Annotated in this window: 57 protein-coding genes (1 of these 57 only partly in view); 23 read left to right on the top strand and 34 right to left on the bottom strand. The window is 71.0% G+C overall.

Annotation, left to right across the window (positions count from 1 at the left end):
- Nucleotides 1-74: 74 nt before the first annotated feature.
- A complete protein-coding gene (gene ypfJ / locus N7L95_RS18660; RefSeq protein WP_301256753.1) occupies nt 75-956 on the top strand; it encodes a KPN_02809 family neutral zinc metallopeptidase in 882 nt (293 codons plus the stop codon).
- A gap of 162 nt (nt 957-1118) precedes the next feature.
- Here ypfJ and N7L95_RS18655 read toward each other — a convergent pair whose 3' ends face one another.
- Nucleotides 1119-2252 carry a hypothetical protein gene (locus tag N7L95_RS18655; RefSeq protein ID WP_301256752.1) on the bottom strand — a complete coding sequence of 378 codons (1134 nt, stop codon included), beginning with the start codon at nt 2250-2252 and terminating at the stop codon, nt 1119-1121.
- A gap of 785 nt (nt 2253-3037) precedes the next feature.
- The gene (locus N7L95_RS18650) at nt 3038-3610 is read right to left on the bottom strand and encodes a 2OG-Fe(II) oxygenase (protein ID WP_301256751.1); all 573 of its coding nucleotides are present in this window, start codon (nt 3608-3610) and stop codon (nt 3038-3040) included.
- Between the two features lie 106 nt (nt 3611-3716).
- Here N7L95_RS18650 and leuE point away from each other — a divergent pair, with 106 nt between their 5' ends.
- On the top strand, nt 3717-4370 hold the full coding sequence (gene leuE / locus N7L95_RS18645) for a leucine efflux protein LeuE (protein ID WP_301256750.1): 654 nt from the start codon (nt 3717-3719) through the stop codon (nt 4368-4370).
- 151 nt (nt 4371-4521) lie between these two features.
- Nucleotides 4522-6663, top strand: a complete 2142-nt coding sequence (locus tag N7L95_RS18640) for a putative bifunctional diguanylate cyclase/phosphodiesterase (RefSeq protein ID WP_301256749.1) — start codon at nt 4522-4524, stop codon at nt 6661-6663.
- A 3-nt stretch (nt 6664-6666) separates the two neighbouring features.
- Here N7L95_RS18640 and N7L95_RS18635 read toward each other — a convergent pair whose 3' ends face one another.
- The gene (locus tag N7L95_RS18635; RefSeq protein ID WP_301256748.1) at nt 6667-7323 is read right to left on the bottom strand and encodes an NAD(P)-dependent oxidoreductase; all 657 of its coding nucleotides are present in this window, start codon (nt 7321-7323) and stop codon (nt 6667-6669) included.
- Nucleotides 7324-7471: 148 nt separating this feature from the next.
- Here N7L95_RS18635 and N7L95_RS18630 point away from each other — a divergent pair, with 148 nt between their 5' ends.
- Nucleotides 7472-8440 carry an AraC family transcriptional regulator gene (locus N7L95_RS18630; RefSeq protein WP_301256747.1) on the top strand — a complete coding sequence of 323 codons (969 nt, stop codon included), beginning with the start codon at nt 7472-7474 and terminating at the stop codon, nt 8438-8440.
- Between the two features lie 264 nt (nt 8441-8704).
- The gene (locus N7L95_RS18625) at nt 8705-9268 is read left to right on the top strand and encodes a metal-dependent hydrolase (protein ID WP_301256746.1); all 564 of its coding nucleotides are present in this window, start codon (nt 8705-8707) and stop codon (nt 9266-9268) included.
- An 18-nt stretch (nt 9269-9286) separates the two neighbouring features.
- Here the strand turns inward: N7L95_RS18625 and N7L95_RS18620 are convergent, their stop codons facing one another.
- Nucleotides 9287-10195, bottom strand: a complete 909-nt coding sequence (locus tag N7L95_RS18620) for a ketopantoate reductase family protein (RefSeq protein WP_301256745.1) — start codon at nt 10193-10195, stop codon at nt 9287-9289.
- Between the two features lie 322 nt (nt 10196-10517).
- Nucleotides 10518-10913, bottom strand: a complete 396-nt coding sequence (locus N7L95_RS18615; RefSeq protein ID WP_301256744.1) for a GFA family protein — start codon at nt 10911-10913, stop codon at nt 10518-10520.
- 255 nt (nt 10914-11168) lie between these two features.
- Between N7L95_RS18615 and N7L95_RS18610 the strand changes: the two genes are divergently transcribed.
- Entirely contained in the window at nt 11169-11525 is a 357-nt protein-coding gene (locus tag N7L95_RS18610) for a hypothetical protein (protein WP_301256743.1), read from the top strand.
- Nucleotides 11526-11600: 75 nt separating this feature from the next.
- On the top strand, nt 11601-12161 hold the full coding sequence (locus tag N7L95_RS18605; protein ID WP_301256742.1) for a dihydrofolate reductase family protein: 561 nt from the start codon (nt 11601-11603) through the stop codon (nt 12159-12161).
- A 232-nt stretch (nt 12162-12393) separates the two neighbouring features.
- On the opposite strand, the gene N7L95_RS18600 is transcribed toward N7L95_RS18605, so the two are convergent.
- The 6 genes from N7L95_RS18600 to N7L95_RS18575 form a co-directional block, all read right to left on the bottom strand.
- Nucleotides 12394-13128, bottom strand: a complete 735-nt coding sequence (locus tag N7L95_RS18600) for a PEP-CTERM sorting domain-containing protein (protein ID WP_301256741.1) — start codon at nt 13126-13128, stop codon at nt 12394-12396.
- A 49-nt stretch (nt 13129-13177) separates the two neighbouring features.
- The gene (locus N7L95_RS18595; protein WP_301256740.1) at nt 13178-13723 is read right to left on the bottom strand and encodes a hypothetical protein; all 546 of its coding nucleotides are present in this window, start codon (nt 13721-13723) and stop codon (nt 13178-13180) included.
- 54 nt (nt 13724-13777) lie between these two features.
- On the bottom strand, nt 13778-14443 hold the full coding sequence (locus tag N7L95_RS18590) for a hypothetical protein (protein ID WP_301256739.1): 666 nt from the start codon (nt 14441-14443) through the stop codon (nt 13778-13780).
- A gap of 123 nt (nt 14444-14566) precedes the next feature.
- Complete coding sequence (locus N7L95_RS18585; protein ID WP_301256738.1) at nt 14567-15484, bottom strand: PEP-CTERM sorting domain-containing protein; 918 nt, start codon at nt 15482-15484, stop codon at nt 14567-14569.
- Between the two features lie 630 nt (nt 15485-16114).
- Nucleotides 16115-16582, bottom strand: coding sequence for a D-Ala-D-Ala carboxypeptidase family metallohydrolase (locus N7L95_RS18580; protein WP_301256737.1), 468 nt, complete (start codon nt 16580-16582; stop codon nt 16115-16117).
- Nucleotides 16583-16618: 36 nt separating this feature from the next.
- Nucleotides 16619-17098 (bottom strand): hypothetical protein, encoded by a 480-nt coding sequence (locus N7L95_RS18575; RefSeq protein WP_301256736.1) that lies wholly within the window; start codon nt 17096-17098, stop codon nt 16619-16621.
- A 453-nt stretch (nt 17099-17551) separates the two neighbouring features.
- Here N7L95_RS18575 and N7L95_RS18570 point away from each other — a divergent pair, with 453 nt between their 5' ends.
- Nucleotides 17552-18094 carry a PAN domain-containing protein gene (locus N7L95_RS18570; RefSeq protein ID WP_301256735.1) on the top strand — a complete coding sequence of 181 codons (543 nt, stop codon included), beginning with the start codon at nt 17552-17554 and terminating at the stop codon, nt 18092-18094.
- A gap of 263 nt (nt 18095-18357) precedes the next feature.
- On the opposite strand, the gene N7L95_RS18565 is transcribed toward N7L95_RS18570, so the two are convergent.
- Entirely contained in the window at nt 18358-18966 is a 609-nt protein-coding gene (locus N7L95_RS18565; protein ID WP_301256734.1) for a hypothetical protein, read from the bottom strand.
- 152 nt (nt 18967-19118) lie between these two features.
- Nucleotides 19119-19592, bottom strand: a complete 474-nt coding sequence (locus N7L95_RS18560) for an Lrp/AsnC family transcriptional regulator (protein ID WP_301256733.1) — start codon at nt 19590-19592, stop codon at nt 19119-19121.
- 173 nt (nt 19593-19765) lie between these two features.
- On the opposite strand from N7L95_RS18560, the gene N7L95_RS18555 reads away from it, so the two are divergent.
- The 3 genes from N7L95_RS18555 to N7L95_RS18545 all read left to right on the top strand — a co-directional run bounded on the left by N7L95_RS18555 (nt 19766) and on the right by N7L95_RS18545 (nt 22958).
- Nucleotides 19766-21007, top strand: coding sequence for a diaminopropionate ammonia-lyase (locus N7L95_RS18555; protein ID WP_301256732.1), 1242 nt, complete (start codon nt 19766-19768; stop codon nt 21005-21007).
- Between the two features lie 87 nt (nt 21008-21094).
- The gene (locus N7L95_RS18550) at nt 21095-21925 is read left to right on the top strand and encodes an AraC family transcriptional regulator (RefSeq protein ID WP_301256731.1); all 831 of its coding nucleotides are present in this window, start codon (nt 21095-21097) and stop codon (nt 21923-21925) included.
- 79 nt (nt 21926-22004) lie between these two features.
- Nucleotides 22005-22958: a DMT family transporter gene (locus N7L95_RS18545; RefSeq protein WP_301256730.1), complete on the top strand. Its 954-nt coding sequence runs from the start codon at nt 22005-22007 to the stop codon at nt 22956-22958.
- Between the two features lie 66 nt (nt 22959-23024).
- Here the strand turns inward: N7L95_RS18545 and N7L95_RS18540 are convergent, their stop codons facing one another.
- The 6 genes from N7L95_RS18540 to N7L95_RS18515 form a co-directional block, all read right to left on the bottom strand.
- Complete coding sequence (locus N7L95_RS18540; RefSeq protein WP_301256729.1) at nt 23025-24212, bottom strand: MFS transporter; 1188 nt, start codon at nt 24210-24212, stop codon at nt 23025-23027.
- A 292-nt stretch (nt 24213-24504) separates the two neighbouring features.
- A complete protein-coding gene (locus N7L95_RS18535) occupies nt 24505-25839 on the bottom strand; it encodes a hypothetical protein (protein ID WP_301256728.1) in 1335 nt (444 codons plus the stop codon).
- Nucleotides 25840-25951: 112 nt separating this feature from the next.
- Complete coding sequence (locus tag N7L95_RS18530; protein WP_301256727.1) at nt 25952-26737, bottom strand: hypothetical protein; 786 nt, start codon at nt 26735-26737, stop codon at nt 25952-25954.
- 7 nt (nt 26738-26744) lie between these two features.
- Nucleotides 26745-27305: a neutral zinc metallopeptidase gene (locus N7L95_RS18525; protein WP_301256726.1), complete on the bottom strand. Its 561-nt coding sequence runs from the start codon at nt 27303-27305 to the stop codon at nt 26745-26747.
- A gap of 225 nt (nt 27306-27530) precedes the next feature.
- Complete coding sequence (locus N7L95_RS18520; RefSeq protein ID WP_301256725.1) at nt 27531-27914, bottom strand: hypothetical protein; 384 nt, start codon at nt 27912-27914, stop codon at nt 27531-27533.
- 110 nt (nt 27915-28024) lie between these two features.
- Complete coding sequence (locus N7L95_RS18515; RefSeq protein ID WP_435870028.1) at nt 28025-28213, bottom strand: helix-turn-helix domain-containing protein; 189 nt, start codon at nt 28211-28213, stop codon at nt 28025-28027.
- Between the two features lie 235 nt (nt 28214-28448).
- Between N7L95_RS18515 and N7L95_RS18510 the strand changes: the two genes are divergently transcribed.
- From N7L95_RS18510 to N7L95_RS18495, 4 genes are all read left to right on the top strand, one after another.
- Nucleotides 28449-28943 carry a hypothetical protein gene (locus N7L95_RS18510; RefSeq protein WP_301256723.1) on the top strand — a complete coding sequence of 165 codons (495 nt, stop codon included), beginning with the start codon at nt 28449-28451 and terminating at the stop codon, nt 28941-28943.
- Between the two features lie 170 nt (nt 28944-29113).
- A complete protein-coding gene (locus N7L95_RS18505) occupies nt 29114-29992 on the top strand; it encodes a choice-of-anchor L family PEP-CTERM protein (protein WP_301256722.1) in 879 nt (292 codons plus the stop codon).
- A 125-nt stretch (nt 29993-30117) separates the two neighbouring features.
- Nucleotides 30118-30420 carry a metalloregulator ArsR/SmtB family transcription factor gene (locus tag N7L95_RS18500; RefSeq protein WP_301256721.1) on the top strand — a complete coding sequence of 101 codons (303 nt, stop codon included), beginning with the start codon at nt 30118-30120 and terminating at the stop codon, nt 30418-30420.
- 59 nt (nt 30421-30479) lie between these two features.
- Nucleotides 30480-31139, top strand: a complete 660-nt coding sequence (locus N7L95_RS18495) for an SdpI family protein (RefSeq protein ID WP_301256720.1) — start codon at nt 30480-30482, stop codon at nt 31137-31139.
- A 19-nt stretch (nt 31140-31158) separates the two neighbouring features.
- Here N7L95_RS18495 and pcaG read toward each other — a convergent pair whose 3' ends face one another.
- The 4 genes from pcaG to N7L95_RS18475 form a co-directional block, all read right to left on the bottom strand.
- Nucleotides 31159-31767: a protocatechuate 3,4-dioxygenase subunit alpha gene (gene pcaG, locus N7L95_RS18490; protein WP_301256719.1), complete on the bottom strand. Its 609-nt coding sequence runs from the start codon at nt 31765-31767 to the stop codon at nt 31159-31161.
- Nucleotides 31764-32483 carry a protocatechuate 3,4-dioxygenase subunit beta gene (gene pcaH / locus N7L95_RS18485; protein WP_301256718.1) on the bottom strand — a complete coding sequence of 240 codons (720 nt, stop codon included), beginning with the start codon at nt 32481-32483 and terminating at the stop codon, nt 31764-31766. The genes pcaG and pcaH overlap by 4 nt, the downstream gene beginning before the upstream one ends.
- A 269-nt stretch (nt 32484-32752) precedes the next feature.
- On the bottom strand, nt 32753-33232 hold the full coding sequence (locus tag N7L95_RS18480; RefSeq protein ID WP_301256717.1) for a MarR family winged helix-turn-helix transcriptional regulator: 480 nt from the start codon (nt 33230-33232) through the stop codon (nt 32753-32755).
- Nucleotides 33233-33243: 11 nt separating this feature from the next.
- Nucleotides 33244-34011 carry an alpha/beta fold hydrolase gene (locus N7L95_RS18475; protein WP_301256716.1) on the bottom strand — a complete coding sequence of 256 codons (768 nt, stop codon included), beginning with the start codon at nt 34009-34011 and terminating at the stop codon, nt 33244-33246.
- A 393-nt stretch (nt 34012-34404) separates the two neighbouring features.
- On the opposite strand from N7L95_RS18475, the gene N7L95_RS18470 reads away from it, so the two are divergent.
- The 4 genes from N7L95_RS18470 (at nt 34405) to N7L95_RS18455 (ending at nt 38817) form a co-directional block, all read left to right on the top strand.
- Entirely contained in the window at nt 34405-36024 is a 1620-nt protein-coding gene (locus N7L95_RS18470) for an FAD-dependent monooxygenase (protein ID WP_301256715.1), read from the top strand.
- Between the two features lie 156 nt (nt 36025-36180).
- On the top strand, nt 36181-37059 hold the full coding sequence (locus N7L95_RS18465) for a PEPxxWA-CTERM sorting domain-containing protein (RefSeq protein WP_301256714.1): 879 nt from the start codon (nt 36181-36183) through the stop codon (nt 37057-37059).
- 123 nt (nt 37060-37182) lie between these two features.
- Nucleotides 37183-37638, top strand: coding sequence for a carboxymuconolactone decarboxylase family protein (locus tag N7L95_RS18460; RefSeq protein ID WP_301256713.1), 456 nt, complete (start codon nt 37183-37185; stop codon nt 37636-37638).
- A gap of 48 nt (nt 37639-37686) precedes the next feature.
- A complete protein-coding gene (locus tag N7L95_RS18455) occupies nt 37687-38817 on the top strand; it encodes a glycosyltransferase family 9 protein (protein WP_301256712.1) in 1131 nt (376 codons plus the stop codon).
- On the opposite strand, the gene N7L95_RS18450 is transcribed toward N7L95_RS18455, so the two are convergent.
- From N7L95_RS18450 to N7L95_RS18430, 5 genes are all read right to left on the bottom strand, one after another.
- The gene (locus N7L95_RS18450) at nt 38723-39949 is read right to left on the bottom strand and encodes a glycosyltransferase family 9 protein (RefSeq protein WP_301256711.1); all 1227 of its coding nucleotides are present in this window, start codon (nt 39947-39949) and stop codon (nt 38723-38725) included. The genes N7L95_RS18455 and N7L95_RS18450 overlap by 95 nt on opposite strands.
- Nucleotides 39946-40782, bottom strand: coding sequence for a glycosyltransferase family 2 protein (locus N7L95_RS18445; RefSeq protein ID WP_301256710.1), 837 nt, complete (start codon nt 40780-40782; stop codon nt 39946-39948). Before N7L95_RS18445 ends, N7L95_RS18450 begins: the two co-directional genes overlap by 4 nt.
- Nucleotides 40779-41471 carry a DUF4254 domain-containing protein gene (locus N7L95_RS18440; RefSeq protein ID WP_301256709.1) on the bottom strand — a complete coding sequence of 231 codons (693 nt, stop codon included), beginning with the start codon at nt 41469-41471 and terminating at the stop codon, nt 40779-40781. The genes N7L95_RS18445 and N7L95_RS18440 overlap by 4 nt, the downstream gene beginning before the upstream one ends.
- A 120-nt stretch (nt 41472-41591) precedes the next feature.
- Nucleotides 41592-42743 carry an AraC family transcriptional regulator gene (locus tag N7L95_RS18435; RefSeq protein ID WP_301256708.1) on the bottom strand — a complete coding sequence of 384 codons (1152 nt, stop codon included), beginning with the start codon at nt 42741-42743 and terminating at the stop codon, nt 41592-41594.
- A 159-nt stretch (nt 42744-42902) separates the two neighbouring features.
- The gene (locus N7L95_RS18430; RefSeq protein WP_301256707.1) at nt 42903-43955 is read right to left on the bottom strand and encodes an OmpW/AlkL family protein; all 1053 of its coding nucleotides are present in this window, start codon (nt 43953-43955) and stop codon (nt 42903-42905) included.
- A gap of 539 nt (nt 43956-44494) precedes the next feature.
- On the opposite strand from N7L95_RS18430, the gene N7L95_RS18425 reads away from it, so the two are divergent.
- The 3 genes from N7L95_RS18425 to N7L95_RS18415 all read left to right on the top strand — a co-directional run bounded on the left by N7L95_RS18425 (nt 44495) and on the right by N7L95_RS18415 (nt 46307).
- Complete coding sequence (locus tag N7L95_RS18425; RefSeq protein WP_301256706.1) at nt 44495-45343, top strand: PRC-barrel domain-containing protein; 849 nt, start codon at nt 44495-44497, stop codon at nt 45341-45343.
- A gap of 242 nt (nt 45344-45585) precedes the next feature.
- Nucleotides 45586-45912, top strand: coding sequence for a hypothetical protein (locus N7L95_RS18420; protein ID WP_301256705.1), 327 nt, complete (start codon nt 45586-45588; stop codon nt 45910-45912).
- A 35-nt stretch (nt 45913-45947) separates the two neighbouring features.
- Nucleotides 45948-46307, top strand: a complete 360-nt coding sequence (locus N7L95_RS18415; RefSeq protein WP_301256704.1) for an HPF/RaiA family ribosome-associated protein — start codon at nt 45948-45950, stop codon at nt 46305-46307.
- Nucleotides 46308-46449: 142 nt separating this feature from the next.
- Here the strand turns inward: N7L95_RS18415 and N7L95_RS18410 are convergent, their stop codons facing one another.
- The 5 genes from N7L95_RS18410 to N7L95_RS18390 form a co-directional block, all read right to left on the bottom strand.
- Nucleotides 46450-47790 carry an Hsp20 family protein gene (locus N7L95_RS18410; RefSeq protein ID WP_301256703.1) on the bottom strand — a complete coding sequence of 447 codons (1341 nt, stop codon included), beginning with the start codon at nt 47788-47790 and terminating at the stop codon, nt 46450-46452.
- Nucleotides 47791-48116: 326 nt separating this feature from the next.
- Nucleotides 48117-48305 carry a hypothetical protein gene (locus tag N7L95_RS18405; RefSeq protein WP_301256702.1) on the bottom strand — a complete coding sequence of 63 codons (189 nt, stop codon included), beginning with the start codon at nt 48303-48305 and terminating at the stop codon, nt 48117-48119.
- A 56-nt stretch (nt 48306-48361) separates the two neighbouring features.
- Nucleotides 48362-48958 (bottom strand): hypothetical protein, encoded by a 597-nt coding sequence (locus N7L95_RS18400; protein ID WP_301256701.1) that lies wholly within the window; start codon nt 48956-48958, stop codon nt 48362-48364.
- A 658-nt stretch (nt 48959-49616) separates the two neighbouring features.
- The gene (locus tag N7L95_RS18395; RefSeq protein WP_047197385.1) at nt 49617-49895 is read right to left on the bottom strand and encodes an HU family DNA-binding protein; all 279 of its coding nucleotides are present in this window, start codon (nt 49893-49895) and stop codon (nt 49617-49619) included.
- Nucleotides 49896-50085: 190 nt separating this feature from the next.
- Nucleotides 50086-52392, bottom strand: a complete 2307-nt coding sequence (locus tag N7L95_RS18390; RefSeq protein ID WP_301256700.1) for an NADP-dependent malic enzyme — start codon at nt 52390-52392, stop codon at nt 50086-50088.
- 189 nt (nt 52393-52581) lie between these two features.
- Between N7L95_RS18390 and N7L95_RS18385 the strand changes: the two genes are divergently transcribed.
- Nucleotides 52582-53322 carry an alpha/beta hydrolase gene (locus N7L95_RS18385; protein WP_301256699.1) on the top strand — a complete coding sequence of 247 codons (741 nt, stop codon included), beginning with the start codon at nt 52582-52584 and terminating at the stop codon, nt 53320-53322.
- On the opposite strand, the gene N7L95_RS18380 is transcribed toward N7L95_RS18385, so the two are convergent.
- Nucleotides 53302-53811: the 3' portion of a hypothetical protein gene (locus N7L95_RS18380; RefSeq protein WP_301256698.1), read on the bottom strand. The gene runs 63 nt beyond the window's last position; the window shows 510 of its 573 coding nt (coding positions 64-573); its start codon lies beyond the right edge, outside the window; the stop codon is at nt 53302-53304. The two genes, N7L95_RS18385 and N7L95_RS18380, sit on opposite strands and share 21 nt — an antisense overlap.

Below are 53811 nucleotides of genomic sequence, written 5' to 3'. Positions count from 1 at the left end.
CACGGCTTGCGCCGGCCCGCGGAAGGCGGCGCGCCGGCGCTGCCGGCGACGGCCGCGGGCCAGGAGAAGCACCGATGAAGTGGGAAGGACAACGGGAAAGCAGCAATGTCGAGGACCGTCGCGGCGACGCTGGGGGTGGGGGCGGCTTCGGGTTCGGCGGCCGCTCGATCGGCATCGGCAGCATCGTCATCGCGCTGGTGGGGGGTTGGGTGCTGGGCGTCAACCCGCTCACCCTGCTGAACCTGCTCAGCGGCGGCAGTGGCGGACCGGTGGCACAGCAGCCGCGCGAGCCGGCCGGACCGCCGCCGGCCGACGACCGCTCGGCGCGCTTTGTCTCCACGGTCCTGGCCAGCACCGAGGACGTCTGGACCGAGCTACTGCAGGCCCAGGGCGGCCGCTACCTGCCGGCCCGGCTGACCCTGTTCCGCGGCGCCACACCCACCGCCTGCGGCCGCGGCCAGGCCGCGATGGGCCCCTTCTACTGCCCGGCGGACCAGCACGTCTACATCGACCTCGGCTTCTTCGACACGCTGGAGCGCCGGCTCGGTGCGCCGGGCGACTTTGCCCAGGCCTATGTCATCGCCCACGAGGTCGGCCACCATGTGCAGCACCTGCTGGGCATCACCGAACAGGTGGAGCGCGCCCGTGCCGGCGGCTCCCAGGCACGGGCGAACGCCGCCTCGGTGCGGCTGGAGTTGCAGGCCGACTGCCTGGCCGGCCTGTGGGCCCACCACTCGCAGCAGGCCAAGGGCTGGCTGGAGCAGGGCGATGTGGAGGAAGCCCTGAACGCCGCCGCCCAGATCGGCGACGACACGCTGCAACGGCGCTCGCAAGGCACCGTGGTGCCGGAGAGCTTCACCCACGGCAGCAGCGAGCAGCGCGCCTACTGGTTCAAGCGCGGCCTGCAGAGCGGCTCGCTGCAGCAGTGCGACACCTTCGCACAGCGCGAGCCGTGACGCGCCGGGCCTGACAGCGCGAGCCGCGCAGGAGCGCCCCGCAAGCGCGCGGCCAGCAGCAGGGGCTCAGAAGCAGGGACTGGGGCGCACTGGCCGGGAAGCACTGCCGTGCAAGCAGGGCCACGGCAGCCCGCCGCCTGGCCGCGCTGCCGCCACCCGGCCTCAGGCGCTGGCCGCCGTCGGCGGCGTCACGCCACGCGCCTGCAGGGTGGGCGTGGCCTCCCCCACCTCGCCCAGGACGAGCCGGCTGAGCGCCACCCGCCCGGCGCTCAGCAGCAGCGCCGCGCGCGCGGTGCTGTCCTCCGGCCTTCGCCGCAGACCGGTGAGATGGATTTCCAGGTCGGCGCTGATCGGGCCGGTCCGGCCCGGCAGGCCGAGCAGGTCGAACACGGCCTCGCTGGCGAAGGCCTCGGCCACGCGGGCCACCAGCTGCCGGCCCAGTGCACCGGCCGACAGTTCAATGCGGTTCTTGCGCTGAGCCCGCCCGGCCAGCAGCAGGTGGTGCCGCGCGGTGCCGAGGGCGCCGTCGCCCACCTGCAGCTCCCCGCTCAGGCGGGTGCGGTCGAGCGCTGCCTCGTGGCGCCCCACCGGCTTGCCGAGCGGCTGCCGCTGCGGGTCGTCGAGCAGGGCCTGCAGCAGCGCCCGCAGGTCCAGGCCACCGCGGTCGCTGACATGTGCGCCCCGCGTCTCGAAGCGGGCGCCGGGCACGCTCCCGGCCGTGAACACGTAGAGGAAGATGCGGCCGACATTCGGCGCGTCCACATACAGCCCGCCCTGGCTCAGGCCCATCGACGAATTCGGGCCGACATGCTCGACCACCACCCGGTTGAAATCCAGCTGCCCCTCGCTCACCGGCACGCTGACGTCCGCATCGACCACCCACGCCGCGTCGGTGACGAAGGCGCGCAGCGAGCCGTCCATGCCGCCCAGGGCATCCAGCCGCCAGGGGCCGGCGAGTGCGCCGACCTGGCCGGGCTCGGCCGGCACGGACAGCTTGAGGCCTTGCAACTGCACTTCGTCCGCCCGCAGGCCGAGCAGCTCCAGCGGCTCGCCCGGCCGCAGCGGCGCCAGCCGTACGACCGCGCCTTTCAGGCTGGCCAGGGTGATGTCGAGGGCCGCGCTGCCGAGCCGCAGGCGCAGGTTGCGCAGCGCCAGCCGGTCCAGACAGGCCCGCAGCGTGCCGTCCGATTCGGCATTCAGCGCCAGGCCGGCGGCCTCGAAGCCATTGGGTTGCCGCGGGTCCGCGGCGGCGATGCGCAGGCCGCGGTAGCAGCCGGGGGTCAGGGTGATGCTCACCGGGCCACTTTGCCACGGTCCCCGCCGAACCTGGCGCGCCGGGCGGACTCGTCCCCCCTGGCGGCCGGGTCACTCCGGTGGGCCGGAAGGCGCCCGGGATTGCACATTTTCAAGGCAGACTGATGACGACCCACTGCCACAGCGGCTCGGCGCCATCCGGCTACAGCTTTTCCACAGCTCCATCCACACGATGTGGGGACTTCTGCAGGCAGGCATTTCTGCCCCGTGTACAACTGACTTGCTGTGGAAAATCAAGGCCCGCCATCCCGCATAAATGCTGAGTGCGGCGCCACGATGGCGGCCGATGTCCCCCGCGATTCCATCGCTTTCCCACAAAGTTATCCACACGAAGGAGCCCGGCCATTTTTGGCGGCGCGTGCCGGTATCCGACGGGCGAGGGATGCGGTCGAGCCGACCTCGGCACTGGAGTTTTGCCAGGGGGCGAAATGCGGAAACACCGGCACCGGGTCCGCCGGAGCGGGCATGCCACGCGGATCAAAAAGGCGCGTGCGCAGCCCGCCCTGTCAAGTGGACAACTTTGTGGACAAGCCTTGTATGGCCGGAGGAAATCGACCCCGGTGCAGTCCGGCAAGCCAGGCCACAGGCGGCCCGTTTCTCCTGCGGGATTACTGCGGGCAGCCATGCCGATTTATTTCGGCACCGGTATCCACAGCGAATGTGGATGGCCCTGTGGAAAAGCTGTAGCCGGATGGCGCCCGGCCGCCGTGGGCGTGGCCTGTCATCAGGCTGCCTTCATTTGATGCAGTGGCGCTGGGCGCGGCGCATCAGGGCGCCGGGGTGGGCGCAGGCGCGGGCAGGGCCCGGTACATCACGTCGGTGCGCAGCACGTATTTGATGCCGCCGGCCACATCCGAACCCTGGTGGCTGACGCGATGGGGAAATACCAATGCGCGGCCCAGGCGCGGCTGGGCGCGATCCCAGCGGAAGCGCGTTTCGCCGCCCTGGAAATCGTCATTCAGGTAGACCATGAAGGTCAGGAAGCTTTCTTCCTGGTCGGAGCGGCGAAAGGTGCCGTCCTGGTGCCATTTGAAGTACTGGCCGTGGCCGTAACGGTAGAGCCGCAGCCGCTCGTTGAAACCGCACACGCTCCAGCCGTCGATCTCGGCCGGCAGCCAGGGCCGGGCTTTCTCGAACAGCCGGGCGGCCAGTGCCGCGTCATCGAGCAGGATGCGGTCGTTGTTGCGTGCTTCCCTGAGGATGCGGGCCTCCTCACCGCTGCCGATGGCGGCGGCACTGAAACCCAGGCGCTCGCCCAGCTCGATATAAGCCCGGCACTCGTCCTCGCTGAGAAAACCGTCGATGGTGTAGACGCCAGCGCCCAGTGATGTGATTTCCATGAATTCTCCCTCGGTTCTTTTTTGTCGCCGGGGTACTCTACTATTGCGCCGGTGCGGCCGCGGCGACAGGCGGCCCGCCCCTCCTCCACCGGCCTGCATTCCCATCATGTTTTACGGCATCACCGACATCGTCACCTTTGTCCTCGGCTGCATCGTGATCGTGCTGCTGCCCGGGCCTAATTCACTGTATGTGATGTCGGTCGCCTCGCGCTGGGGGGTGGCTGCAGGTTATCGCGGTGCCTTCGGCGTGTTTGTCGGCGACCTGGTGCTGATGCTGCTGTCGGCCACCGGCGCCGCCTCCCTGCTGCGCGCCACGCCGGCCTTGTTTCTCGCCATCAAGTATGCCGGCGCCGCCTATTTGCTGTGGATGGGCGTGGGCCTGCTGCGCGGCGCGCTGGCCCGCTATCGCCAGCGTGATGCCGACCCTGCCGCCGACGCCCCGCCCGCCGCCGACGGTGCGCGGCCCTTCCGCACGGCCCTGCTGATCAGCCTGATGAACCCGAAGGCCATCCTGTTCTTCGTGTCCTTCTTCATCCAGTTCGTCGACCCCGGTTATGCGCATCCGGCCCTGTCGTTCTTCATTCTGGGCAGCATCGTGCAGACCTGCTGCCTGCTGTACCTGTCGGTGCTGATCCTGGCCGGGGCACGGCTGGCGCAGCAGTTCCGCCGCCATCGCCGGCTGTCGGCGGCCGGTACCGGCGGCGTGGGTGGCCTCTTCATCGGTTTCGCCGCCAAGCTGCTGAACGCGAGCCTGGGGTAGCGGCGGCCGGCCGGGCCGGGGGCGACCGGGCGGCCGATAGACGGTCCTAAAGCTGCCGCCCCGCTGGCCGATATACCGGGGAAAGCCGGCTGGCCGGCATCCCACGGTCCCCCTGCCACCACGCCGCCCTTGCCGGGCGGCGCGATCCCTCATGAACACAGCGTGGCTCGTCCCCCACTACGACCCGCTCACGGTCCTGCTGTCCGTGGGCATGGCGATCTATGCCGCCTACGTCGCGCTCGACCTGACCCGCCGCGTGCGCGACAGCGACCGCACACTCGCTCGCGCCTGGCTGCTGGGCGGCTCGCTCGCCATGGGCACCGGCATCTGGTCGATGCACTTCGTCGGCATGATGGCCATGCGCCTGCCGATGCAGCTGGGCTACACGCCGGGCCTCACCGCCCTGTCGTGGCTGGCGGCGGTGGCGGTGTCGGGCACCGCGCTCGCGCTCGCCACCGTGCGCCACTGCAGCTGGCGCACGGTGGCCGGCGGCGCCCTGTGCATGGGCGCCGGCATCAGCGCCATGCACTACATCGGCATGGCGGCCCTCGTGATGCAGCCGGAGGTGGTCTGGGACCTGGCCTGGGTGGCGGTGTCGGTGGTGATTGCGGTGGCCGCCTCGGCCACCGCACTGATGATCTTCCGCATCGGCATGGGCAGCGGCGAGCGGCGCGTGCTGCGCCAGCTGGGCGCCGCGGTGGTGATGGGTCTGGCCATTGCCGGCATGCACTACGCCGGGATGGTGGCAGCCCAGGTGCCGGCCGGCGCGCTGTGCCTGAGCGCCGGCTCGCTCTCAGGCAACACGCTGGGCAGCGTGATCGCGGGCGGCTCCCTGCTCATCCTGACGATGACGCTGCTGACCTCCCTGGTCGACGCCCACCTGCAGCAGCGCACCCAGCGCCTGGCCGGCTCCCTGCGCAAGGCCGAGCAACGGCTGCAGCATGTGGCGCTGTTCGATCCGCTGACGCAGCTGGCCAGCCGGCTGGCCTTCGAGGACCGGCTGACCCACGCCATGACGCTGTGCGAACGCCGTGGCGAACGGGCGGCCGTGTTTTTCATCAACCTCGACGGCTTCAAGCCCATCAACGATTCCTGGGGCCGCCGCGCCGGGGACAGCGTGCTGGTCGAGATGGCGGCGCGGCTGCGCCAAGTCGCAGCGGCCTCCGACACCGCGGCCCGCCTGGCCGGCGACGAATTCCTGCTGCTGCACGAGCAGGCCGGCGACAGCGCCGTGCTGGCGCAGTTCGCGCAGCGGCTGCTGGAAGCCTTCACCGAGCCGGTGACGGTCGGCCAGCATGCGATGCAGCTGTCCTGCTCCATCGGCATCTCCGTCTATCCGGGCGACGGCGCGGGCGACAAGCTGGTCGGCAACGCCGAGGCGGCCATGAACGCCGCCAAGCGCGCCGGCGGCGGCAGCTACCGCTTTTTCGAAGCCAGCATGGACGCCGGCGTGCGTGAGCTGGTGGAACTGCAGCAGGAGCTGCGTCGCGGCCTGGCCGGCCAGGAGTTCGAGCTGTACTACCAGCCCAAGCTGCACGGCAGCAGCGGCCAGATCACCGGCGTGGAGGCGCTGGTGCGCTGGAACCATCCACGACGCGGCCTGCTCGCGCCCGGCGTGTTCATCCCGGTGGCCGAGCGTTTCGGCCTGATCGGCCTGCTGGGCCAATGGATCCTGGAGGAAGCCTGCCGCCAGCTGCAGGCCTGGGCGGCACAGGGCGTGATGATGCGGGTGGCCATCAACCTGTCCATGCACCAGTTGCGCCAGGACGACCTGGCCGAACGCATTGCGAGCGCCATCCAGCGGCACGGCCTGGACCCGTCGCTGCTGACGTTCGAGATCACCGAATCGGCGGCGATGGAAAACCCCGAGGCCACGCTGCGCACCTTCAAGCGCATTGCCGCGATCGGCGCCACCCTGTCCATCGATGACTTCGGCACCGGCTACTCCAGCCTGAGCCACCTGCGCCAGCTGCCGGCCAAGCAGTTGAAGATCGACCGCAGCTTCGTGAAGGACCTCGAGACCAGCGGCGACGCCCGCGCCATCGTCGACGCAGTGGTGCAGCTGGCCCACGCCATGGGCCTGCGGGTGGTGGCCGAAGGGGTCGAAACCGAAGGCCAGCACCACATCCTGCGCACCTTCGCCTGCGACGAGCTGCAAGGCTTCCTGTTCGCCCGCCCGATGCCGGCCGACAAGCTCACGCTGTGGATACTGGAAGACAGGCACTCCTCCCGCCCGCTCGAATTCCGGCCCTCCATCTACGGTGAACCGGCCCTGCTGCCGGTGGAACACTGAGCCTCAGCCTGACAGGGCCACGCTGCAGCCGACCCATTGCGGCGCTTGCACCGCCTCGGCCAGGAAACGGCCCACCTGGCGCCGCGACACCCGCATGCTGCGCACCGCCCCCTGCGGCGAGGCGAGCACGGCCGCGGCCGGGTCGTCGGCATCGGTCAGGTTGACCGGCTGGGCCAGCACCCAGTCGAGCCCGCTGTCACGCACCACCCGCTCCTGGCGCTCGGTATCGGCCACCTGCGGCTTGAGCAGCAGCTGGAACATCAGCCGGTACAGCGCCGGCAGCCGCTCGCGTGTCTCGCCGACGCCATAGCTCGTCTGCACCACCAGGCGGCGCACCTGGTGGCGGCGCATGCATTCGACCAGCCGGTAGGTGCCGGCCGAACGCACGTCCAGCGGGGTGCCCCGGCTGCCGAACAGGCGCACCCGCCATGGGTTCTCGGCAATGCCCAGCGTGACCACCACCGCCTGCTGCCCGGCCATGGCCCGCTCGAGGTCGGCGCTGTCCATCACGTCGCCGCGGCACAGCGCCAGCCGCTCGCCGCCGCCTGGCAGCAGCTCCGGCCGCCGGGCAAATGCGGTCACCTCATGGCCCGCAGCCAGCAGCGCCTGCACCGCTGCCCGGCCCGAGCCCCCGGTTGCTCCCACCACCAACACCTTCATCCCGGCTCCTTCCGTCGCCGCCCGATGGCGGCATGGCGTCCAGTGTCCGGCGTCCGATCGGCACCTCCAATGCCTGGCGGTCGCAGTTTCATGCTCGATCGTCCAGGGCCGCTGGACGATGCCGCCCGCACTCCCCCATAGTCCGGCCATGAGCGACGCACGCACCTGGGCCACCGGCGATCCGCTCGGCGAGGCCCTGCACCACCTGCACATGAGCGGCACCTTCTATTGCCGCTCCGAGTTCACCGCGCCGTGGGGGCTGGCCTTGCCGCCCCTGCCCGACTGCCTGATGTTCCATGTGGTGACGTCGGGCCGCTGCTGGCTCGAGGTGCCGCAGGAGGCGCCTCGGCCGCTGCAGCCCGGCGACCTGGCCCTGCTGCCGCGCGGCGAGGGCCATCGCCTCGTGCACGAGCCCGGCGCCAGCGCTGCCGCGTTGTTCGCACTGCCACGCGAGCCGCTCGGCGACCAGTACGAATTGCTGCGTCATGGTGGTGGCGGTGCAGCGGCCAGCCTGGTGTGCGGCGCGGTGCGCTTCGATGCGCCGGCCGCCCGCCGGCTGGTGGCCTTGCTGCCGCGCTGCATCTGCATCGAGGCGCATGCCTCGCCGCAACTGGAATGGATGCAGACCACCCTGCGCCTGATGGCCGACGAAGCGGCCCGCAGCCTGCCTGGCGGTGCCACGGTGGTAACGCGGCTGGCCGACATCCTGGTCATCCAGGCCATTCGCGCCTGGCTGCGGCAGGACCCGTCCGCCCACACCGGCTGGCTGGGCGCCCTGCAGGACCGGCACATCGGCCGCGCCCTGGCGCTGATGCACCGCGACCCGGCGCGGCCCTGGACCCTGCAGGCGCTGGCCGCCGAAGTGGCGATGTCACGCTCGGCCTTCGCCGCCCACTTCAAGACGCGGGTCGGCGTGCCGGCCATGCAGTACCTGGCGCAATGGCGCATGCAGCTGGCGGCCGGCTGGCTGCAGGCGCCCGACGCCCGGCTGGCCGAGGTGGCTGGCCGGGTCGGCTACCAGTCGGAGGCGGCCTTCAGCCGGGCCTTCAAACGCTGCAACGGCCACTCGCCCGGCGCGGTGCGTCACGCCACGCCGGCAGCCACTGTGCCGCGCTGAACCGGCCCATGGCCCGGCCGCCCCCTGCCCGGGGGAAAGACACAGCCGACAGCGGCCCCGCAAAATGGCCGCCCACGCCCACGCCCACGCCCACGCCCACGCCCACGCCCACGCACACGCACACGCCCACGCCCACGCCCACGCACACGCCCACGCCCACGCACACGCCCACGCCCACGCCCACGCCCACGCCCACGCACACGCACACGCCACCGCCACCGCCACCACTGGCGGCCGGCCCGGCTTCTACGACACCGTTTCACGATGCCCACCGTCTTTTCGCACGCCGCCATCCCGCTGGCGCTCGCCGCTGGCCTGGGCCGGCAGGCCGTCGGCCCCCGGCTGCTCGCGGCCGGCGTGCTCGCCTCGGTCCTGCCCGATCTGGACGTGCTGGCCTTTCGCCTCGGCATCGCCTACTCGCACGCGCTGGGGCACCGCGGCTTCAGCCACTCACTCGCCTTCGCTGCGCTGCTGGCGCTGCTGGCCGCCATTGCAGCCCCCTGGCTGCGCAGCAGGCGCGGCGTGGCCGCGCTGTTCGTGGGCACCGCGGCGGCCTCGCATGCCCTGCTCGACATGCTGACCGACGGCGGCCTCGGCGTGGCGCTGTGGTGGCCCTGGTCGGACCAGCGCTGGTTCGCCCCGTGGCGCGTGATCGAGGTGTCGCCCATCGGCCTGCGGCGCCTGCTCGGCCCGCGCGGGCTGGAAGTGCTGCTGTCGGAGCTGCAGTGGATCTGGCTGCCGGCGCTTGGGCTTGCGGCCGGCCTGGCGGCCGCCAGGCGGTGCTGCGGCCAGCGCGGGAGCGCACCGGACACGCCGCCGGCCGGATGAGAAGCCGGCCAGCCCGGCTCAGCCAGCGCCCGGTGGGATGCGCGCCATTTCCACCAGCTTCACCAGCGTGTGCAACACCCGGTTGGCCGGCGTCGGCACCCCCAGCGCCTGCCCACGCCGCAGCACGTAGCCGTTGAGATGGTCGATCTCGCTGCGCTTGCCACGCGCGAGGTCCTGGGCGGTGGAGGAGAACTGCGTCGGCATCGTGCGGGCGATGCGCTGCACCGCGTCCCACTCATTGCCCGGCACGGTGATGCCGTCCGCGCGGGCCACCGCCAGGCACTCGTTGACCACGTCGCACATCACCGAGTCGACGCCCTCGCCCTCCACCAGCCGGCCGTAGGGCAGTTGGGCAATGGCCGACAGGGCGTTGTAGGCGCAATTGAGGATGAGCTTGGCCCACAGCGCACCCATCACATGGGGAGACACCTGCACCGGCACGCCGGCTTCGGCGAACAAGGCCGCCGCCGCCTCGCTGCCGGCGGCCGGCCCGATGACCAGCTCGCCCCGCCCATGGTGCTTGACATGGCCCGGCCCCGCCATTTCTGAGGCCACGTAGACCACCGTCGGCGCCACCGGCTGCGACAGCACCGCCTGCAGCCGCTGGCAGTTGTCCACGCCGTTCTGCAGGCTGAGCACCAGCGTGTCGGGCGACAGGTAAGGCGCCATCTCGGCCGCGGCGGCTTCGGTGTCGGTCGACTTCACGCAGAAGAGCACCAGGCCGGCGCCCCTCACGCCCATGGCGTCCGAGGTGGCGGCCATCGGCACGCGGGCCCGGAACGCCTGGGTGTCGAGCAGCAGGCCGTCGCGCCGTACCGCCTCCACATGGCGGGGGCGACCGATCAGGGTGACCGCATGGCCGGCACGCGCGAGCATGCCGCCGTAGTAGCACCCGACGGCGCCAGCCCCCATCACTGCGATCTTCATGGCCTGCCCTTCCTGGCTTGAAGAGGGAAAGAGGGCGCCGCTCAGGCCGCCGCGGCGTGACGCCCGCGGGGGTGCGACAAGCCGGCCTCCGCGCCCAGCCCGTCCGGCCTCGGCGCAGCGCCCGTGGCCAGCCCGGCAGAGCGAACGGCACGCCGCCCAGGCGCAGCCATGGTGCCGGCGGCCGGCGCGGCAAAGAGCTTCGGCATGAACATGTTGTGCCCTCCCTGATGAACGGCCCGAGCCTACCGGGCAGCCGGCAGGCCGTTGGTTTTCTTGTGCAACATTGCGAGGCGCCGCAGCGCATCGCAGGTCGGTCCAGCCCTCATCGCTCGCGGGCCCGCAGGAACTGCGGCAGCCCGTCCGCCAGGACCACCCAGGGCAGGCGGCTGCCGACATAGGTGTGATCCTGTGGCGGCACCTGGGCGGGATCGTCCAGACTGCTGGTCGTCACGTCGACCTCGTCGGGATAGTCGTCGCTCTCGAAGGTCAGCTGGGTGCCGCATTGCGGGCAGAAGCTGCGCGTGCCCCTGGCGGACGAGCGAAAGCGGGTCGGGCTGCCATGGGTGAAGCGGAAGTCCGCGCGGTTCACGCTGAACCAGGCGACAAACGGAGCGCCGGTGCTGCCCCGGCACTGCGTGCAATGGCAACAGGTGGCATGGAAGGGCACGCCCCCCGCCTCGAAGCGGACCGCGCCGCAACTGCAAGCGCCATTCAACATGATGAGTTCCCTCCGGGCCGCCAGCGGCAGCCTGTACAAGACCAGTGACCACGCCGTCGCCGCCCGGACCGGCCGGGCGGCGCTCGCCCAGGTCCGATGGTAGCGGCCGCCACAGTGCATCCGGCCGCCGGAGATGACGCGCGTGTCCACCGGCAATCGCGCCTTCGACAGCCAGCCCGGCGAGTCGCCGTTCGGCGCTTCAGGCCTCTGGGCCGGCGACCCGGCCCGCGATGACGCACCGCTGCGGAAGCGGGCGTGGATGAGATACGCTCCGGCCTCATGGCGCTTCCCCTCTCTGTCAATCAAGCCCTCGCGCGTTTGGAGACGTTGAACGGCAAGGACGTCTGTGTCGAAGGAGTTCTCAGTTTCGACTTCGAGGACGTCTGCATCAGCCACTTCCCGACACGGGAGCGGGGCGAGGGTGATCGGTCATCCATCTGGCTCGAGGTGGGCAACGGTGCGATGGGCTTCGACCAAGACATCTGCCGTCGTCTTCATGGGAAGCGGGTGGTCGTGGAAGGCACCCTCTCCGCAGCCAGTGCGACCATGGGCTGTGGTCATATGGGAATGTGGCCTGCGAAGCTGCTGGCCAGAGACCTTCGCCGCGCCTGAAGCAGGTCGCTGCGAAGGAGTCGCCGACAAGTGACAGTCCATCGATTCCCCTCGATTCGGAGTAGACGCGCCACCATGGGTATTTTGACTTTCAGCATCAACCTCACCCTCGACGGTTGCGTCGACCACCGGGAGGGGATCGCCGACGACGAGACCCACGCCTTCTTCACCCGCCTCATGGACGAGGGCGGGGCGATGCTGTGGGGCCGCGTCATCTACGAGATGATGGAGAGCTACTGGCCGGCGGTGGCCCGCGGCAGCGAACAGGCGCCGCCAGCGGTGCGCGAGTGGGCGGTCAAGCTGCAGGCAAAGCCGAAATACGTGGTGTCGTCGACGCGAAAGAACTTCCCGTGGAACAACAGCCACCACATCGCCGGCGACCTGCGCACCGGCGTGCAGAAGCTGAAGGACGCCACCCCGGCCGGCGTGCTCCTCGGTAGCGGCAAGCTGGCGACCGAGCTGGACCGGCTGGACCTGATCGACGAGTACCGGTTCCTCGTCCACCCCAGGATCGCCGGCCACGGCCCGACGCTGTACCAGAGCGGGCTGCCCGGCACGCGACGGCTCGAACTTGTTTCGGCCACGCCGCTGCGCAGCGGCGCGGTCGCCGTGCACTACCGGCGCGCACGCGGCTGACAGCCGGTGGCAGCGGACGGTCCGCGGTGCGGCCCACCGCTGAACGGCAGCCTTGAGCGGCCGCATCCTGGCAGCTCACGTCAGCAAGGCCGGCTTCGGCTGCGACACCCCCGGCCCTTCGCGCGAGAACCGGTGTCGCCAACCTGGTGGCCCAGGGCAGTGCGCGGCCGCGCCCCGGCGTCGCACCTTCGACGCCGGTCGCACCCACCGCCGCTCGAGGCCCGGCCGCGACTCAAGGGGCGTCGCGCCGCCGGCGGGCCAGCAACAAGGCGACCAGCCCGAGGCCGGTCAGGGCCAGCGCCTGCGGCTCGGGCACCGGCGTGATCGACATGTTGTCGAGCACCGCGAAGTACACCAGCGTCTGGCGCGCGTACTGGTTGGCCGAGCCGAAGCGTTCGATCTCGCCCGGGTTCAGGCCGGCGAAGCTCAGGGTGTGGGTGCCTGGCGCGAGCGTGAGGGTCAGCACGTGCCAGCGATCCCCCTGCTCCACGCTGACCTCGTAGGCACCCAGCGCCTGCTCATCGAGTTGCACGCCGTAGCGCTGCCCCAGTTGCGCGTCACCGTAGAACGGCAGGCTCTCGTGCCAGGGCCAGGTCACCGGGAAGGTGCCGGCATCGGTCCAGCGAAGGCGGTACTGCCCGGCCAGGCTCACCTCGAAGCTCTGCCACAAGCTGCCGGTGTTGAACATCCACACGGCCGGGTCCGGTGCGCCGGCCGGCGTCGGTTCCTCCTTGTCGGCCCACAGCACCGCGTTCTGGAACAGCTCTCCCCCGGCAATCTGTGAGTCGATCGTCAGGCCGCTGGTCTCCCACACATCGGGCACCTTGAAGTGGTGGTGCTCGGGATCCAGCAGGTGCCGGTCTTCGAACTCACCGTTGAGCAGCAGGTTGCCGGGCACCGCCACGGCCAGTCCGGGCAGCAGCGGGATCGTGGCAAGCATCAGGCAGGTCAGGGGTCTTGCGAACATGGCAGCTCCAGTGGAAAACGCACCGGCCCATACCGGGCAGCGGGTGCGGCTAGCGCTTGGGCAAAGGGGTCAGCAAGAAGGTGGCGCGTTCGTTGGTCGGCGCCCAGCGAGCCAACGCCAGGATCTGTCCGGCGTTGTTGATCTTCAGGGCCTCAAACAGTTGCCAGCCCTTCAGGTTGGAGGCCGCGACCACCGTGTTCAGGTCGATGAACGATCGTCCATCCAGCGAGACGAGCGCCTTCGGCCACTCGCCCGACAAGCCACCGGTGGCGACCACCTGGCCCGACTCGTTCATGTCGACCGGCAGGACCGGCGAGAAGCCCGTGTCCGGCCACGGCGGCTTGATGTGGCGCAGGCCCCCCTGCTCCCAGACAGCGGTACGCCGCCCCAAGACCACGCCGTTGACGACCCTCACTGACTGCACCAGCACCTGGCCACGGTTGTTGATTTCGATGGCTTCGCTGTCGGTGTAGCCGGTCGCCGTGCCGCCCAGGTGCCCCAGATCGATCACCTGGCCTTGCTGCCACAGGGTGGCGCGCGACGAACCATTGGGATAGGAGTAGCCCACCACCTGGCCGCTGTCGTTGATCGACACCGCACCGCTCTCGCCACCCAGCGAACCGAGGTTGTGGGCCTCACCGTCGGGGCTTCACATCACGGCCCGCGACGTGTGGCGCTGCCCGTCGTGCCAACCGGCGGTGCCGGCCGTCCAGCCGTGCGCGTTGAGCGCATGGACGGTGGTGTCCAGGCGGTACGGCAGGCCGGTTGCCAGCGGCGCCAGCTGCACCATGCGGCCTTGATGCCACAGGAAGGAACCGGAGTACGCCACCCGGGTGCCGGTGGCGTCAAAGGGCAGCGAGTTGCCGGCCACCATGCCGGCCGCGTTCAGCAGCTCGGCGGAGCTCCGGCCATTGCCCTTTGCATCCGTCCCCAGGCTGCCGAGGTGCACCGGCTGGCCCTGCCGCCAGAGCGTGGCCCGGTGCCCGCGATAGATGCCGCGCTCGAAGTAGGTGGAGGCACCCACCGCATCGCCATTCGGCTGCAGCGCCTTGACCGTGCTTTCGCCATACCCCCGGGGGCTGAGCCCCAGCGATGGCAGGGCCCGCACCCCGCCACCCGGCAAGAGCACATAGGCATTCGGCGATTCGATCCCTGACACGGCCAACTCGCCGGCCTCGCCCAGCACGCTGCTCCAGGATGACGGATACGGCAGTTGCCACGCCTGGTAGAGCAGCGGCTCCGAAACGGCCGGTGCCAGCCAGGTGGCGCACGACAGCAAGGCTGCCCCGGTGCGCAGAAGCAGGGTCGTCTTCATGGCAGGCACCTCCCGGCTCGCAGCGACAGATGACGCTCTGCCGCTGTGCGTGATGATTTATCACTGCGCTGGCGTGCCTGCCCCCCTCAAGCACGGGGCGGCGGTGCGAGCCGCCCCCGGCGTTCAACGGTTGCGCCGTGACAAGCGCATCAGGCCGATCAAGCCGATCGACAACAGCAACACGGTGGAGGGCTCGGGCACCGGCGGCAGGCAGTCCGAGCAGGCACTGGTGCCTGCTGCCATGGCATCGCCGGCCGTCATCGTGCCGGCGGCGAGCCGGCCGCGCTCATCGAAGAAGGCCGCAATGTCGGCATCGCTCACGGCGCCCATCCGCTGCGCAAACGCCGCCTTCTCGAAATCGGTCAGCTGCCAGGCATCGAGCGCGAATTGCTCGAAGGCCGGAAACTCACCCGCCTTCAACAAGTCGCGCATCGCCAGCGTCTGCTCGAGCGTGATCGGCCGGTCGAGCGCGCCGGGATCGTAGTAGTCGATCGCCGACAGCAGCGAGGGGAAGGCAGCGGCCGCCACATCGGCGATCGCCATCGCGTCCTTGTTGAAGCGCACCGCCTCCTCCCACCGCTCGGCGGCCCAGTCTTCGCGCCCCAGCTCCAGCGCGCCGGCGCGTCGGTCCATGGCAGCGGTCTGCGCCCGCACGTTCGCGAGGTAGCCGTCCATCAGCGTCGAGTAGCTGTTGAGCGCCACCGCAAGCCCGGTGGGCGTGTCGGGGTACAAGGTGCGGACATCGGGCAGCTTGTAGATGCTGTAGGCCGAGAGGTCGACCGGGTCTCCCGCATGAATCAGGTCGGGCGGATCGAACAGCACGCAGCCAATGCCCCAGCCGATCTGGAACGCGCCCACCAGTGGCGAGCCCGCGCCGGCAGTGAGCGCGGTGGCACCGACGCTGATGAGCGCCACGCCAGCCGTCTTGGCGGGCGGCACCGCGAATGCCTGCCCGGCAGCCAGTGCCAGCACCGACACACCCTTGGCGAGCCAGGCGGCCGTTGCCCGGCCTGGAGAACGTGAACCGTGGTTCTCTGTCATGTTCATCTCCTGTTGCTTGCTTGGTAGACGATGGGCGCCGCGGTGCCCTCCGTCGGCAGGCAGCGTCGGATCCGCCGCGGTGACGACCGCAGCGTCCTGTTGTTCTCGGGTGAAGTGCTGTCGAGCAGCCCTGCCTTGAAGCTCGGGCCCCGGCCCCACCGGGCCAGCCGGCGGCCGTGCAGGAGACACCCGGCACACACGGGGTAGCCGATGTGCCACATACCTCAGGCCAGACCGCCTGGGCTGTCTCCTTCATCCAGGGGGACAGCGGGAAGAAAGGCACCCACCGCCCCGGCCTTCGTTCATGTTCAAGGCATCAAGAGCAATCCAAGATAGTGCAGCCGATGCGCAAGTTCAACGCCGCTCGGCCGGCACGCGCCATTGCCATCACGAGGCGATGGCCGATGCTGCTGGTGTGAACGAAGCGGTGCAGGAGTGGAGCAAGGGCGGAGCATGCAGCCGCCCGCCGCCACGCTTGGCGCAGCGGCTGGCCCCTGTGTGACGTGACCAAGGCGGCCACCACGGGCCCATCGAGCTGAGGGCCGCCCGGCCGAGGTTGGAGGGGCGGTGGCGCTGCCTGGGAGCAAGGCGCTGCGTGGCCTTGCGAGGTGGGGCCCGAGGCCCCGCCCCTCAGGGCTTGAGCAACAGGCCCGGGTAGTACTTCTTCGAGCCCTTGAACTTGGTCAGCACCTGGCGACGGTTCTTCTTGGCGTAGGAGCAGTGCACCCAGCCCGAGGTCTTGATGCCGGGAACGAAGTTCTCCAGGATCAGCTGATCGAACATCAGGTTGTTGGCGATCCAGTCCGCCACCTCATAGACGGTGAAGCCCGCCACATGGAAATCGGCCGCTTCGCCACTCATGTGCTGCGAGGTCTTGCTGCCGCCGATGGCTGCGTTCACCGCGGGGCCGCGGTAGCCGCTGTGGATGATGACGGCCTTGCCGAAATGCTCGCGCACCTGCTCCAGCACCTTCTCGCAGACCTGCCGCAGGTTGTCCAGGACGATGGGCGAGCTGGGCAGGTTGGCGATCTTCTGGGACGTGGTCGTCATCTCGCCGAGCGTGAAGTGCTTGCTCAGCCGGGTGGTCTTGTCGTTCATTGGTGTTTCTCCCTCAATTTCTCATTTTTTTGGTGATCAGCGGCAGCGGACAAAGGCCGTTGGCTCGAACTTGGTGACCTGCATCTGCACCGTGCCGTCGGGCATCAGCATGAAGTCCAGTTCGTCCTTCTTGCGCGTCTGTGCATAGGGGTGCGGCTTGTGCAAGGCGACGGTCACGATGTTGCCGGCGACCGCATACGCGACCTTCGGATAGCGCTCGCCGACGGCCCTGCCATCGGCATCGATCAGGATCTCCACCGACTTGTCCTTGAAGTTCAGCTCGGGACGCTTGCAGTCCTCGGGGCTGCGCGCCCACTTGCCGAGCAGTGCGGCCGCTGGTGCGGCAGCTGCGGAGGCGGCCGGCGCCGCGCCATCGGCCTTGGCGGATGCGGTGCCCGGGGCGGCATGGGCCGCCAGGCCGACGCCCGACAGGGTCGACAACACCGCCAGCGACAGGGACGCGCCAGCGCGACGGGCTGGCCGCAGCAGGCCGGATGAACTGGAGATGGGGAACAAGATGGGGTCCTCTCACAAGGGTGGCTGCCGCGGGCCGCGGTAGAGCACACGACATGCCCGAGGTCGGCAATGGCCGCGAGTATGCCGGCAGCCGGCGGAGCTGCCCCTCCCCAAGACTTGGGGGGGCCGGAGGCCGCCGCCCCCCTTGAATGAGCGGCTTCTGGCACGGCGGCGGATGGCTCGCCGGGGCGCCACAGCAGGTTACAGAAGGGTCAGGCAAACCCCCGGGAATGCGCGAACACTGAAGCGGCCCGGTCCGGCGGCCATGGCTGCCATGCCGGGTGCGCAGTCAAGAGCGTGCTTGCTGGCAGCGGGTCCGCGGCCTGTTTTCCACGCCGGGCCATCGGCGCGTCTGCGAGCCCTGCCGGGCGCTCTTGAGTCAGCCCGGGCCGGTGCCGGTCTCACTCACTGCATCGGCTCTTCTGCATGGTGTTTTTGCAAGGAGAACAAGTGATGAAGACGCCTTCCTTTGTCATGTCCCTGCTCGCGATTCCAGTGGCGCTGGCGGCGCTGGCCTCGCCTGCCACGGCAGCGCCGGCCAGTGTCGAATTCGGCATCGACCGCCCCGGCGCCGACTATGCCCGCTTCGAGCTGTCGCCCGACTACACCCTCTGCAAGTCCGCTTGCGAGAACGACGCGCGCTGCCAGGCGTACACCTATGTGCATCCCGGCGTGCAGGGCAGCAACGCAGCCTGCTGGCTGAAGTCGGCCGCGCCCCTGCCGCAGGCGTCGGGGTGCTGCTACTCGGGCGTGAAGCAGGTGACGCGGGAGATCGGCTGGGACCGCCCGGGCAGCGACTACACCAACTTCGACCTGCCCTGGTCGGCCACGGCCGATGCCTGTGAAGCGTATTGCCGCGGCGATGCACGCTGCGTCGCCTACACCTACGTGCGCCCGCGGGTGCAGGGGCCGAATCCGCGCTGCTGGCTGAAGAACCGCATTCCGGCACCGACGCCCAACGGTTGCTGCGATTCGGGCACGGTCAACTGGCGCTGATGCGACACCGCACCCTCGAGGCCGGGCCACCCGCTGGCGGCCGCTGCCCCACCCCGGGTTCAGCGGCCGCCAGCGTACGGTGGCGTCGCCCTTGAGCGCCGGCCTGGCGCCCGCTTCTTCCCAGCCGCCGCGACATGCCGTGCGCGGCGGTCATGCCGCGCGGCCCCGGCTTGCACGCCGAGCCGCCAGCGTCACCGCCGGAGCCACCCCCGCCGCGCTCCGCCGTGCGCCCGGCCCGTGAGCGCAGGGCCGCCCTCTCCCGCTCAGCCGATGTCCAGCACCTTGTAGACGCCGTTGCGCTTGCCGACGTAGGCGCGCTTGATCGCATAGCTCACCGGGTCGGCGATGCAGAGGATGCAGAACTGGCCGTTGTACTTGCGCAGCCTGTCGTTGGTGGCGTTGCTCAAGTAGGCCGGCACGCCACCTGCGGTGCGGTCCTGGTTCAGGAGCTGGAAGCCGGGGGGCGGGTTGCCGACCGTGTCGTCCCAGGCCTGTAGCGGCGTGCCGGGGCCCGCGGGCTGGGCGGTGCAGACGTGGTTGACCTCGACGCGGCCGTCCTCCTGGTACACCCCCATCACACAGCCGGTGAACTCGCCGCTGATGGCTTCATGGCCATTCATCGGCATGTGGCTGGTCATGGCCTGCCGGTAGGGCAGCACGGCCACGGGATGCTGGCCTTGCCCATCGGGATAGAAGGTCAGCAGCTTGGGGGTGGACAGCGCGCGCCTGGCGCGGCTCGCCAGGTCCTGGCTGCCGGTGCCGGCGTCGCCCGTGCCTTCGCTCCAGCTGCCGATGAAACCGGGCCGGCCGCTGTTGAGCAGCGCGGCGAGGCCCTGGAGGTAAACACCTTTCTGGATCGCGTCCTTCAGCATATCGATGCTCCGGAGAAGTCGGTGGGCAGCACGCAGGCCGCACCCACGGGCGGACAGGCGAGGCTGGCAAGAAGGCGCCGATCCTAGGCGCAAAGCCGGCCATCCCCAGCCCCTAGCCTTAGGGGCCGCTGGTGACCAGCAGCAACAGCACCTCAGCCGGGCAAGGTGCCGATCGGGATGCGGGTCTCGAACTTCGAGCAGTTCATCGCGAAGGTGCTCTTGAAGTTGCGCACGTTGTGGTGGGAAGCGAAGGCGCTGCGGGTGAAGCGGTGGTACTGCTCCATCGAGGCCGCGTTGACGACCAGCAGGAAGTCGAACTCGCCGGCCACCTCGTAGCAGGCCATCACGTCTTCCTCCGCTGCCATCCGGCGCTCGAACTGCCGCAGCAGGGCATCGTTCTGCTGGGCCAGCTCCGCCGAGACGAACACGGTCAGCGGGCGGCCCAGCCGCTGGCGGTCGAGGAGGGCCACCTGCTTCAGCAGGAAGCCCTCGGCCCGCAGCTGCGCAATGCGGCGCTGGCAGGTGGCGGGTGAGCTGTGCACCCGCTCGGCCAGCGCACGCATCGACAGCGTGGCGTCCTGCTGCAACAGGTCGAGGATCTGCAGGTCGAGACGGTCCAGGGACATCGGCATTTCCAGTGCAGGCAAGCGGGGCAGGACAGCCGCCCGTCCGCGGCCACCGCGATGCGCGCTTTGTACCAAAACCGGCCCTGATGGCGAGCCACCGTCTCACCGGCCCCCACCCACAATGGACCCGGTAGCGCCGCCACGGCGGCGGCCGCCTTCTTCAAGGACTGCCCATGCTCTTCTTCGCCAATCCCCATGCGCAACGCCGCCCCTACGACCGCGCGCTGCACGCGCTGCTCAACATCGAAAGCGGGCAGGACGCCCGGCGTTGCCTGGCGCACTGGCCGCAGCTGGCAGCCAACGGCACACCGCTGTGGCGGCTGCCGCGGCTGGCCGCCCGCCTGTCGCTGGGCGAGGTGGCACTGAAGGACGAGTCCACCCGTTCGCCACTCGGCAGCTTCAAGGCCCTGGGCGCGCCCCTGGCGCTGTTGCGCCTGTTGCAACGCCAGGGTCGCGGCGCCGGCTGGCGCGCACAGGACCTGCTGGCAGGGCGCCATGCAAACCAACTGAAGGACTGCGTCGTCATCAGCGCCACCGACGGCAACCATGGGCGCGCGCTCGCCGCAGCCGCCCGCAGCGTCGGCTGCCGCTGTGTCATCGTGCTGCATGCGCATGTGAGCCCGGAGCGCGAGGCGCCCATTGCCGCGCTGGGCGCCGAGATCCTGCGCATCGACGGCGACTATGACGATTCGGTGCAGGAGGCGGCCCGGCTGGCGCGCTGCCACGGCTGGCAGCTGGTGTCCGACACCTCGCAGGCCGGCGGCGACGAGCAGGTGCCGCTGGACGTGATGCAAGGCTATGGCCTGATCGCCGAGGAGCTGCTGCAGGACACGCCGGCCGGCGCGCCCTGCCCCTACACCCATGTGTTCCTGCAGGGCGGCGTCGGCGGCCTGGCGGCCGGCATCGTGAGCCATTTCTGGGAACGCCACGGCGCCGGGCGGCCGTGCTTCATCGTGGTGGAGCCTGAACAGGCCGACTGCCTGCTGCAGAGCGCCCGGCTTGGCCGGCCGGCACGCGCCTCGGGTTCGGTGGACTCACTGATGGCGGGCCTGGCCTGCGGGGAAGCGTCGCCGCTGGCCTGGCGCTTCCTGCAGCCAGCCGTCGACCACTTCATGACCGTCAGCGATGCCCAGGCCCAAGCGGCCATGCGGCTGCTGGCCCGCGGTGCCGACGGCGACCTGCCCATCGTCAGCGGCGAGTCGGGCGCCGCCGGCCTGGCCGGACTGCTGGCCCTCGTCGCGCAGCCGGAGCTGGCGCGGCAAACCGGCCTCGGGCCACAGGCGCGGGTGCTGCTGATCAACACCGAAGGCGCCACGGCGCCGGCGGTGTACCAGTCGCTGGTGGGCCAGCCGGCGGCTGCGGTGCTCCAGGCGCAGGCGCGCTGGCTGGCCGCATCTGCGTCAGCAGCGGGCTGACGCCGCCGGCGCCGCCGCGTGCGGCCCCCGACAGCGGGCCGGTGCGGCGATACTGCCATCCACCACCGCCCTCCCGCCCGCCTGCGCATGGCCCCGCCTCTGCACCACTGCCACGTGTTCGCCACCCCCTGGCCGGGGATCCACGGCACGCACATCGACAGTGGCCGGCATTTCGGCCGCCACTGGCACGACACCTTCGGCCTTGGCCTGCTGGAGCACGGCGCGCAAAGCTCGGCCAGCGGCCGCGGGCCGGTGGATGCCTTCGCAGGCGACCTCATCACCACCAACCCCGGCGAGGTGCACGACGGTCAGCCGCTCGGCTCACCGTCGCGGCGCTGGCGCATGGTGTACCTGGAGCCTGATGCCATGGCGGCCCTGGCCGGCGCCGGGCGCCTGCCCGCGCTGACGCGCCCGGTGATCCACGATGACCGCCTGGCGCAGTCGCTGCAGGCCCTGTTCCGGCGGCTCGACCACTGGTCCACCCAGCCCGCCCACGACGGCGCGCTCGCGCTGGCCTGCGAGGAGGCGCTGGCCGGCACCCTCGGCCACCTGCTCGCCGCCTACTCCACCGATGCGCCGGCCCCGCCCGCGCCGGCCCCCCTGGCGCAGGTGCGCGAGCGGCTGGCCGATGACGCCACCCACGCCCCCAGCCTGGCCGAGCTGGCCGCAATGGCGGGCCTCAGCCGCTTCCAGCTGCTGCGTCGCTTCGAGAAGGCCTACGGCCTGCCGCCGCATGCCTGGCTGCTGCAGCAGCGGGCCGAACGGGCCCGCCACCTGATCCGCCGCGGCCTGCCGCTGGCCGAGGCGGCGGCCGCCGCCGGCTTTGCCGACCAGAGCCACATGACGCGCGTCTTCACCCGCCAGTTCGGCTTCACCCCGGGCGCCTGGCGGCAGGCGGCGGGCGCGCGCCGGCCTTGAGCGGCCTGCAACTGCGTTCAAGACCGGGCGCCCTGCAGCCGCCCACACTGCCGGCCTCGCAACTCGCCGGAGGCCGGCCATGTCGGACACATTCAAGGGACCGCTGCTGTGCAGCCTGGCCATGGTGCTGGTGGGCAGCACGGTGGCGGTCAGCAAGATCATCGGGCAGGAGGTCGAGCCCTTCCTGGCCACCGTGCTGCGCCATGCGCTGGCCTTGCCGGTGTTCGGCTGCCTGCTGTGGCTCCGCCGCCAGGCGCTGCCGCGCATCGGCGCCCGCGATGCCGCGGTGCTCCTGCTGCAGGCGGCGGCGGGCAGCGTCGGCTACACCGTGCTGCTGATCCAGGGCGTGGCCTGGTCCAGCGCGGCCGATGCTGCAGTCGTCTCGGGCACCTTGCCGGCGGTGGCCGCCGCCTTCTCGGCCGTGTGGCTGGGCGAGCGGCCGGGCCGCCGGCTGCTGGCCGCGCTGGCCCTGGCGACGCTGGGCGTGATGGTGGTGGCCGCCTCGCCCGCCGACGGCCAGGTGCCGCCGACCCGGCTGCTGGGCCTGGCCACCGTGCTGGCCGCGGTGGCCTGCGAAGCCGTCTTCATCCTCGGCAACAAGAAGCTGGCGCAACCGCTGCCGCCGCTGCTGATGTCCACCCTGATGTCGGCCGGCGGCCTGCTGATGGCCGCCGCACCGGCCGCCTGGCTCTGGCTGCGCTCGCCGCAGCCGGTGCTGCCGGCTGCGGCCGGCTGGCTGGGCATCGCCTACTACGCCTGGGTGCCCACCGTGGGCGGCTTCCTGCTCTGGTATGCCGGCAGCCAGCGCACCAGCGGCTTTCGCGCCGCCTTGTCCACCGCCTGGTTGCCGGTGGCGGCCTTGCTGCTGTCGGCCACCCTGCCGGGCGAAGCCGTGCGCCCCTGGCAATGGCTGGGGCTGGCATGCGTGCTGGCGGCCATGTGGCTGGCCGCGCTGGACCAGCGCAGCCCGTCGCGCCAGCCGCCGGCCTGCGCACCGCGCTCGCTGGCCGGCCGCAATGCGACGCAGGAGTGAGCCGGCGCCGGCCGGTCCACGCCGGCAGGCGCCGCCGGTGCGGCACGCGCCAGGGCGGCCGCGCCCTCAGCGCCCCGGGCAGCTGCCGGCACAGGCGCCGGCCGGCACCGGGCGCGGCCGGCTGGCCGCCACCAGCCAGCCGCCGAGCAGCGTCGAAGCGAACAGGACGGCCGCGCCGACCTCGCCCACATGGGCCACGCCCCAGCGGTCGATCACGCCCCCGCCCACGATCGCACCGATGCCAATGCCGAGGTTGGCGCCCGAGATGTTGAGCGAGGCGGCAAACGCCGGCGCCGACGGTGCCGCCTTCATCACCCGCACATGGCAGACCAGGAAAAGCGCCGCCTGCGACAGCCCCCACAGCGTGAGCGAAGCCGCCAACCCGGCCCGCGAGGTGACCAGCGCGGCCACCAGGGCCATGCCGGCCGCGGTGCTGACGCTGAACAGCAGCGTGGTGCCCAGCGGGTCGCGATCCACCCGGCGGCCGGCCAGCGCATTGCCGAGCAGGCCGACGCCGCCAAAGGCCATCAAGGTCCAGCCCACCCAGCTGCCGTCGAACCCCGCCACCCGCTCGAGCAGGTCGGCCAGGTAGGTGTAGCCGGTGAACATGCCGGTGAAGATCAGCATCGACCACAGCACCTGGCCCACCAGCACCCGGTCGCGCAGCAGCGCGAACTGGCCGCGCAGCGGCGGCGCCTTCGCCGGTGCCGCGCGAGCCGGCAGGAAGGCGGACAGCATCGCCGCCTTCGCCAGGGCCAGCGCCGACAGCGCGCCGAAGGCCGCCCGCCAGCCGAAGGCATCGCCGATCAGCGTGCCGATCGGAATGCCGAAGATGGTCGCGCAGATGATGCCGAAGGTCAGGATGGAGATGCCGCGGCCGGCCTGCTCCGGGCCCATCAGGTCGGCCGCCGTCTCGCTGGCCAGCGACCAGAACACCGGCAGCGCGAGCGCCGGCACCAGCCGCGCCACCGCCATGGTGGCGATGTTGGGCGCCAGCGCCGCGAGCAGGTTGGCGGCACTGAACAGCAGCAGCGTCGCGATGAACAGGCGCTTGCGGTCGAAGCGCGAGAAATAGGCGGTCAGGAACGGCCCGCCGCCGGCCACCGTGAAGGCAAACAGCGTCACCAGCAGGCCGGCCTGCGACACGCTCACGCCGAGCTCGCGCGCCATCGGTGGCAGCAGGCCGACGATGATGAACTCGGTCGTCAGCACCGTGAAGCCGGCGGCCGACAACAACAGGATGGGAAAGATCATGCGGGCTCCAGCAGATTCGCAGGGGGCGAAGGCACCGCACACTGGCCAGGCCGGTCAGCCCGGCAGCGGCGGCCGGGCGACCCGCCGGCGGCATCGCGCCTTCGCTGTCGGGGAGGGCTGATTCTCGGCATCCACCCCCGCGCCGGCTGGCCTACGGGTATTGCGCTTCGTGCTAGGCGGCCGCGCGGCGTGCGGGCAGCGCACGGCCGCACCGTCCGCCTCGATCCCGCCGGGCTGGCGGACCCTGCCCGCCGCCCGGCGGCCCGCCGTGCAGGTGCCGCAGCGCGGCACCTCAGCCGTTGGCTGCGGAGGCCGCCTCCAGCATGGCCAGGCGGCGCTCCAGCTCGGCATTGCGCCGGCGCAGCGTCTCCACTTCCTGCCGGCTGCAGGCCAGGTCCATGCGGGCCGCAGCCGCCTGCGCCCGGCCCTCGGCCTGCGCCTTCAGCAGCGCGGCGCGCAGCTCGGCATGGCGCTTGTGGCTGTCGAGGGCGGCACGCCAGTGCTGTTGCGCCTCGTGCAGCAGGCCGTTCTCGAGATGGGCCTCGGCCAGCAGGTCCTGCTCCTGGCCCGCATGCAGCAGCTCCAGGGCCAGCGCGACATGCCCCGCGGCCGCCCGGTAGCGCCCGCCCAGCCGCTCCACCTGCGCCAGGCGCAGCTCCAGCCCACCGCGCTCGGGCCCCACCCCGGCGAGCAGCGCCGAGCGGATGCCGCGGCCCAGCAGCTCGCGCGCCTCGTCCAGCCGGCCCAGTGCGATCTGCGCCCCGGCGGCCGCCTTGACGCAGCGCGGCATCAGGTGGTGGCGCTCGCTGTGCACCAGCTCGTCGATATGGGCCTGCAGCGCGCCGAGCGCCTGCCGCAGCTCGTCGCCGGGCGGCTCGGTGGCCTGGGCCAGTTCCACCCGATACACCAGCACGTTGCCGCGGCAGACGGCGTGCAGTGGCGGTTCGTCGAACAGCGGCATCAGCGCGGCCGCCCGCATCGCCGCCTCCACCGCCTGCGGCAGCTGCCCCAGCGCATGCAGCGCCGCGCCGGCGTTGTTCCAGAACACGCATTGCTCGCGCGGATGGCCCGCCACCCGCGGCAGCAGGTGCAGCCCGTGGTCCAGCAGTTCCAGGGCGGCGGCGGCATCGCCCAGCCGGGCCAGCACGATGGCCTGCAGCGCCATGGCCCGCAGGCGCCGGTCGAGCGCTTCGGTGCGGCCCAGGCATTCGATCGCCCGGTAGCCGGCCAGCATGGCCGCCTGCAGCCGGCCGGCGTAATGGTGGCTCAGGGCCTGCACGTGCTGGCACAACCCCAGCGCCAGCGGATCGCCGGCGGCCTGCAGCCCGGGCAGCACCGCCTCGCAGATCGAGAGGGCTTCGTCGATGCGGCCGCTGCGCGCGCACTGCTCGGCACGCGCCAGCGCCGCGCCCGGCGAGCACCGCTCGGCGGGCGGTGCCGGCGCACGGCGGCGCGGCTTGCGGGGCGGGCTGCGCAACGGCGCCCCCTCGCTGAGCTGCAGCGCGCCAACCAGCTGGGCAAAGCCGCGTTCGCCCGGCGAGCCGTCGGTGGCGGGAGACAGGCCGGCGTCCACCGGCACCGGTGCCCGCCGCGCGTCGGGCCGGCGGGAAGGAAACGTGAGGGTCATGAACAAGGCCCCGGAGGTGGCAAGGCCGGCAGCAGGCCGACCCCGCGTCCTGCAGCAAGCCGCAGGCCCGGCGCTGGCCGGCGTGCCAGGCGCGGGCGCCGTGCCGCGGGTGTCAGGAGCCGGGCGCCTGGCCCGCTTGCAACTGGTTCCACAAGGTGTCGGCCCGCTGCGCTGCCTCGGCCCGCTGGGCGTCGTTCAGGCGCTTGTAGTCCTCGGTGCGCACGAACCAGTCGGCGCTGAGGGTGTCGCCGGCGCGGCGCGCCACCAGGTTCCAGGCCGCTGCCTCCACCGGCTGGCGCTCCAGCAGGTAGCTCTCGGACAGCATGGCCGCTGCATGCCGGTTGCCGAGCAGATAGGCCTGCTGCAAGGCCTCGCGAGCCGCCATGCGCTGGCTGCCGCCGGCTTGCGCGTCGGCGCCGGGCCCATGGCCCCCCAGCTCGAACAGCAGGCGTTCGGCCAGGTGGGTCAGGGCCTGCACGTCCTGCCCGGCCGCCGCCTGGCGCAGCTCCGGCAGGCTCATGCGGTAGTAGCGCTCGTCGATGTGGTAGCCCAGCCGCCGCAGCGCGTCGTTGGCAGCCACCTCTTCCGGCGGCAGCGGTGCCGGTGGCACGGCCGGCACCGGCACCACGGGCGCGGCACCCAGCGGCGGCAGCCCCATGGCCATGGAAGACGCAGGCAGCGGCGCGGCCGCCGGCACCGCCGCTGCGCTGGCGGCCGGGCTCGCCAGCGCCGACACGCGCCGGGCCGGCCCGGCACCGGCAGCTGCCGGGCCGCTGGCGGCCCGGCTCGCCACGCCGGCCGGTGCAGCCGGCGGCGCCGGCTCGGCAGCACCCTGCCACCAGGCCAGGGCACCGGCGCCGGCCACGCAGGCGCCGAGGATCACGGACGCCGCACGCATGCGCACCTCACAGGTTGTTGAGGCAGGTGTTCACGCTGGTGGCGTAGCCCCGGCGCGTGTAGTAGTCGCGTTGCGACGGCGTGCCGTGCGTGCTGTAGTCCGCCGCATTGCGTGCCGAGCGCACCGCCGACTCGATGAAGGACGGATAGCCCAGCGAGGCCTGCGCGTACTTCACGAAGGTGCCACCGAAGCAGTCGGCCTGCAGCTCCTGGTAAGGCGAGCGCAGCCGGATGCTGTAGGCGAACTGCACCGTGTGGCCCCACTCGTGCGCGAAGATGAACTTGCCCACGTAGTTGCCGTAGCTGTTCTCCTGCCCTTGCAGGAAGCGGCTGCCCAGGCTGATGACATTGGGGTAGCACGCATAGGCGGCCAGCGTCTGCTCGCCGCAGGCATAGCGGTCGAGGTAGACCGAGGGCCGGCTGTACTGCCCGAGCAGCCCGCTGATTTCATTGGTGGTCGCCCGGATGTAGGCGCTGTCGACGACCGCGGCCTGGGCCGCGGTGGCGAACAGGGCGGCCACGGCCGCACCGGCACGCCAGCCTCGATGGAGGGACGGAAGGAGGATCATGTTGGTCTTGCTGGAGGGTGGAAAGCAACCACCGCGTGCGTGACGCGGCGACCTGCACATGCCCGCGCGGACCCGATGTGCGCCCTCAGTGTGGAAGGTGGGTTTTCTGCCAGGTCGAGGGTTTTGCCGAAGCTCGAATTCCCTAGGTGACAGGGCAATTGCATCAACTCGGCGGCCTCGCGCCGAGGTGCTCGACGGGCCCGCGACGCCGGCAGCCGCCCGCCGCTAGACCAGGATCCAGAGCACCAGCGCGAAGAGCATGCCGAACACCAGGCAGGCCTTCAGCCAGCCGGGGCTGTGGCGGCTCGGGGTGAGGGGCGCCTCGGCCACCATGCTGCCGGCCCCGATGAAAAAGTGCAGCACCCCTTCCACGCCCGCCATCGCGGCGGACGGGAAGAGCAGACCCGTGACCGCGCCGGCGATGGCGCCGCCGAAGATGAAGGTCGGCATGCCCGCCTCGATGCCATCGAAGGCGAGCGGCAGCCAGGCCAGCGCCAAGCCCACTGCCATGCCGGCCAGCATGGCCAGGGCCGCCGCACCCCAGCGATGAGCCGCGTCATCGGCAGGACTGGAGGAGGAACGGCTGCGGGACGTGGTGCGCAGGGTCATGGCGTGGGGAGCGTCTCTTGAGTTGGGAGGAAAGCCGCGATCGCGCTCCGAGGAATACAGCGCGCAGGCGATTGGCTGGCCGGTGCAGCACCTGACGCAGCGCTTCAGATTCAGTCTGGGATGCGTTCAAGCAGTTCGCCAACGGGCACGTCAAAGAACTTGCACAGCCGATCGATGGCATCCAGCTCTACCCGCGCCGCAGTCTCGTGATAGAGCAAGGTCACGGTATTGCGATTCAGCCCGGTCTCGCGCGCCACATCGGCGATCTTCAGCTTGCGCTCGCCCATCAAGCGCGACAAATGGCACTTGATCAAATGCAGCCTCGCATTCTAAAAAGCGATCCAGAATGGCAAAAAGCGCTTGACATATCTATTCTGGGTTCCACAATGTCATTCAAGACGACAAAACGCCGGGCAAGACGGCGTTGCTGCTGCATTGTGAACCACTTCCGGGAGGACCGCGTAGTGCCAGAGCCTGCCTTCGCCTCTGCCTGCACCAGGGCCGCCGCGGTGCCCAGCGCCGGTGCTTCCCACCATGTCTGAATTTGCGGGATCCAGTCCCGAGCCGGCCTTCTGGTTCCACTCGCGCCTGGATCCGGAGCTACCGCCGCCGGCCCGCCGGGCCTGGTACCGCCGGCTGCATCGCCAGCTCTGCAGCTGCGACCTGGTGGTCTGCACTCACCGGGCCGTCTCGGTGGTGCTGGGCGTCGGCCACGCTGCGGGCGGGGCCGATCGCCATGCGGTGTTGAACTGGCTGATGAGCGAGCCCGATGTGTGGGCGGTGCAGTTCGGCGAGCTGGCGCTGTGGCTCGATACCGCCCTGGCCGGCCGCGCCGCGGGGCGCCGGCCGCTTGCGCAATGGTGGGTCGCCAGCGGCGTGCCACCCGGCTGGCCTGGCGACACGCCGCCGGACGGCAGGCTGCGGCATGCGGTGCTCGCGGTCCTGCTGGCGCGCCATGCGCGGCAAGCGCAGCTGCGGCCGCGGCTGGCGCCCGCCGCCGCAGCCACAGTACCGCGCAGCGCCGCCTGAGCCGGCGCGGCCGGCAGGCCGCCATTCGCCTCCCTCTCCTCCCCCCGGGTTGCGGGGCTCGGGTATGTCGACACCGCGGTATATCGCTGCCTGTGGACGCGGCTTCGCGGCGCTGTTCGCTGCCGCCCTGCCCGGCCACGCCCCTCCCACCCTTCCCGAGGAGATCCGAGATGAAGCATTCCCTTGTGATGTGCTTGACCGCACTGGCCGCCGGCGCTGCGCAGGCCCAGCTGGCGATCACGGAGACCGACAACCGCGAACTGCTGCTGGGCACCCTGCTGGGGGCCTCCAGCGGCCTGTCGGTGGTGGCCGGCTCGGTCAGCGGCGTCGGCCTGCCGACACAGTCGGGCCTGTACTCCGGCTTTTCCTTCACCGGCGACGGCACCGACCTGCACCCGGACCTGTCGATCAACGACGGCATCGTGCTGAGCAGCGGCGCGGCCCGGGTGCCCGAGCACAACACACTGGAGCACTATGGCGTCTGGGCGGGCACCGGCAACAACGAGCGGGTCGATGCCATCCTCGGCCAGCCCAATGTCACCTGGGACACCAACTCGCTGAAGTTCGACTTCACCGTGGCGGCCGGCACCACCTCGGTGTCCACCGACTTCATCTTCGCCTCGGACGAATTCGCGCCCTACTCTTACTACACCCCCGGCCAGGTCGGCACCGACGGCTTCGCCTTCCTGGTCGACGGCGTGAACTACGCGCGCTTCCCGGCACCGCACGGGCCGATCTTCAACTACCAGAACGTGCCGGACTGGCTGGTCTCGCACAACCAGCCGGAGCTCTACGGCATCGAGTGGGACGGCATCGTGCCCCGGCTCACCGTCACCGGCCTGCTCGACCCGAACCGCAGCGTGCACACGCTGGAGCTCGTGCTCTATGACTACAACGACCCCAGCTACGACAGCGCCGTCTACCTCTCCGGCCTGCAGGCCGGGCAGTCGCTGGTCGGCGGCATTCCGGCGCCGGTGCCCGAGCCGCAGACCTGGGCCCTGCTGGCCGCCGGCCTGGGCATCGTCGCGGCCCTCAAGCGCCGCCGCTGAGGCCGCCGCTGCAGCCGCCGCGGAACGGCCCCGGCGCGGCGCCGGGCCGCGCGGCATGCCGTGCCGCGAGGTCCCCCCAAAGGTGGATAGCGGCGGCATGAGTCTCAGAATTAGGATTCCTCCTAATGAACGAGATCTTCAAAGCCCTTTCCCACCCGGTGCGACGCGAGATCGTCGGGCTGCTGCGCGACGGGCCGATGGCGTCCGGCGACATCGCCGCGCTGTTCGACATGAGCTGGCCCACCATCACCGGCCACCTGCATGTGCTGAAGGAAGCCGGCCTGGTGGAGGTCGAGCGCCAGGGCGTCTCGATGCGCTACCGGCTCAACATCTCGGCCGCCGCGGAAGCGGTCGGCTTTCTGATGGACCTGCTGGGCACCGGCCACCGCGGCGGCCAGGCGCGCCGCAAGGGGGACCTGGCCCCATGAGCGCGGCGGGGCGGCCGTGCTCCCCTGCGTCAGGCCGCCTGCCCCGGCGGCGCACCGACATGGCCGCCTGGCTGATGGCCGCCGTGCAGGCCGGCCTGGCCGCCCATGTGGCGCTGCACGGCCCCGACGGGCCGCTGCCGATGCACTTCGACGCCCGCGGCGAGGTGGACCGCTGGGGCGACCGGTACGAGGCAGTGGCCGTGCTGCTGGGCCTGTCGGTGCTCACGCTGGCGCTGCAGTGCTTCATGCGGCACACGCTGCTCGGCGCCGGTGCGGCCGACCGGGGCGCCGCGCTGCCGCAGGCGGTGGGGCGGTGCGTCCTGCTGGTGGCACTGGCGGGCGCCACGCTGCTGGCGACGGCGCTCGGCCTGGGCCGCTTGCAGCCCGGGCCGGCCCCGGTCTCGATGATGCACTGGGCGCTGGCACTGGGCTGGGTGCCGACGGCCGGCCTGGGCGTGGTCATCGGCCAGGCCCGGCCGCAGGGGCGGGTGGGCCTGCATGTGCACTGGACCCGCCACAGCCGGCCGGCCTGGGAGCAGGCGCACCGGGTGCTGGGCCAGGTCTGCTTCCTGGGCGGCCTGGCCGGCGTGCTGCTGACGCCGCTGCTCGACCCGGCCACCGGCTTTGCGCTGCTGCCGGGCCTCCACCTGGCCGGCCTGGCGGCCTCGCTGTACGAAGGCTGGCGCGCCTGGCGCCGCGACCCGCAACGCAGCGGCTGAGGTGGCCGGCGCCGCCCGCTCAGAGGTCGAAGAACACCGTCTCCCCCGGGCCCTGCATGTGGATGTCGAAACGATAGACCGGCCCGGCCGGCCCCGGCTCGTGCCGGGCCAGCAGGGTGGCGCGGCGCTGCGGCGGCACGCTCTGCAGCACCCGGTCCTCGGCATTGGCCTGCACCTCGTCGTCGAAATACAGGCGGGTGTGCACGTGCGACAGCAGCCCCCGCATCAGCACGATGACCTCGATGCAGGGCGCCTCGCCCGGGCCGGCGGCCCCCGGCTTCACGGTGCGGAAGTGGTAGCGGCCCTGAGCATCGGTGCCGGTGCCGCAGCGGCCGAAGCCGCGGAATCCAAGCGCCTCGGCCTGCGCTGCACTGGTGATCTCCCGGCCCAGGGCATCGAGCTGGGCGATCTCCACCAGCGCGTCGTCGATCGGCCGGCCCGCGCCGTCGAGCACCCGGCCCTCGATCCTCAGGTGCAAGCCCGCCGCATGCGGTGCCGCCAGCTCGGGGGTGTAGGCGCTGCGGTGCTCATAGCCGTATTGCTGGGGCGTCAGGCCATAGGCGAAGTAGGGCCCGACGGTTTGCGACGGGGTTTGCGGCAGCAGGCGCGCGGAGGGGCAGGCGGTCATGCGCGAACCTCCATCGGCGTCTCGCGCGGGCCGCGCAGCACGATGTCGAATTCATAGCCCAGCGCCAGCCCCGGCTCGGTCGCCGCCAGGCTGAAGCGCGAGACCAGCCGCTCGCGCGCCTGCGCGGGAGTGGCCTGGAAGATGGGGTCCAGTGCCAGCAACGGGTCGCCGGGAAAGTACATCTGCGTCACCAGCCGGCTGCCGAAATGCTCGCCGAACAAGGAAAAGTGGATGTGCCGTGGCCGCCAGGCGTTGGCATGGTTGCCCCAGGGGTAGGCGCCGGGCGTCACGGTGACGAAGCGGTAGCGCCCCTCGGCGTCGCTCAGGCAGCGGCCGGCGCCGAGGAAATTGGGGTCCAGCGGTGCATCGTGCTGGTCGGCCTTGTGCACATAGCGGCCGGCGGCATTGGCCTGCCACACCTCGACCAGGGCACCGCGCACCGGCCGCCCCGCCTCGTCGAGCACCCGGCCGGTGACGACGATGCGTTCGCCCAGCGGGGCGCCGTTGCGCACCGCGTTGCGGGTCAGGTCGTGGTCGAGCGGCCCGACCGTGTCGTGTCCGTAGACCGGCGCGCGCAGCTGGCGCAAGCGCTGCGGCACCGGCAGCAGGGGCTGGCTGGGTGCGCGCAGCACGGTGGACTTGTACTCGGGCTGGAGATAGGCCGGGTGGCTGCTCCAGTCGCGCGGGCCCAGGGGCGGGCAGGCAGGCTCGCTCATCGGCGGCGTCTCCATGGCAAGGGTGTGGCGGCGCCGGCGGCGCCCCTGCGCACTTTAAGGATCACCTTCATTTATGTAAATTCACCGCTCCTGCGCCAACCGCTGACGGCTGGTGGCGAGCCCCCTGCCGCCCGCGCCCGCAGCCCAGGAACCGATGCGCCCCGGACGTGCAGCCGCCCGCGGCCCTGCAGGCCCTGCTCGCCGCCCCATCCGCGGGCCAGCGGCGGGGCGATATGGCGCCGGCCGGGGCACCCGGCGCATCAGCGCCGTCAACGCATGCGCGGGCGGGCCACCTTCTCCAGCAGCTCCAGCAGCATGCCGCGCTCGGCCTCGCTCAGGCCGCCCAGCAATTCGCGCTCGACCTCCAGCGACAGCTCGTGCGCCTTGCGGGCCAGGCTGCTGCCCTTGCGGGTGAGCCGGATGTGCTGGGCCCGGCGGTCGGACTCGCTGCGGGTGCGGGAGACCAGGTCCCGCTCGACCAGCCGGTCGATCACGATGGTGATGTTGGGCGCGGACACCGACAGCGCCTGCGACAGCCGCTTCTGTGTCACGTTGTCGTTGTGGCCGATCAGCATCAGCAGGCTGAACTCCACCGGGCGCAGCTGCAGCGGGTGGCCGATGTGCCGGAAGAAGGCCTTCTTGGCCGGCACGTCGGCCTGTGCCAGGTGGTGGCACAGCACGTGTCTCAGGCTGGAAGGGTCGAGCCCGGGCGCAGCGGCAGGCTCGTCGTCGTGGTCCGGATGCGGCATGGCGAGTCAGTTTAGGCTTCGGCCAGGAAGTCCACCAAGGCGGAGGCGAACCGGCGGTCCTGCAGCGCGCCCATATGGTCGCCCTGCACCATGGCGAGCCGCGCGCCGGGGATGGCCGCCGCCAGGCGCTCGGGCTGCAGGGCCAGCGGGTCGTGCTCGCCCGCCAGCACCAGCGTGGGCACCCGGATGCGGGCCAGCTCGATCGGCCCGGCATGGGTGGCGCGGGCCTGTGCCGCCATCGCCTGGCGGTCGGCGCCCACCTGGTCGGCCAGCCGGCGGAAGGCGGCCACGCCCGGGTTGCCGATGAGGCGCGGCTCTGCGGCCAGCATGCCGGCGGCCACGGCGGCACCGGCCATCGACCGCACCGACGCGGCCCGCGGCTCGGCCAGCGCGCCGCCGACACCGCCCACCACCAGCCGCCGCACCCGTGCGTCGCGGCCGGCCACCAGCAGCGCGACCACCGCGCCCATCGAGTAGCCGGCCAGGTCGTAGCGATCCTCGCCGAGCCGGTCAAACAACTCGCGCAGGTCGTCGGCCATGCGCGCCTCGCCGTAGCAGGCCGGCGCATGCGGTTTTTCGGACGCGCCGTGGCCCCGTGCATCGGGCGCCACCACCCAGCGCCCGGCCGCCACCAGCGCCGCCACGATGCCCGGGCCCACCCAGTTCAGCCGGGCATCCACGATGTAGCCGTGGTGCAGCACCACCGGCGGGCGACTGCGGTCGCTGCCGAACAGCTGGTAGGCGATGCGGATGCCATCCGTGGCGGTGAAGTGGTGCATGGGCTCGGCCTTCGCGGGGCCCTGGCGGCCAGGGCCGGGATGCAGCGGCGGCAAGGATCGGGGCAGGCCGCGCGGCGGACGGACAGTTATAGGACAAAACCAAGCCGGCGGCCGGTTTTGCACGGCGCGCCGCCATCGCGCCGCACCGCGCCCGCCTGCCATGCGGGCCGCCTTGCGGGGCGGCCGCCTGCGCCGAGGGCACGACGAACACCGCTGGCTCGAAGCCGAGCGCCGCCACGGCAGGCTCGCCGAACAAGGCCAGCCCCTGGCGCGGTGCTTGCGGCAGTCCGGCCGGTGCCCAGCCGGCAGGCCGACCGCGGCCGATCGCCGACATCTCCTGTGGGGAACGCAACACCGGTGGACGCCGTCCGGCCAACTGCGGCAGGATGCGGCATGGCCACCCCGATGCGCATCCCCGTGTTGATCGCCGGCGCCGGTCCCACCGGACTGATGCTGGCCTGCCAGCTGGCCCGCCTGGGCATCGACTTCCGGCTGGTCGACAGCAAGACCGGCCCCACGCAGGAGTCGCGCGCGCTGGGCGTGCAGGCACGCAGCCTGGAGCTGTACCAGGCGCTCGGCATGGCCGACGCCGCCGTGGCCCAGGGGCGGCAGGTGGCCGGTGCCAACCTCTATGTCGGCGAGCGCCGCGTGCAGCGCCTGCCGATCGGCGACATCGGCCGCGGCACGACCCCCTTCCCCTACCTGCTGATCCTGGAGCAAAGCCGCAACGAAGCGCTGCTCCACCAGGCGCTGCAGGCCAGCGGCGGCTCGGTGCACTGGGGCTGCGAGCTGGTGAACTTCCAGCAGGACGCCGACGGCGTCACCGCCTGGCTGCGGCCTTCCGGCGACCGCCCGCCCTACCCGGTGCGGGCGGACTGGCTGGTGGGCTGCGACGGTGCCCGCAGCCGCGTGCGGGACCAGCTCGGCCTGTCCTTCGCCGGTGGCACCTACGAGCATCTGTTCTATGTCGCCGATACGCAGGTCGACTGGGACTTGCCGCCCGGCGAGCTGACCGTCTGCCTCTCCGACGCGACGTTCGCGGCCTTTTTCCCGATGCCGGGCGAGCGGCGCTACCGCGTGGTCGGCGTCCTGCCATCCGGCGCGGACAGCGAGCAGGGCTTGCGCTTCGAGGCCATCGAAGCCGCGGTGCGGGCGCAGATGGACGTGCCGGTGCGTTTCTCGGACACGCGCTGGTTCTCGGCCTACCGGGTGCACCACCGCTGCGTCGAGCGCTTCCGTGACGGCCGCTGTTTCCTGGCCGGCGACGCCGCCCATGTGCACAGCCCGGTGGGTGCCCAGGGCATGAACACCGGGCTGCAGGACGCCGCCAACCTGGCCTGGAAGCTCGCCCTGGTGGTCCAGGGCCGGGCCGGCGAAGCGCTGCTCGACACCTACCACGACGAGCGCTGGCCGATCGCCCAGCGCCTGCTGAAGACCACCGACACCGCCTTCCGCTGGATCGTCAGCCCCGAGGCGGTCGCCCGCGCGCTGCGCCTGCGGGCCGCGCCTGTTGTGCTACCGCGACTGTTGAGCCGGCCCGCAGTGCAACAGCGCGTGTTCCGCGCCATCTCGCAGACCGGCCTGCACTATCGCGGCAGCCGGCTGAGCGCCACGGGGCCGGCCGGCCCGGCCCGGCCGGGGGACCGGCTGCCCCACGCCGACATCGAGCCGCCGCTGGCAGCGCAGCGCCAGCCGGTCTACGCCTGGCTGCCGCCCGGGCGCTTCCACCTGCTGTTGCTGCAGCACGGCAGCGCTGGCCTGCAGGCGCAAGCCAGCGCATGGCAGGCCGAACTCGACCGGCACTGGCCCGGCGGCTGTTCGGTGCAGGCGGTGTCCGCGGACCACGGCGGCGCTGCGCTGCTGGAGCGCCTGGGCGTCGGCACGCGGGCCGCCGTGCTGGTGCGCCCAGACCAGTACATCGCCTGGACCGCCACCGATTTCGATCGGCCTGGCCTGCTCGCCTACCTGCGCGAGCGCCTCGGCCTGCGGCCGCCGGATGTCGGCAATCAGTAACTTCCTCAGAGGCTGATTACGCCTTGTCGCAAGACTTGGCGCACTTCGTCCTTACCCTGCGGAGCGCCGCAGGCCGGTCCGGCTCCGGAGGGACGGGGACCGAGGGCAGCGACACCTGGTCGCCAAGACACATTCAAATCACAGCAAGAGGATTTCATGCACAAGACATTCACGCCCCGGCGCGACGCCCTGACGCGCGCCCTGGCGGCCTTTGCGCTGGCCGGCGGCAGCCTGCTTGCCGCACCGGCGCATGCCACGGCCACCGCGACCGCCACCGCCGGCCCGCTGCAGTTCGAGGTGGTGGACCTGCGGCCCGACGACGGGCAGGCGGCCGGCTACCGGGTCGACCGCGGCGCCTGGCGGCCGCAGGGCTCGGGCCCCAACGTCTCCGGCTCGCACGGCATCGTCGAATCCTGGGAGCCCAGCGGCGACATCGACCACAAGTACGTCAGCGACAAGGACGACGCCTTCCAGGCCAAGGTCTCCGCCACCCAGAACAACAGCGGCCATGTCGGCGAGGCCAGCGGCGGTGAGGCCGGTCTGAAGGCCACCACCTCGTCCAGCCGGGCCGGGTCGTCCATGGCGTCCACCGGCACCTGGATCGGCTACTTCCCGGGCGAGACGCCTGACGGCTACTACGGCCTGGAGCTGGCGCCCCACACCCAGCTGACGCTGTCCTTCGACGCCACCGTGCGCATCTCCGACAACGGCCTCTACCAGGGCGACGACGAATACGCGACCGCCCTGATCAACTTCACCTTCGACCCGGTGGAGCAGTCCGACCAGCGCGGCCTGCACTCGCAGCGGCTGGAGGTGTCCTCGGGCCGCACCGGGCTGGCCGAGACGCAGCAGAAGCAGCAGCGCATGACGCTGACCATCTTCAACGACAGCGACACCTTCCTGCACGGCGCGGTCGACATCGACCTGCTCACGCTGGCCCGCATCGGCCCGGCACCGGTGCCCGAGCCTGGCACCTGGGCCCTGATGCTGGGCGGCCTGGGCCTGCTGGCCGCTGCCCGGCGCCGGCGTCGCTGAGCCGCCGGCCAGGCGCCCGGCAGCACCGCCGGGCGCATGTCACACACGGGCCGGCCGTGTCGTCATGAAGGGGAGCCGCGGCAAACGGTGCCGCGCCCGACATCCACCTCCCAGGACCTTCACATGACGCAAGCCCCCCGTGTCGAATACCGCACCCTCGCCCCGCGCGCCTACCAGGCCCTGGGCAGCCTGCACACCGTGCTGCACCAGGGCAGCCTGGGCACCCGGCTGCTCGACCTGATCTACCTGCGGGTGTCGCAGATGAACGGCTGCGCCTTCTGCATCGACATGCACTGGCGCGACCTGATCGCGCACGACGAAGACCCGCGCCGCCTCAACAGCCTGCCCGGTTGGCGCGAGGCGCCGTTCTTCGACGCGCGCGAACGTGCCGCGCTGCAATGGGCGGAAATGCTCACCGCCCTGCCGTGCACGGCCCCCGGCGACACCGAGTTCGAGGCGCTGCGCGAGCACTTCAGCGATACCGAGATCGCCGAGCTGAGCTACGCCATTGCCAGCATCAACGCCTGGAACCGGCTTGGCGTGGGCCTGAAGCCGCCGGTGCCGCCGCAGGCCGGCTGACGGAACAGGGCTTGCTGGACTCCGGGGATGTCCCTCAGGAGTCCCGCCATGCATGACGTGGAGCCGCCCGAGAAGATCGCCGTCTTCCGGGCCCTCAAGCTCGGAGACCTGGTATGCGCCACACCGGCGCTGCGGGCCTTGCGCCAGCGCTTCCCCCAGGCCCACATCACCCTCATCGGCCTGCCGTGGGCCCGCCAGCTGGCGACGCGGCTGGCCGCCGAGGGCATCCGCTGGATCGATGATTTCGTCGCCTTTCCCGGCCATCCGGCCTTGCCGGAGCAGCCGGGCGATGCCGCCACCTTCGAGGCCTGGGCGCGGCAGATGCGCGCGCGCCGCTTCGACCTGGCCGTGCAGATGCACGGCAGCGGCACCGTCAGCAACACCATCGTTCAGGCGCTGGGCGCCCGCCGCACCGCGGGCTTCCATGCCGGCACCCCGGCCGACGAACTGGCGGTGGCCGGCGGGCGCTACTGGCCCTACCCCGACCAGTTGCACGAGATCCACCGCAACCTGTGCCTGGTGAAGCACCTGGGCGGCGTGGCCGACGACGACCAGCCGGCCTTTCCACTGCTCTCGTCCGATTTCGCCGAGCTGGCCCGCCATCCGGACCTCGACGAGCTGCCGCCCGGCGGCTTCCTGTGCCTGCACCCGGGCGCCCGCATGGCGGCCAAGCGCTGGAGTCCCCGGCACTTCGCCGCCGTGGGCGACGCGCTCGCCTGCAACGGCTGGCGCATCGTGATCACCGGCGACGCCTCCGAACACGCGCTGGCGAGCGAGGTGCAGGAACACATGCGCGCACCGTCGGTCAACGCCGCGCGCGACCTCTCGGTCGGTGCGCTGGCGGCCCTGCTGTCGCGCGCCCGCCTGCTGGTGTCCAACGACACCGGGGTGGCGCACATCGCGGCGGCGCTGCCGGTGCCAAGCGTGGTGATCTTCTTCGCCACCGACCCGCGCCGCTGGGCCCCGCTGGACCCGCTGCGCCACCGTTGCGTGGTCGGCAGCACCGGCCACGGCGATGCGGTCACGCCGGACGAGGTGATCGAGGCGGCCTGGCCCCTGCTGGCCCTGCCGGCCTCGCTGCAGGCTATGCCCGGCGCAGGCCGAGCGCCGATGGCAGCGGCGCCGGGTCGTCCACGCCGGTCGGCCGGTCCGGACGGTACAGCGGCTCGGCGAGGCTGATGACCTCGGCCGGGCTGACGTCGTCGACGAAGGAATCGGGGTGGCCGCAGTCCACCCCGACGCAGTTGCGGCCGCAGGCCGGGCAGTCCAGCCGCCAGGACAGCGCCACCGCGTGCCGCGCCGCGCTCACCGGGCCATAGCCACTGAGGTTGCCGATCCAGTAGACCACCACCGTCGGCACGTCGATGGCACGCGCCAGGTGGGCCGGCCCGGTGTCGTTGGACACCAGCAGCCGCGCCCGGGCCAGCAGCCCGAGCAGGCCCCCCAGCGACAGCCGCCCCCCGAGGTCGCGCGCCCGGGCGCGATGCCGCATGGCCTGCAGCACCGCCTGCACGGCCGGCGCCTCGGCCTCGGTGCCGTTGATGGCGACCTCGGCGCCCTGCTCGGCAAAGTGGTCACCGACCGCCGCGAAATGCGCGGGCGACCAGCAGCGCCGGGGATCGGTGGCCCCCGGCTGCAGCACCACCAGCGGACGCCCGCTGGGCGGCAACGCCGCGTCGGCTTCCGCCCGGTCGCGCGGGGTGGTCACCAGGCGCGGCTCGACCTGGCGGCCTGCCGCACCGACCAGCGCCACCGTCTCCAGCAGCCGCAGCACCTCGGGCTGGAACTCGCGATATGGCAGGGTGCGGTCCAGGGGCGGCGCATCGGCGGCCTGCAGGCCGGCGGTGTAGCGGGCCTGCAGGCGCTGCACCAGCGGGTTGCTGTAGCGGCCGCCGCCATGCAGCTGCAGCGCCAGGTCGAAGCGGCGCGCCTGCAGCCGCGCCACCAGGGCGTCGCAGGCGGCGCGGTCCTCGTCGCCCTCGGGCGGCACGCTGACGCCGGCGATCGCCGGCAACACCACCACCTCGTCCAGCGGCGACGGTCTCCCGCTCAGGAAGGCCGCATGCCAGGCACGGCCGAGCAAGGTGATGTGGGCGTCCGGATAGGCCTGGCGCAGCGCTTCCAGCGCCGGCAGGGCCAGCACGAAGTCGCCCACCGCATTGGCGCGCAGCACGGCGATGGAGCGCACGCCAGGCAGCCGCTCGCCGCGCCCGGCGAACACGCCGCCCGGGCTGCCCGGGCAGAGCGAGGTGCTTGCGCTGGCCGGGCCACCTCCGGCCGCCCCGGTGGCGTCGAATGGCGCCGGCCTCATGGCACCCCCGCTGCCACGCCGTGCGGGTCGAGCACCTGTGGCGCGTCGCAGTCGCGCTCGGGCACCGTGGTCGGCAGCTCCTGGTGATAGGCGCCCGAGGGCATCAGGCCGCAACCGCCGAAGCGCGCCATCACGCGCAGCTGCGCCAGCACGTCCTCGCCGCAGTGCACCTCGGGCAGCTCGCGCCAGAATTCGAAGCCGCCGGCCGCCCGCAGCTTGGCCGTGTCGTAGAGCACGCAGCCGCCGGTCCAGGCCACCTTGTACAGCCGCCGCTCCTGCGGGCTGAGCCCGAGGCGGCGCTGCACGTGCCACAGGTTGGCCGCGTTGTGCAGCAAATGCCGCTGCCATTGCGGCGTACCGGGCGCCACTTGCTCCGGCTCGACCGGCGTGTCCCAGAACTCCACCGCCTGCTGGTGCGGGCGCACATCGTCGCGGAAGGACAGGCCGATCACCGCGCTGCCCACGAAGCCGCAGGCCTGCTCCTCGAGCGCTGCGACCATGCGGCCGATCTGCTCCGGTTCGAGCAGCACATCGTCGTCGAGGAACAGCACCGCGCTGGCGCGGGCCTGCTCCAGCAGGAACTGGCGCTGCTGCGCCAGGCCGCGCCGCGGCAGGTTGCGCAGCAGGCGCACCTGGTGGCCGCGAGTCTGCAGCAGCCGCACGATGGAACGCGCCTCGGCGGTGTCGAAGGCCGCCGGGCCGTCCGACTGGTCGGACACCACCACATCGAAGTCGCGAAAGTCCTGGCCCACCAGGGTCGCCAGCGTCGCGGCCAGCGCAATGGGCCGGTTGCAGGTGGGGATCAGGACATCGGCGCGGGCCGCTGCCCTCATGAGTTCAGCGCGGCGCCGGCCGACCGGCCGTCCTTCATGCCGCAGAGATAAGGGTTGAGCGCCGGGTCGTTGTACATCTTGAACTGGCGATAGACGCGGAAGGTGCAGCTGCCGTCGGCCATGCCATGCAGCAGCCGCTCCAGGCATTGCAGCAGGTCTTGCCGCTGGATGCGCAGGCGCTCCAGCTTGGACGAGCAGGCCAGCCGATGCGCCTGCGAGACGCCGGTGCGCTCCAGCTGCAGCTGCATGTGGTGCAGCTTGAGCGCATTGATGGAAAGCCGGTCGACGATGGAGCCGGCGGTCTCGCTGTTGACCCAGGCATCCTCGCGCGGCTGGTGGTCCGGCATGGCTTCCAGCAGCGTGTCGTCGATGGACTCGATGGCATCGTTGCGTAGCTGGTTGTAGCGGTCGATGGCCCGCTTGTTCGCCGCGATCTCGCTGTCCGGCACATCGGTGCGCCGGGCCTGGTCTTCCTCGTCCCACAGCAGCGAGTTGTAGCGGTGGTTCGCGGCCACCCAGCGCAGCACGCCGTCCGGATGCGGCGACTCCGGCCAGCCCGCCAGCTGGAAGGACGAGCGCTGCAGCTGGTCGATGTCCTCGACACTCGGCACATCGTCGCGGGCAGGCGCGTGTTCGGTTCTGGGCGGAGCGAGGTCCCGAGGCTCGGACCATCGGACGGATGCGGACATGCAAGGCCCCCTTCTCTTATGGCAGCACGAAGTGATGACGGGATGACGGACTGGGCCGGCCACCAGGGCCGGCCCGCTCAGCCACCAATCAGCAAGTGCGGTGCCGAGGGCTCAGGCGGCTCAGGAGTGCGCGTCGGTCGCGGCAGGGGCGTGCGGCCGGCTGTCAAACACCGGCAGGCCCAGCGAGCCGGCCGACAGGCGCTGGCGGAAGTCGCCGGGGCTGGTGTCATACCAGCGGCGGAAGGCATGCTGCAGTGCGCTCGGCTCGGAGAAGCCCAGCAACACCGCGACCTGGGAGATCGACATGCCCTGCATCAGGTAGCGCGCCGCCGCTTCGCGCCGCACCTCGTCGAACAGGTCACGGAAGCGCTGGCCTTCGCCTTCGAGCACCTGCCGCAGCCGCCGCGGCGACTGCTTCAACAAGTCGGCCACCCGGTCGAGCGTGACCTCCTCCCCGCGCGTGAGCAGCAGCGAGATGGCGGCCACCACCCGGTTCTCGACCCGTGCCTCCTGCTCCAGCCGCGCCTTCAATTCATCGGCCTTGGCGACCAGGAAGTGGTGCAGGTAGCTGTCGGCCGTGCGGAACGGCAGGTCGAGGAAGCCCGCATCGAAGGAGATGCTGTTCTCGCTGGCGCCGAACTCGATGGGGGCCTGGAAGGTGCGTTCATGTGCCGCGCGGTTAGGCGGGGCGGCATGCATGAAGCGCACAGTGCTCAGCTTCAGCGTGTGGCCGGTGAAGCACTTGGCGAACCACAGCGCCACCGACAGGAAGTGCTCGGCGAACCAGCGCGCGGTGTAGCGAGGATCGCGGCAGCTGTAGATGAAGCGGGCGGTGCTGCCTTCGACGACATAGTCGACATCATCGATCTCCGAGACCAGGAAGGCGTACTTGCGCCAGTGCTCGATGGCCGAGCGCATGTTGGCGCAGCGCATGCCGAGGTGGGCGACGAAGTGCAGCTTGTTCTCGGGATAGTGGTGGTGCAGCTCGAGCGCGATGGCCGGATGGCGCAGGCGATCGGCCGCCATCTGCCACAGCCGCTCGATCTGGGAGACCGGCACCCGTGCGTCGGGGTGCCGGGTGCGCTCCAGCGAGATGCCGGTGGTGCCTTCCACCTCGGCTTCGCTGACGCCGTGCCTGAGCAGCAGGCGCACCAACGTGACGGCCGACTCGTAGACCGCTGCAGTGGGCTCGCGGCTGCTGCCCGAAGCAGCACGCCAGCCATTCAGCGGCACCCTGGCCCTCACGGGACCGGTCAGATAGTTTGCTCGCATGGACAATTTACCTCGATGCAGACAACGTAGCCGGTGGCAGGCCGCAGCCTGCGGGCACCGCAGGGGCCATCAGCGAAGACGCCCCGGCCCGGGAGTCGGACCCCGGCACCGGCACCGCCCTCGCTCCGGCGCCTGCGGCTGCCTGGCCGCGGACAACGCTCAGAACGAATAGCCCACGCTCAGCAAGACGACGTAAGGATCGAGCTCCGACCGGATCTTGCGCTGGAAGGTGCCGAGGTTGCCCCCGCGCCCCGCAGCCACCTGCTCCACCAGATTGTCCATTGCCTCGCGGGCCACCTCGTCGGACGGGATCTGGTTCACCGGATACGGGTAGTCCTGCAGTACCGGGGAACTGCCTGACAGCATGGTGTTCCTCGTGGTCATCGTTGCAGTCGTGCGGACACGAACATATCCGAGGGTCATCTTCAGGTGCAGTCTTTCGGTAAGCGCATATTGCGCACCGGCGAACAACCCCAAGCCCCAGGACGGCTTCATCTTGATCTTCGTCGGCCCGCCGGTGTAGGACTCCAACGCGGGCGTCGCCTTCGCCTCGAAGAACTTGGTGTAGTTCAGGCCGATGCCCAGCGAGGGCCTGAAGCGGTCATTGAAGTCGCCGAAGTAGCGGTGCAGGATCAAGGTCGGCGGCAGCTGCTTGACCGTCGCCACCTTGCCCAGCCTGGCGATGGTGCCCTTGCCGTCGATGTCGTGCTTGAAGGGCAGTGCCAGCACCAGGCCTTCGACCGCCCAGTGGTCGTCGAGGAACGTGCCGACACTGCCGAACATCGAGACCGAGTTCTTCACATCGACCGTCACGCCGCCGGGCGTGCCGAAGGCATCGACCCCCGGTGCCAGCAGCGGCAGGATGGGATGGTCGCTGGCGCGCAGCACCGGGCCGGTGATGTCGCGCACGTTGGTCGACTTGTCGTTGAGCTTCAGCCCTGCGGCGCCGATGCGCACGAACCAGCGCCGCTTGGGCGCCAGGTTGAGCTGAGGTGCAGGCGCGGCCGCGGGCGTGGCCTGCGCCAGCGTCGTGTCGTTGGTCGGCGCCGTGGCCGTTGCCGCGGCAGCGCCGCCGGCGGTGTCCCCCGGCCCTTGCCAGGGCTCGTGCATCACCGAGGTCTCGGCGCAAGCCAGGTTGGCCAGCGCCGCCAGGGCGATGGCGAGGGTGTGGGGTCGAAGGCCGCGCGAGGCGGGCCGCTGCAGGCGGGTCATCTCTTTGTCTCCGTTGTCGTTGGTTCTGAAACCGCTGGGTGCCTGCCTCGCCGGCTGGAGCCGGCGGAGCAGGCGGCCTGGAACAGGCCTCGGTCGGGCCTTCGTCGTGCCTGGGTTGCGGCGCAGCGGGCCCCTGCGGGCCGCTTGCGGGTGGCAAGGGCCGGTGCAGGGTGCCCGTCTGCGCGGCAGAGGATGTCGGAGCCCCTGGGAGGCGGCAATGATCGAGGTGTCCCGGCCTCCCGGGTCACCGACACTCGAATCACAGCCTGTCCCGCTGCACGGGACCAGCTCGTCCACGTCGAGTGGTGAAGAAATGTGGCCTGTACCTCTCGGGCCGTGGGGCCGGCCGTCATGCGGCATGGCGGCCACCATGCCGTCGGTTCGACGGGCTCCTGGTTTGCCTGTCTTGCTTTTTCAGACAGGCTGGGTTCGGCATTTGCTCGGCGCTGTTGCCGCCTCCGGCCGCACGGACCGCCATGCCGCAATCCCCCGCCAACACGTCATCGCCGCCCCATCGACGCCCTGCCCTGCTGCTCGCCATGGCCGCACTCGCCGCCAGCCCGGTCGCGGGCGCAGCACAGGAGCCGGCACCGCAGGGGCTGGCGGTGCCTGCCGGCGCCGCCTCCCAGGACATGAGCGGCGACCCGGCCGGCGGCGGCGGTGCTGGCGGCAACATCGACCTGCGGGCTTCGCGCCTGATCGGCAAGCCGGTCCGCACGCCGGGCGGCGAGCACCTGGGGGAAGTGCGCGACCTGGTGCTGGACGTCAACAACCAGCGCCTGCACTACGCGGTGCTTGCCTTCCGCCCGGTGCTCGGGCTCGGCCGCCAGCTGTTTGCCTATCCGGTGGCCTTGCTGCGCCCGACCGGCGAAGCCGGGGAGCTGCTGCTGAACGTCAGGCAGGAGGAGTTGCGGCAGGCGCCCGGGTTCCCCCGAGAACGCTGGCCGGACTGGAGCGACAAGCGCTACCGGGCCGCACTGGAGCGGCACTTCGGGCCGACGGTCTCGCCCCTCAACCTGCCGGACCAGCGCCTGCTGCGCGTGAGCGAATTGCTGCAGCGCCCGGTCGACGACAACCAGGGCCGGAGCACGGGAGCGCTGGACGACATCGTGGTCAACCTTGCCTCGGGCCGCGTGCAGTACGTGGTGCTCGAGCTGGGCCGCCGCAGCGCCGCCTCGGAACGGCTGCTGCCCCTGCCGCTGCCGGCCTTCAGCATCCCGGCCAGCCGCGACGACGACGTGGTGCTCAGGCTTCCACGCGAGCGGCTCGACCGGTCCGGCGCCTTCGAGCGCGACCACTGGCCCCGGCCGGAGGACGCCGGCCAGTCCTTGCAGGAGGCGACCGACCCACCCTTGCCGACGCCGGGCGGCCGCCCCCCGTCGCACTGATCGCCGGCTTCATTGCGGACACCGCAGGCCGGGCAGGCATACCGCGTGCAGGTCCATCGGGTGCGGCACTGGCCCGCTCCGCAAGGCGGGCCAGTGCCGCCAGATGCCGGAACCGCACCCAGGACGGGTCCTGGCGGGACAGCCCACCGCCCGTCACCGCTCCGGCAGAGTCGACCCGCCGCGGCCGCTGCCGTCCGGCAGCGCTTCTGGACCGTGCCGTGGCCAACGCAAGGAGTACGTCAATGCAGATGAACGAAGTGAAGCAGCACATGGACCGGATCGAGCAGTGCGTCAGCCGCGCCGCCCAGGCTTGCGAATCGGCCGACCATGTTCCTCAGGACCTGCGCAGCTGCATCAGCGAACTGGACCTGCGTTCGCACGAGGCCGCCAGGATGATGCAGACCGACGACGACGAGCAGCACATCCGCCAATGGGTCGGCACGCTGGAGGCGCTGGGCGACCGCGCGATGGCCGCTTGCCGCCGCGCCGGCGACATGGACGACAGCCTGGCCCAGGCGGTGCGCCAGGCCCACGACGAGCTTTCGCAACTCAAGCACCAGCTTCATTGACCCCGGGGCCTGCGGCCCCAAGAAACCGGAGAACGATGCCTATGCATGTGCAGCTCAACACAGACAACATCCTCAGTGGCAGCGCCACCCTCGCACGCGATGTCGAAGAAATCCTCGAAAGCGCGCTGGATCGCTTCGACGAGAGGCTGACCCGCATCGAGGTCCACCTCAACGACGTCAACAGCAGCCACAAGACCGGCCCGGCCGACATCCGCTGCATGCTGGAAGCCCGCGTCACCGGCAGCGAGCCAGTGGCCGTGAGCGACCATGCCGCGACGGTGGACCAGGCGGTGCGAGGCGCCAGCGGCAAGCTGCAGCGCGCGCTGGAATCGACGCTCGGCCGGCGCAGCGAGCACCGGCACGAGAAGCCGCTGATCGATGATCCGACCGTGTGACGCACATCCGGTGGCCCCCTTCGCGGGCCCGTGAACCACAGCAGGGCGGCCTCGGCCGCCCTGCTTCACATCGCTGTGCTGCCGGCCCTGTCATGGGGGCGCTGCAGGATGGCCGCGGCCACGCGGGGCCGCCTCGGAAGAGTCACTGCTGCCCGGTGCCTTGCGACGAGAACGAGGACGCGGCGCCACCTGGCCGAGCCGCCCGCTGCGCTTCCACCGTGAGCCCCGCTTCGGCGCCTGGGCGCGACAGCCGTTGCTCTTGATCCCGGGAGCGGCTCGCCGGCTCGGCGGCCCGGATCTCGATGCGCCGCTGCGGGCCTTCCGGGCTCGCAGGGAGTCGAATCTCCAGCACGCCATCGCTCATCGTCGCTTCGGCCTGCTCGGCTTGCGCCCCTTCCGGCAGCGGCAGCCGCCTGGCGAACCGGCCCTGCACCCGTTCGATCCGGCGCAGGCGCTGGCCGTCGTCCTCCACCACTTCGTCGCGTTCCTCGCGCCGCTCGCCGGTGATGAGCAACTGGCCATCGACGATCTCGATCTGCACATCCTTGCGATCCACCCCGGGCAGGTCAGCGCAGATGAGCCAGCTGTCCCCCTGGCGTCGCACGTCGATGCTCGGCGACCACATCGGCGCGGCCTGCGCCACCAAGGCCCGCCGCGTGGTGCCTGGCGCTCCCCAGACCAATGACTCCATCTCGCGGTCCATCTCCTCCGACATGCGGCGCATCATGGACAGCGGCGCTTCCAGGGAATTGAAGAAGCTGGCGAAGAACGGCATGCCACCGAAGGCCAGCGGGCCGCTGAATCGGCCCAGCGACAAGCCCATGATGTCGTTGGTGAAACGCTCCGCCTCACGGGTCATCGCCCGGGCGGTGTCGCTGGCCCAGCGCTCCGTGGCACGCCCGCCTTCATCGAGAGCGCCACGATGAGCCAGACGGGTGCTGTCCTGTCGTTGGCGGAGCTCCTGCTCGGGCTGCTGCGCCGGCTCGCTGTCGCGTGCCGCGCTACCGCTAGCCTCTTGTTGACCGGCGTCGCTCACCTGCCCCTGGTGCACCTCAGCGCGCCAGGCACCGGTCTCGTGCCCCCGCTCTTCCAGGAAGCGGGCAAAGCGCTGGAGGTCTTCCTCGGTACGACTGCCGAGCTCCTGCTCCTTCAGGTTTTTGCCCGCAAGGTTGACCACATCCACCGTGAAGGTGACGCTGGTGCGCTGCTCATCGAGTGGCGCAAAGCGCACGGTGGCGCTGCTTTTCGTGCCGTTGTTGCTGCGCCATGAGATGCACTGGTCAGGGATCTGCTCGGTGATCTCGGCGTCCCACTCCACCGGCTTGCCGCCGATGTCCATCATCCAGTGCAGGTGCGTGTCGTCCAGCTGCTTCACCTCGCGCACGCCGTGCATGAAGCGAGGGAACTCCTCGAACTGGGTCCACTGGTTGTAGGCGGTATGCACCGGCACACCCACCTCGATCGATCTTTCAATTCTCGGCATGGTCACTCCTTTCCTGGGGCTGCACAGGGGTCAGTGGTGGAAAGAGAAGTTCGAAGGCGGCGCCAGCCGGGTGGTTTGCCGGCCTGCATGAAGAGCCGCTGTGCCGGCGATGCAGAAGGAAGGCGGTCCAACGCCGCTGCGAACCGTGAGGTCGCGGCAACTACTGTTCCGCGGAAGTACGGGCACCGGCGCACCGCCGGCGCCAGCGGCGCCCCTCGCCTGCCGTTGCCGGCAGGACGCCGGCAGCATTTACTTGTCGCCCCGTAAAAAAGGCGAAATCACCGCAGGGCCGGGAGCACCCCGTGCCCGGGTAGCGCCTGGTGCCCTTAGCCGCCGCCGATGGGGGTCGTGACGTGGCCGCTGCCGGCGCATTCCGGGCAGGCACTGCCCGCCAGGAGACCCGAGCCGCCGCAGCGTGGGCACACGTTGTCGCCTGCGCCGGGCGTGCCGGGTGGCACCTGGTCGCCGGGACGCGAGGTGTCGGGTGGTGTTGGAGAGGAAGTGGTGTCGGTCATGCAATAAGCCCCTTGCCGATCCATCGGCAAGGGGCGATCCATCCGACGAGTGCGGCTCAGCGCGGCGAGGACGACACCGCGACCCGCGACGCATGCGACTGGCGCAGCATGGCGGGATCAGTGAGCGATTCGCTGCGCGACGGCAGTTCCTGCTTGACCGCCAGGGCCTGCGCGGTCTCGCTGCGCAGTGTCAGTCGGGTCAGCGCGTAGAGCGGGTCGGCGTCTTCGCGGCACAGCTCGAACGTTTCCATCGCCGCCAGCATCGGACCCTGGTAGCGCATGAGGCAGGCGGTGATGGACGACTCCACCGACAGCTCATAGCGACGCAGCGTCTGGCTGAGGTGCGGGCGAACCCGCGTGATTTGCAGCGAAGCACCGGACCATTCCGGCAGGCCGACGATGCGAGGCGCCGGCCTTTCCTGGCCGAACAACCCCTGGATCGAGGCCTTGATGGCGAGCACCGCCAGACTGTCACAGCCGCTCGCATAACGCGCGGGCAGGACGTTTTGTGCCGACGTGCCGAGCGTCGGGCTGCGAAGGACGATTTCGAGCTTCCCGCTCGCGTCCCCCAAAGGCCCGATCTGGATACGGTACTGGTCCGTTTCCTGTTGCTGGCCCTGCCCATATCGCACGGCCAGCTCCACCACCAGCATCTCATGTCGATCAGATACAAATTCCACGAGTCCTCCCACAGCCTCCGGGCTGCCCGCGCCTGGAACCACACATCAACCACCGGTGCAGCGCAGAACTACCAGTGATTGCAAAATTTGCAGCAATTCAGTAACCGCCCCCGCCAGCCACTGAAAAAATTGCCCCGAGCCCGAGCTGCCCAAAGAGGGGTGAGAGTCGGAAAGGAGGCACAAGCAGCTCGGTAACGACACTCGGGGCAGAAGGAGGGCAGCAAACGCCGTGCCTGCCTACCCATCGCCTGGACAAACAGCCCATTTGAGGGGAGGCGGCGTAACAAAACGGCGTCAAGGCGGCGCGGCGCGCAGGCCGGCCTGTCGATATCGACACTGCAGCACGCAGTGGGCCAAGCGAGCAGTCTGGCCGGCTGCATCAGGAGGCCAGCGCCTTTGCACAGCAAATTCCCGGCATAGCGAGCCGTCGGCGGGAAGAAGGGCGGAGAGGGAGGCAGTAGGCGGCGCGCCCGCGTGCGCGGTGGCGGCCTGGCCGAAGGCACGGCCGTCGCGATAACGACGACGGCAGCAGGGGCTGCCAATGTCGGCAGCCGAAAGTCAGTACGGCACGGGAGCCCGCGCCGAAAGTGACCCCCAAAGCGACACGGCGCTCCAGGGGATACCGAAGAACTTACTTCTTCTGGACAGCAGCTTTCAGCGAAGCCCCGGCGCTGAATTTGACGCCCTGGCTGGCTTCGATGGTGATTTCTTCGCCAGTGCGGGGATTGCGACCCGTGCGAGCCTGGCGCTCGGTGACGGAGAAGCTGCCGAAGCCGATCAGGGCGACGGTGTCGCCGCTCGCCAGGGCCTTGCTGACATTCCCGATGAAGGAATCGAGCGCGCGTGCGGCAGCGGCCTTGGAGATATCCGCGTCCGCGGCGATGGCATCAACGAGTTCTGCTTTGTTCATGAGGGTCTGACTGGAATGGACGATGGAAAAGCGTGCGCCAGGGCGCACGGTAGAACCCTGCAGTCTAGCCGCTTCCCGGCCCGGCGACGGAAGTTCACTGGTTAAGAAGCTGTGAGACTGTTAAGCGCCAATGTCCCGGATCCGGGGCGGGTCCGGCCGGCTCCCGGGCGGGGCGCCGGCCGGCGGCCGCTCAGCCGGCGAAGCCGGGGACCGCGCCGCTCATCGCGGTGAGGGCGGTCATGTTGACCACGCGGCGGACCGTGGCCGACGGGGTCAGGATGTGCACCGGGGCAGCGGTGCCAAGCAGGATGGGGCCCACCGTGATGCCCTGGCTGCCCGTCATCTTGAGCACGTTGAAGAGGATGTTGGCGGCGTCCAGGTTCGGCAGGATCAGGACATTGGCCGTGCCGGTCAGCGTGGTTTCCGGCAGGAAGCTCTGGCGCACGCCTTCGCTGAGGGCGGCATCGCCCTGCATTTCGCCGTCGGCTTCGACGTCGGGCATGCGGGCGCGGAACAGGTCGCGCGCAGCGCGCATCTTCAGCGCCGACGGGCGGGTGCTGGAGCCGAACATCGAGTGCGACAGGAAGGCCACCCGCGGCGTCAGGCCGAAATGGCGCACCGACTCGGCGGCCATGGTGGCGATTTCGGCCAGTTCCTCGGCGCTCGGGTCTTCGTTGACGAAGGTGTCGGCGATGAAGAGGGTGTACTGGTCGAGCACCAGTGCGTTGAGTGCGGCCAGCGTGTGCACGTCGGAGCGGCGGCCGATGACGTCGCGCACATGGTCGAGGTGGTGCTCGAAGCGACCGACCAGGCCACACAGCATGCCGTCGGCGTCACCCAGGTGAACCATCAGCGACGCAATCAGGGTGTTGGAGCGGCGCACCGCGGCCTTGGCCATCTCGGGCGTGACACCGTCACGGCCCTTCAGGCGGTGGTAGGCCTCCCAGTACTGGCGGAAGCGCGGGTCGTCCTCGGGATTGGTCAGCTCGAAGTCAACGCCGGGCTTCAGGCGCAGGCCGGCCCGCTCGATGCGCTGGGCGATCACGCCCGGGCGGCCGATGACGATCGGCTTGGCCAGCCCTTCCTCCAGCGCGATCTGCACCGCCCGCAAGGTGCGCTCGTCCTCGCCCTCGGCGAAGGCGATGCGCTGCGGCGCCCGGCGCGCGGCCATGAAGACCGGCCGCATGAACAAGCCGGTGTGTGTGACGAACTTCAGCAAGGACTCGCGGTAGGCGTCCAGGTCGGCGATCGGACGCGTCGCGACGCCGGAGGCGGCCGCGGCACGGGCCACCGCGGGCGCGATGCGCAGGATCAGGCGCGAGTCGAACGGCTTGGGAATCAGGTAGTCGGGCCCGAAGCGCATGTCCTCGCCGGGATAGGCAGTGGCCACTTCATTGCTGATTTCCGCTTTGGCCAGGCTGGCGATCTCCTGCACACAGGCGACCTTCATCTCCTCGGTGATGCGGGTGGCGCCGCTGTCGAGCGCGCCGCGGAAGATGTAGGGGAAGCACAGGACGTTGTTGACCTGGTTGGGATAGTCGGACCGGCCGGTGGCGACGATGCAGTCGGGCCGGGCGGCCTTGGCGACCTCCGGCCGGATCTCGGGCTCCGGGTTGGCCAGCGCCAGGATCAGCGGCCGGTCGGCCATGGTCTTGACCATCTCGCCGGTCAGCACGCCGGCCGCCGAGCAGCCGAGGAAGACATCGGCCCCCTTCACCACGTCGGCCAGCGTGCGCGCCTCGGTGCGCTGCACGTAGCGGCGCTTGGACTCGTCGAGCTTGTCCTCGCGCTGGTGGTGCAACACGCCCTTGGAGTCGCACATGAAGATGTTCTGCTGGCTGACGCCCAGGCGCACCATCAGGTCGACGCAGGCGATGGCAGCCGCACCCGCGCCGGAAACCGCGATCTTGACCTCGCCGAGCTTCTTGCCGACCAGCTCCATGCCGTTGATCAAGGCGGCCGCCGAGATGATGGCCGTGCCGTGCTGGTCATCGTGGAAGACCGGGATGTTCAGCCGCTCCTTGAGCTTGCGCTCGATGTAGAAGCACTCGGGTGCCTTGATGTCCTCGAGATTGATGCCGCCCAGCGTCGGTTCGAGGGCCGCGATGATGTCGACCAGCTTGTCCGGGTCCTTCTCGGCCAGCTCGATGTCGAACACGTCGATGCCGGCGAACTTGCGGAACAGGCAGCCCTTGCCTTCCATCACCGGCTTGCCGGCCAGCGGGCCGATGTCGCCGAGCCCCAGCACCGCGGTGCCGTTGGTGACCACGCCGACCAGGTTGCCGCGCGAGGTGTACTCGGCAGCAAGGGTCGGGTCTTCCTCGATGGCCAGGCAGGCGTAGGCCACGCCGGGCGAATAGGCGAGCGACAGGTCGCGCTGGTTCACCAGCGGCTTGGTCGGCAGCACCGCCACCTTCCCGCGCGTGGGCAGGCGGTGGTATTCGAGTGCGGCGTCGCGCAGCGCCTGTTCGGCGGGGGAAAGATCCTTGTGGCCCATGCATGCCTCGTCATTGGTGTCTGGAACAGCCCCGCTCGGCCTCGGCACGCGCGGGGAGCCGTGCAGTCTACCGGCCACCAGGACCGGTTTTCATGCCACACAGGCATAGCCCAAGTCATAAGAGTTTTCGCTGGGGACGATGCAATCGCCGCGTGAACCCGGGCACCAGGGCTGCTGAAGTACGGAACGATGACTGTCCTTCGACTCCCTGCTGCAGCGGACGGCGCCGCCCCGCTGCAGCGGTCGCCAGCCACCGGACTGCGCTTCTCGCTGCAGCGCGCCACCGGCTGCGGGCCGGCGATGCGGCCGCTGGTGCTGCTGTTGCACGGCGCCGGCGGCGACGAGACCAGCCTGCTGCCGCTGGCCCGGCGCCTGCCGGCGCATGTGCATCGGGTGCTGCTGCGCGCACCGCGGCGCATGGCACGTGGCGGCCACTATTGGTATCCGGTGCGTTTCGGCCAGCATGACACCGAGGTCAACCTGCAGCAGGTGCAGGCGGCACGCCGACGGCTGCTGGCTTTCCTTGGCGAGCTGGAGCAGGGCTGCCGCTTCGACCCGCGCCAGCTCTACCTGGTGGGCTTCAGCCAGGGCGGCGCGCTGGCGTCGACGCTGGCCTTGAGCAGCCCGGGCCGGGTGCGCGGGCTCGCCCTGCTGGCCTCGCGCCTCCTGTCGCACCTGGAGCCGACGCCGGAGCTGGCACCGGCGCTGGCGACGCTGCAGGTCTTCATGGGCCATGGCCGCCAGGACGAGGTGCTGCGACTCGTCCATGCGGAGCGCGCTGCCGCGGCGCTGCGGGCCGCCGGCGCGCCCGTCAGCTGGCGGCTCTATGAGGCGGGCCATGAACTGGCCCTGCCGATGGTGGAAGACGCCGCGGCCTGGCTGTGCCGGCAGTTGCCCCTGCCGCCCGGCTCACCGCAGGCGCAGCCGTGAGCGGTACGGCGGCATGCCGCCGAGGCACCGTTTGAGCAGGCGGCCGGGGCGGGTCGTCAGGTCGCGCAGGCGAACCTCCAGCCCACCCGCGGCGCCGCCGCGATGCGCAGCGGCCTCGGCACGCTCGACGCGCCAGTGCAGTGGCGTCAGCCCGCGGAAGCGCACTTTCCAGACGCTGTGCGGATCGAAGCGGGCCCGGTAGGTCAGCGTGAAGCGGTCCAGGCTGATGTCGGTACCGAGGTCGAGGCTCTCGGGCACGAAGTCGTTGATGCTGAGGCCGCAACGGTAGGTCTCGGCGACATGGAAGGCCGCTTCGCTTTCCAGGTGTCGCCGCGCATCGAGGTCGATGCGGTCCAGCAGCACCAGCGTCGCCAATGCCACCTCGCAGGCCAGCACGGCGGGCGGCTGCCCGGAGATGGGTGCGAAGAGCCGCAGCGTGGCGGCAGCGCCCAGCTCACGCAAGGGGCAGGTCCAGGCCCCGGCCTCCCC

Origin of the sequence: Eleftheria terrae (assembly GCF_030419005.1) — a bacterium.
Classification (GTDB): domain Bacteria; phylum Pseudomonadota; class Gammaproteobacteria; order Burkholderiales; family Burkholderiaceae_C; genus Caldimonas; species Caldimonas terrae.
This window is presented reverse-complemented; position numbering and strand designations above follow the sequence as displayed.

What these genes read in the sequence shown, in the direction of transcription:
- ypfJ (WP_301256753.1), top strand. Translation starts at nt 75, where the DNA reads ATGAAGTGGGAAGGACAACGGGAAAGCAGCAATGTCGAGGACCGTCGC.
- N7L95_RS18650 (WP_301256751.1), bottom strand. Translation starts at nt 3,610, where the DNA reads ATGGAAATCACATCACTGGGCGCTGGCGTCTACACCATCGACGGTTTT.
- leuE (WP_301256750.1), top strand. Translation starts at nt 3,717, where the DNA reads ATGTTTTACGGCATCACCGACATCGTCACCTTTGTCCTCGGCTGCATC.
- N7L95_RS18640 (WP_301256749.1), top strand. Translation starts at nt 4,522, where the DNA reads ATGAACACAGCGTGGCTCGTCCCCCACTACGACCCGCTCACGGTCCTG.
- N7L95_RS18635 (WP_301256748.1), bottom strand. Translation starts at nt 7,323, where the DNA reads ATGAAGGTGTTGGTGGTGGGAGCAACCGGGGGCTCGGGCCGGGCAGCG.
- N7L95_RS18630 (WP_301256747.1), top strand. Translation starts at nt 7,472, where the DNA reads ATGAGCGACGCACGCACCTGGGCCACCGGCGATCCGCTCGGCGAGGCC.
- N7L95_RS18625 (WP_301256746.1), top strand. Translation starts at nt 8,705, where the DNA reads ATGCCCACCGTCTTTTCGCACGCCGCCATCCCGCTGGCGCTCGCCGCT.
- N7L95_RS18620 (WP_301256745.1), bottom strand. Translation starts at nt 10,195, where the DNA reads ATGAAGATCGCAGTGATGGGGGCTGGCGCCGTCGGGTGCTACTACGGC.
- N7L95_RS18615 (WP_301256744.1), bottom strand. Translation starts at nt 10,913, where the DNA reads ATGTTGAATGGCGCTTGCAGTTGCGGCGCGGTCCGCTTCGAGGCGGGG.
- N7L95_RS18605 (WP_301256742.1), top strand. Translation starts at nt 11,601, where the DNA reads ATGGGTATTTTGACTTTCAGCATCAACCTCACCCTCGACGGTTGCGTC.
- N7L95_RS18600 (WP_301256741.1), bottom strand. Translation starts at nt 13,128, where the DNA reads ATGTTCGCAAGACCCCTGACCTGCCTGATGCTTGCCACGATCCCGCTG.
- N7L95_RS18590 (WP_301256739.1), bottom strand. Translation starts at nt 14,443, where the DNA reads ATGAAGACGACCCTGCTTCTGCGCACCGGGGCAGCCTTGCTGTCGTGC.
- N7L95_RS18585 (WP_301256738.1), bottom strand. Translation starts at nt 15,484, where the DNA reads ATGACAGAGAACCACGGTTCACGTTCTCCAGGCCGGGCAACGGCCGCC.
- N7L95_RS18580 (WP_301256737.1), bottom strand. Translation starts at nt 16,582, where the DNA reads ATGAACGACAAGACCACCCGGCTGAGCAAGCACTTCACGCTCGGCGAG.
- N7L95_RS18570 (WP_301256735.1), top strand. Translation starts at nt 17,552, where the DNA reads ATGAAGACGCCTTCCTTTGTCATGTCCCTGCTCGCGATTCCAGTGGCG.
- N7L95_RS18565 (WP_301256734.1), bottom strand. Translation starts at nt 18,966, where the DNA reads ATGCTGAAGGACGCGATCCAGAAAGGTGTTTACCTCCAGGGCCTCGCC.
- N7L95_RS18560 (WP_301256733.1), bottom strand. Translation starts at nt 19,592, where the DNA reads ATGTCCCTGGACCGTCTCGACCTGCAGATCCTCGACCTGTTGCAGCAG.
- N7L95_RS18555 (WP_301256732.1), top strand. Translation starts at nt 19,766, where the DNA reads ATGCTCTTCTTCGCCAATCCCCATGCGCAACGCCGCCCCTACGACCGC.
- N7L95_RS18550 (WP_301256731.1), top strand. Translation starts at nt 21,095, where the DNA reads ATGGCCCCGCCTCTGCACCACTGCCACGTGTTCGCCACCCCCTGGCCG.
- N7L95_RS18545 (WP_301256730.1), top strand. Translation starts at nt 22,005, where the DNA reads ATGTCGGACACATTCAAGGGACCGCTGCTGTGCAGCCTGGCCATGGTG.
- N7L95_RS18540 (WP_301256729.1), bottom strand. Translation starts at nt 24,212, where the DNA reads ATGATCTTTCCCATCCTGTTGTTGTCGGCCGCCGGCTTCACGGTGCTG.
- N7L95_RS18535 (WP_301256728.1), bottom strand. Translation starts at nt 25,839, where the DNA reads ATGACCCTCACGTTTCCTTCCCGCCGGCCCGACGCGCGGCGGGCACCG.
- N7L95_RS18530 (WP_301256727.1), bottom strand. Translation starts at nt 26,737, where the DNA reads ATGCGTGCGGCGTCCGTGATCCTCGGCGCCTGCGTGGCCGGCGCCGGT.
- N7L95_RS18525 (WP_301256726.1), bottom strand. Translation starts at nt 27,305, where the DNA reads ATGATCCTCCTTCCGTCCCTCCATCGAGGCTGGCGTGCCGGTGCGGCC.
- N7L95_RS18520 (WP_301256725.1), bottom strand. Translation starts at nt 27,914, where the DNA reads ATGACCCTGCGCACCACGTCCCGCAGCCGTTCCTCCTCCAGTCCTGCC.
- N7L95_RS18510 (WP_301256723.1), top strand. Translation starts at nt 28,449, where the DNA reads ATGTCTGAATTTGCGGGATCCAGTCCCGAGCCGGCCTTCTGGTTCCAC.
- N7L95_RS18505 (WP_301256722.1), top strand. Translation starts at nt 29,114, where the DNA reads ATGAAGCATTCCCTTGTGATGTGCTTGACCGCACTGGCCGCCGGCGCT.
- N7L95_RS18500 (WP_301256721.1), top strand. Translation starts at nt 30,118, where the DNA reads ATGAACGAGATCTTCAAAGCCCTTTCCCACCCGGTGCGACGCGAGATC.
- N7L95_RS18495 (WP_301256720.1), top strand. Translation starts at nt 30,480, where the DNA reads ATGGCCGCCTGGCTGATGGCCGCCGTGCAGGCCGGCCTGGCCGCCCAT.
- pcaG (WP_301256719.1), bottom strand. Translation starts at nt 31,767, where the DNA reads ATGACCGCCTGCCCCTCCGCGCGCCTGCTGCCGCAAACCCCGTCGCAA.
- pcaH (WP_301256718.1), bottom strand. Translation starts at nt 32,483, where the DNA reads ATGAGCGAGCCTGCCTGCCCGCCCCTGGGCCCGCGCGACTGGAGCAGC.
- N7L95_RS18480 (WP_301256717.1), bottom strand. Translation starts at nt 33,232, where the DNA reads ATGCCGCATCCGGACCACGACGACGAGCCTGCCGCTGCGCCCGGGCTC.
- N7L95_RS18475 (WP_301256716.1), bottom strand. Translation starts at nt 34,011, where the DNA reads ATGCACCACTTCACCGCCACGGATGGCATCCGCATCGCCTACCAGCTG.
- N7L95_RS18470 (WP_301256715.1), top strand. Translation starts at nt 34,405, where the DNA reads ATGGCCACCCCGATGCGCATCCCCGTGTTGATCGCCGGCGCCGGTCCC.
- N7L95_RS18465 (WP_301256714.1), top strand. Translation starts at nt 36,181, where the DNA reads ATGCACAAGACATTCACGCCCCGGCGCGACGCCCTGACGCGCGCCCTG.
- N7L95_RS18460 (WP_301256713.1), top strand. Translation starts at nt 37,183, where the DNA reads ATGACGCAAGCCCCCCGTGTCGAATACCGCACCCTCGCCCCGCGCGCC.
- N7L95_RS18455 (WP_301256712.1), top strand. Translation starts at nt 37,687, where the DNA reads ATGCATGACGTGGAGCCGCCCGAGAAGATCGCCGTCTTCCGGGCCCTC.
- N7L95_RS18450 (WP_301256711.1), bottom strand. Translation starts at nt 39,949, where the DNA reads ATGAGGCCGGCGCCATTCGACGCCACCGGGGCGGCCGGAGGTGGCCCG.
- N7L95_RS18445 (WP_301256710.1), bottom strand. Translation starts at nt 40,782, where the DNA reads ATGAGGGCAGCGGCCCGCGCCGATGTCCTGATCCCCACCTGCAACCGG.
- N7L95_RS18440 (WP_301256709.1), bottom strand. Translation starts at nt 41,471, where the DNA reads ATGTCCGCATCCGTCCGATGGTCCGAGCCTCGGGACCTCGCTCCGCCC.
- N7L95_RS18435 (WP_301256708.1), bottom strand. Translation starts at nt 42,743, where the DNA reads ATGCGAGCAAACTATCTGACCGGTCCCGTGAGGGCCAGGGTGCCGCTG.
- N7L95_RS18430 (WP_301256707.1), bottom strand. Translation starts at nt 43,955, where the DNA reads ATGACCCGCCTGCAGCGGCCCGCCTCGCGCGGCCTTCGACCCCACACC.
- N7L95_RS18425 (WP_301256706.1), top strand. Translation starts at nt 44,495, where the DNA reads ATGGCCGCACTCGCCGCCAGCCCGGTCGCGGGCGCAGCACAGGAGCCG.
- N7L95_RS18420 (WP_301256705.1), top strand. Translation starts at nt 45,586, where the DNA reads ATGCAGATGAACGAAGTGAAGCAGCACATGGACCGGATCGAGCAGTGC.
- N7L95_RS18415 (WP_301256704.1), top strand. Translation starts at nt 45,948, where the DNA reads ATGCCTATGCATGTGCAGCTCAACACAGACAACATCCTCAGTGGCAGC.
- N7L95_RS18410 (WP_301256703.1), bottom strand. Translation starts at nt 47,790, where the DNA reads ATGCCGAGAATTGAAAGATCGATCGAGGTGGGTGTGCCGGTGCATACC.
- N7L95_RS18405 (WP_301256702.1), bottom strand. Translation starts at nt 48,305, where the DNA reads ATGACCGACACCACTTCCTCTCCAACACCACCCGACACCTCGCGTCCC.
- N7L95_RS18400 (WP_301256701.1), bottom strand. Translation starts at nt 48,958, where the DNA reads ATGCTGGTGGTGGAGCTGGCCGTGCGATATGGGCAGGGCCAGCAACAG.
- N7L95_RS18395 (WP_047197385.1), bottom strand. Translation starts at nt 49,895, where the DNA reads ATGAACAAAGCAGAACTCGTTGATGCCATCGCCGCGGACGCGGATATC.
- N7L95_RS18390 (WP_301256700.1), bottom strand. Translation starts at nt 52,392, where the DNA reads ATGGGCCACAAGGATCTTTCCCCCGCCGAACAGGCGCTGCGCGACGCC.
- N7L95_RS18385 (WP_301256699.1), top strand. Translation starts at nt 52,582, where the DNA reads ATGACTGTCCTTCGACTCCCTGCTGCAGCGGACGGCGCCGCCCCGCTG.